53 protein-coding genes and 1 tRNA gene (1 of these 54 running past the window's edge) are annotated in these 44,670 nt (G+C 68.5%); 36 read left to right on the plus strand and 18 right to left on the minus strand.

Annotation, left to right across the window (positions count from 1 at the left end; genetic code table 11):
- Together QMO76_RS28150 and QMO76_RS28155 are read right to left on the minus strand one after the other, a co-directional pair.
- Positions 1–1,169, minus strand: the 5' portion of a protein-coding gene (locus tag QMO76_RS28150) for a mucoidy inhibitor MuiA family protein (protein ID WP_306364358.1). Its footprint begins 397 nt before the window's first position; only the first 1,169 of its 1,566 coding nucleotides appear in the window; its start codon is at positions 1,167–1,169; its stop codon lies beyond the left edge, outside the window.
- A 10-nt stretch (positions 1,170–1,179) separates the two neighbouring features.
- Positions 1,180–2,007, minus strand: a complete 828-nt coding sequence (locus QMO76_RS28155; protein WP_306364359.1) for a hypothetical protein — start codon at positions 2,005–2,007, stop codon at positions 1,180–1,182.
- A 212-nt stretch (positions 2,008–2,219) separates the two neighbouring features.
- Here QMO76_RS28155 and QMO76_RS28160 point away from each other — a divergent pair, with 212 nt between their 5' ends.
- The gene (locus QMO76_RS28160; RefSeq protein ID WP_306364360.1) at positions 2,220–2,654 is read left to right on the plus strand and encodes a DoxX family protein; all 435 of its coding nucleotides are present in this window, start codon (positions 2,220–2,222) and stop codon (positions 2,652–2,654) included.
- Positions 2,655–2,936: 282 nt separating this feature from the next.
- Here the strand turns inward: QMO76_RS28160 and QMO76_RS28165 are convergent, their stop codons facing one another.
- Positions 2,937–4,991: an HNH endonuclease gene (locus tag QMO76_RS28165; RefSeq protein WP_306364361.1), complete on the minus strand. Its 2,055-nt coding sequence runs from the start codon at positions 4,989–4,991 to the stop codon at positions 2,937–2,939.
- A gap of 293 nt (positions 4,992–5,284) precedes the next feature.
- Positions 5,285–5,644 (minus strand): hypothetical protein, encoded by a 360-nt coding sequence (locus QMO76_RS28170; RefSeq protein ID WP_306364362.1) that lies wholly within the window; start codon positions 5,642–5,644, stop codon positions 5,285–5,287.
- A gap of 582 nt (positions 5,645–6,226) precedes the next feature.
- On the opposite strand from QMO76_RS28170, the gene QMO76_RS28175 reads away from it, so the two are divergent.
- Both QMO76_RS28175 and QMO76_RS28180 read left to right on the plus strand, forming a co-directional pair.
- Entirely contained in the window at positions 6,227–7,384 is a 1,158-nt protein-coding gene (locus QMO76_RS28175) for a PIN domain-containing protein (protein WP_306364412.1), read from the plus strand.
- A gap of 1,171 nt (positions 7,385–8,555) precedes the next feature.
- Positions 8,556–9,203 (plus strand): HD domain-containing protein, encoded by a 648-nt coding sequence (locus QMO76_RS28180; RefSeq protein WP_306364363.1) that lies wholly within the window; start codon positions 8,556–8,558, stop codon positions 9,201–9,203.
- Between the two features lie 16 nt (positions 9,204–9,219).
- Here the strand turns inward: QMO76_RS28180 and QMO76_RS28185 are convergent, their stop codons facing one another.
- Both QMO76_RS28185 and QMO76_RS28190 read right to left on the minus strand, forming a co-directional pair.
- Complete coding sequence (locus QMO76_RS28185) at positions 9,220–9,690, minus strand: NUDIX hydrolase (RefSeq protein WP_306364364.1); 471 nt, start codon at positions 9,688–9,690, stop codon at positions 9,220–9,222.
- Entirely contained in the window at positions 9,690–10,445 is a 756-nt protein-coding gene (locus tag QMO76_RS28190; protein ID WP_306364365.1) for a helix-turn-helix transcriptional regulator, read from the minus strand. The genes QMO76_RS28185 and QMO76_RS28190 overlap by 1 nt, the downstream gene beginning before the upstream one ends.
- A gap of 141 nt (positions 10,446–10,586) precedes the next feature.
- Between QMO76_RS28190 and QMO76_RS28195 the strand changes: the two genes are divergently transcribed.
- The 24 genes from QMO76_RS28195 to QMO76_RS28310 all read left to right on the plus strand — a co-directional run bounded on the left by QMO76_RS28195 (position 10,587) and on the right by QMO76_RS28310 (position 25,450).
- On the plus strand, positions 10,587–10,805 hold the full coding sequence (locus tag QMO76_RS28195) for a helix-turn-helix domain-containing protein (protein ID WP_306364366.1): 219 nt from the start codon (positions 10,587–10,589) through the stop codon (positions 10,803–10,805).
- Positions 10,802–11,254, plus strand: coding sequence for a hypothetical protein (locus QMO76_RS28200; protein ID WP_306364367.1), 453 nt, complete (start codon positions 10,802–10,804; stop codon positions 11,252–11,254). Before QMO76_RS28195 ends, QMO76_RS28200 begins: the two co-directional genes overlap by 4 nt.
- Positions 11,251–11,505 carry a hypothetical protein gene (locus QMO76_RS28205; protein WP_306364368.1) on the plus strand — a complete coding sequence of 85 codons (255 nt, stop codon included), beginning with the start codon at positions 11,251–11,253 and terminating at the stop codon, positions 11,503–11,505. The genes QMO76_RS28200 and QMO76_RS28205 overlap by 4 nt, the downstream gene beginning before the upstream one ends.
- Positions 11,502–11,675 (plus strand): hypothetical protein, encoded by a 174-nt coding sequence (locus tag QMO76_RS28210; RefSeq protein ID WP_306364369.1) that lies wholly within the window; start codon positions 11,502–11,504, stop codon positions 11,673–11,675. The genes QMO76_RS28205 and QMO76_RS28210 overlap by 4 nt, the downstream gene beginning before the upstream one ends.
- Positions 11,672–11,929 (plus strand): hypothetical protein, encoded by a 258-nt coding sequence (locus QMO76_RS28215; RefSeq protein WP_306364370.1) that lies wholly within the window; start codon positions 11,672–11,674, stop codon positions 11,927–11,929. The genes QMO76_RS28210 and QMO76_RS28215 overlap by 4 nt, the downstream gene beginning before the upstream one ends.
- A complete protein-coding gene (locus tag QMO76_RS28220) occupies positions 11,926–12,228 on the plus strand; it encodes a hypothetical protein (RefSeq protein WP_306364371.1) in 303 nt (100 codons plus the stop codon). The genes QMO76_RS28215 and QMO76_RS28220 overlap by 4 nt, the downstream gene beginning before the upstream one ends.
- A complete protein-coding gene (locus QMO76_RS28225) occupies positions 12,221–12,709 on the plus strand; it encodes a hypothetical protein (RefSeq protein ID WP_306364372.1) in 489 nt (162 codons plus the stop codon). The genes QMO76_RS28220 and QMO76_RS28225 overlap by 8 nt, the downstream gene beginning before the upstream one ends.
- A complete protein-coding gene (locus QMO76_RS28230) occupies positions 12,706–12,960 on the plus strand; it encodes a hypothetical protein (RefSeq protein WP_306364373.1) in 255 nt (84 codons plus the stop codon). Before QMO76_RS28225 ends, QMO76_RS28230 begins: the two co-directional genes overlap by 4 nt.
- On the plus strand, positions 12,957–13,403 hold the full coding sequence (locus tag QMO76_RS28235; protein WP_306364374.1) for an RRQRL motif-containing zinc-binding protein: 447 nt from the start codon (positions 12,957–12,959) through the stop codon (positions 13,401–13,403). The genes QMO76_RS28230 and QMO76_RS28235 overlap by 4 nt, the downstream gene beginning before the upstream one ends.
- Positions 13,400–13,750, plus strand: coding sequence for a hypothetical protein (locus QMO76_RS28240; protein ID WP_306364375.1), 351 nt, complete (start codon positions 13,400–13,402; stop codon positions 13,748–13,750). Before QMO76_RS28235 ends, QMO76_RS28240 begins: the two co-directional genes overlap by 4 nt.
- Positions 13,747–14,490: a hypothetical protein gene (locus tag QMO76_RS28245; protein ID WP_306364376.1), complete on the plus strand. Its 744-nt coding sequence runs from the start codon at positions 13,747–13,749 to the stop codon at positions 14,488–14,490. The genes QMO76_RS28240 and QMO76_RS28245 overlap by 4 nt, the downstream gene beginning before the upstream one ends.
- Positions 14,491–14,497: 7 nt before the next feature.
- Positions 14,498–15,241 (plus strand): hypothetical protein, encoded by a 744-nt coding sequence (locus tag QMO76_RS28250; protein ID WP_306364377.1) that lies wholly within the window; start codon positions 14,498–14,500, stop codon positions 15,239–15,241.
- Positions 15,238–17,409: a hypothetical protein gene (locus tag QMO76_RS28255; RefSeq protein WP_306364378.1), complete on the plus strand. Its 2,172-nt coding sequence runs from the start codon at positions 15,238–15,240 to the stop codon at positions 17,407–17,409. The genes QMO76_RS28250 and QMO76_RS28255 overlap by 4 nt, the downstream gene beginning before the upstream one ends.
- A 26-nt stretch (positions 17,410–17,435) precedes the next feature.
- Positions 17,436–17,906, plus strand: coding sequence for a hypothetical protein (locus QMO76_RS28260; RefSeq protein ID WP_306364379.1), 471 nt, complete (start codon positions 17,436–17,438; stop codon positions 17,904–17,906).
- Between the two features lie 67 nt (positions 17,907–17,973).
- On the plus strand, positions 17,974–18,618 hold the full coding sequence (locus tag QMO76_RS28265; protein ID WP_306364380.1) for a hypothetical protein: 645 nt from the start codon (positions 17,974–17,976) through the stop codon (positions 18,616–18,618).
- Between the two features lie 6 nt (positions 18,619–18,624).
- The gene (locus QMO76_RS28270) at positions 18,625–20,217 is read left to right on the plus strand and encodes a hypothetical protein (RefSeq protein WP_306364381.1); all 1,593 of its coding nucleotides are present in this window, start codon (positions 18,625–18,627) and stop codon (positions 20,215–20,217) included.
- Positions 20,214–20,783, plus strand: coding sequence for a hypothetical protein (locus QMO76_RS28275; RefSeq protein WP_306364382.1), 570 nt, complete (start codon positions 20,214–20,216; stop codon positions 20,781–20,783). Before QMO76_RS28270 ends, QMO76_RS28275 begins: the two co-directional genes overlap by 4 nt.
- A complete protein-coding gene (locus QMO76_RS28280) occupies positions 20,780–21,307 on the plus strand; it encodes a hypothetical protein (protein WP_306364383.1) in 528 nt (175 codons plus the stop codon). The genes QMO76_RS28275 and QMO76_RS28280 overlap by 4 nt, the downstream gene beginning before the upstream one ends.
- Positions 21,304–22,056 (plus strand): hypothetical protein, encoded by a 753-nt coding sequence (locus QMO76_RS28285; RefSeq protein ID WP_306364384.1) that lies wholly within the window; start codon positions 21,304–21,306, stop codon positions 22,054–22,056. Before QMO76_RS28280 ends, QMO76_RS28285 begins: the two co-directional genes overlap by 4 nt.
- Positions 22,053–22,454, plus strand: a complete 402-nt coding sequence (locus QMO76_RS28290) for a hypothetical protein (RefSeq protein ID WP_306364385.1) — start codon at positions 22,053–22,055, stop codon at positions 22,452–22,454. The genes QMO76_RS28285 and QMO76_RS28290 overlap by 4 nt, the downstream gene beginning before the upstream one ends.
- 161 nt (positions 22,455–22,615) lie before the next feature.
- Complete coding sequence (locus tag QMO76_RS28295) at positions 22,616–23,431, plus strand: DUF2637 domain-containing protein (protein ID WP_306364386.1); 816 nt, start codon at positions 22,616–22,618, stop codon at positions 23,429–23,431.
- Between the two features lie 89 nt (positions 23,432–23,520).
- Positions 23,521–23,964, plus strand: coding sequence for a hypothetical protein (locus QMO76_RS28300; RefSeq protein ID WP_306364387.1), 444 nt, complete (start codon positions 23,521–23,523; stop codon positions 23,962–23,964).
- A 23-nt stretch (positions 23,965–23,987) separates the two neighbouring features.
- Positions 23,988–24,191: an AlpA family transcriptional regulator gene (locus QMO76_RS28305; RefSeq protein ID WP_306364388.1), complete on the plus strand. Its 204-nt coding sequence runs from the start codon at positions 23,988–23,990 to the stop codon at positions 24,189–24,191.
- Between the two features lie 2 nt (positions 24,192–24,193).
- Positions 24,194–25,450: a site-specific integrase gene (locus QMO76_RS28310; RefSeq protein WP_306364389.1), complete on the plus strand. Its 1,257-nt coding sequence runs from the start codon at positions 24,194–24,196 to the stop codon at positions 25,448–25,450.
- 74 nt (positions 25,451–25,524) lie between these two features.
- On the opposite strand, the gene QMO76_RS28315 is transcribed toward QMO76_RS28310, so the two are convergent.
- The 4 genes from QMO76_RS28315 to QMO76_RS28330 all read right to left on the minus strand — a co-directional run bounded on the left by QMO76_RS28315 (position 25,525) and on the right by QMO76_RS28330 (position 28,791).
- A tRNA-Pro gene (locus tag QMO76_RS28315) sits at positions 25,525–25,598 on the minus strand.
- Between the two features lie 64 nt (positions 25,599–25,662).
- Entirely contained in the window at positions 25,663–26,649 is a 987-nt protein-coding gene (locus QMO76_RS28320) for a hypothetical protein (protein ID WP_306364390.1), read from the minus strand.
- 41 nt (positions 26,650–26,690) lie between these two features.
- On the minus strand, positions 26,691–27,776 hold the full coding sequence (locus QMO76_RS28325) for a hypothetical protein (protein ID WP_306364391.1): 1,086 nt from the start codon (positions 27,774–27,776) through the stop codon (positions 26,691–26,693).
- Positions 27,777–27,825: 49 nt separating this feature from the next.
- Complete coding sequence (locus QMO76_RS28330; RefSeq protein ID WP_306364392.1) at positions 27,826–28,791, minus strand: metallophosphoesterase; 966 nt, start codon at positions 28,789–28,791, stop codon at positions 27,826–27,828.
- A gap of 122 nt (positions 28,792–28,913) precedes the next feature.
- Here QMO76_RS28330 and QMO76_RS28335 point away from each other — a divergent pair, with 122 nt between their 5' ends.
- The gene (locus QMO76_RS28335; protein WP_306364393.1) at positions 28,914–29,378 is read left to right on the plus strand and encodes a GatB/YqeY domain-containing protein; all 465 of its coding nucleotides are present in this window, start codon (positions 28,914–28,916) and stop codon (positions 29,376–29,378) included.
- A gap of 69 nt (positions 29,379–29,447) precedes the next feature.
- Here the strand turns inward: QMO76_RS28335 and QMO76_RS28340 are convergent, their stop codons facing one another.
- Entirely contained in the window at positions 29,448–31,811 is a 2,364-nt protein-coding gene (locus tag QMO76_RS28340; RefSeq protein ID WP_306364394.1) for a transglycosylase domain-containing protein, read from the minus strand.
- A 299-nt stretch (positions 31,812–32,110) separates the two neighbouring features.
- On the opposite strand from QMO76_RS28340, the gene QMO76_RS28345 reads away from it, so the two are divergent.
- A complete protein-coding gene (locus tag QMO76_RS28345; RefSeq protein ID WP_029932757.1) occupies positions 32,111–32,434 on the plus strand; it encodes a WhiB family transcriptional regulator in 324 nt (107 codons plus the stop codon).
- 106 nt (positions 32,435–32,540) lie between these two features.
- On the opposite strand, the gene QMO76_RS28350 is transcribed toward QMO76_RS28345, so the two are convergent.
- Together QMO76_RS28350 and QMO76_RS28355 are read right to left on the minus strand one after the other, a co-directional pair.
- Entirely contained in the window at positions 32,541–33,725 is a 1,185-nt protein-coding gene (locus QMO76_RS28350) for an ArsA family ATPase (RefSeq protein ID WP_306364395.1), read from the minus strand.
- A 2-nt stretch (positions 33,726–33,727) separates the two neighbouring features.
- On the minus strand, positions 33,728–34,747 hold the full coding sequence (locus QMO76_RS28355; RefSeq protein WP_306364413.1) for an ArsA-related P-loop ATPase: 1,020 nt from the start codon (positions 34,745–34,747) through the stop codon (positions 33,728–33,730).
- Positions 34,748–34,919: 172 nt separating this feature from the next.
- Between QMO76_RS28355 and QMO76_RS28360 the strand changes: the two genes are divergently transcribed.
- From QMO76_RS28360 to QMO76_RS28370, 3 genes are all read left to right on the plus strand, one after another.
- Positions 34,920–35,084, plus strand: a complete 165-nt coding sequence (locus tag QMO76_RS28360) for a DUF4177 domain-containing protein (protein WP_085996322.1) — start codon at positions 34,920–34,922, stop codon at positions 35,082–35,084.
- A complete protein-coding gene (locus QMO76_RS28365) occupies positions 35,084–35,563 on the plus strand; it encodes a RidA family protein (protein ID WP_306364396.1) in 480 nt (159 codons plus the stop codon). The genes QMO76_RS28360 and QMO76_RS28365 overlap by 1 nt, the downstream gene beginning before the upstream one ends.
- Before the next feature lie 217 nt (positions 35,564–35,780).
- Positions 35,781–36,590, plus strand: coding sequence for an MBL fold metallo-hydrolase (locus QMO76_RS28370; protein WP_306364397.1), 810 nt, complete (start codon positions 35,781–35,783; stop codon positions 36,588–36,590).
- A 256-nt stretch (positions 36,591–36,846) separates the two neighbouring features.
- On the opposite strand, the gene QMO76_RS28375 is transcribed toward QMO76_RS28370, so the two are convergent.
- Both QMO76_RS28375 and QMO76_RS28380 read right to left on the minus strand, forming a co-directional pair.
- Positions 36,847–37,521, minus strand: a complete 675-nt coding sequence (locus tag QMO76_RS28375; RefSeq protein WP_011206875.1) for a Crp/Fnr family transcriptional regulator — start codon at positions 37,519–37,521, stop codon at positions 36,847–36,849.
- Positions 37,522–37,837: 316 nt separating this feature from the next.
- Entirely contained in the window at positions 37,838–38,080 is a 243-nt protein-coding gene (locus tag QMO76_RS28380; RefSeq protein ID WP_029932752.1) for a hypothetical protein, read from the minus strand.
- 268 nt (positions 38,081–38,348) lie between these two features.
- Between QMO76_RS28380 and nth the strand changes: the two genes are divergently transcribed.
- From nth to QMO76_RS28400, 4 genes are read left to right on the plus strand one after another with little or no spacing between them, the layout of a single operon-like run.
- Positions 38,349–39,029, plus strand: coding sequence for an endonuclease III (gene nth, locus QMO76_RS28385; protein WP_306364414.1), 681 nt, complete (start codon positions 38,349–38,351; stop codon positions 39,027–39,029).
- 38 nt (positions 39,030–39,067) lie between these two features.
- A complete protein-coding gene (locus tag QMO76_RS28390; RefSeq protein WP_306364415.1) occupies positions 39,068–39,700 on the plus strand; it encodes a TlpA disulfide reductase family protein in 633 nt (210 codons plus the stop codon).
- On the plus strand, positions 39,697–40,437 hold the full coding sequence (locus QMO76_RS28395) for a CoA pyrophosphatase (protein ID WP_306364398.1): 741 nt from the start codon (positions 39,697–39,699) through the stop codon (positions 40,435–40,437). The genes QMO76_RS28390 and QMO76_RS28395 overlap by 4 nt, the downstream gene beginning before the upstream one ends.
- Positions 40,434–41,627: a MarP family serine protease gene (locus tag QMO76_RS28400; RefSeq protein WP_306364399.1), complete on the plus strand. Its 1,194-nt coding sequence runs from the start codon at positions 40,434–40,436 to the stop codon at positions 41,625–41,627. Before QMO76_RS28395 ends, QMO76_RS28400 begins: the two co-directional genes overlap by 4 nt.
- Positions 41,628–41,666: 39 nt before the next feature.
- On the opposite strand, the gene QMO76_RS28405 is transcribed toward QMO76_RS28400, so the two are convergent.
- From QMO76_RS28405 to nhaA, 3 genes are read right to left on the minus strand one after another with little or no spacing between them, the layout of a single operon-like run.
- Positions 41,667–42,620, minus strand: a complete 954-nt coding sequence (locus QMO76_RS28405; RefSeq protein WP_306364400.1) for an alpha/beta fold hydrolase — start codon at positions 42,618–42,620, stop codon at positions 41,667–41,669.
- 22 nt (positions 42,621–42,642) lie between these two features.
- Complete coding sequence (locus tag QMO76_RS28410; RefSeq protein ID WP_306364401.1) at positions 42,643–43,152, minus strand: phage holin family protein; 510 nt, start codon at positions 43,150–43,152, stop codon at positions 42,643–42,645.
- 48 nt (positions 43,153–43,200) lie between these two features.
- Complete coding sequence (gene nhaA, locus QMO76_RS28415) at positions 43,201–44,430, minus strand: Na+/H+ antiporter NhaA (RefSeq protein WP_306364416.1); 1,230 nt, start codon at positions 44,428–44,430, stop codon at positions 43,201–43,203.
- Positions 44,431–44,670: the final 240 nt, after the last annotated feature.

Here is a 44,670-nt window from a genome sequence, read left to right on the forward strand (position 1 = left end):
AACTCCTCCCCGCGGAAGATCGACGCCTTGCCCGCGCGCAGGGTGTGCTCGGAGTTGTTGGTCACCTCGGCGCGCAGATACGCCTCCTCCGCCTGCACGGGGGCGGTGATGTAGCCGAGTTCGGCGGGAAACTCCAAGCGTGCCAGCGTGGTTCGATGCCCGCGAGCTCCGGTGGGGATCGCGGTGGGGCGCATGGTGCGATAGGTGCTCGCCGTCGCGCCCTGCTCCATATCGGCGAACTCGTCGTTCATCGGCGCCATGGCCGCCATCTCGACCTCGTCGGCGGCGCCGGTGAACGTCATGGCGGGCCTCGCCGCGCGAGCGCGCATCGCCATCCCGGGTGCCGACGGCACGGCCACCGGGCGGCTCCGGTCGAGGAACCACGGCCGCAGCTCCGGCACCGCCACGGTGACCGCCGGGCGCGCCGTCGACAGTGACAGCGCGCATTCCGGCCAGTCCTCGCCGGTGCGCTGGGTCACCAGCCCGTACCACACCACCTCGACGTCCTTGTCGCCCACGCGAATGTCGTACGCCGGTTCCCAGCTCGCGTGCTCGACCACATAGGACAGCTCCAACTCCGCCGCTCCCGTACCGGTCGCCTCCAGCTCGACCACGACTTCCGTACTATCCCTGCTGGATTGGCTGCCCATCGACTGGATGCGGCGATCCAGAGCCTCGAGCTCCTCGCGGGCTTCGTCGAGCCGGATGGTGATCGTCCGCCGCGCCTTCAACGCCTGGGACAGCTGCGCGTCCAGGGCCCCGCCGACCGTGGCGATCCGACCGGGCTCGGCCTTACCCTTCGCCAGCGCCTGCGCGAAACTCTCGGCGCTGCTGCGCGCGAGCCCGGTGAGCATATCGACCTTCGTCGCCGCGGCCTGTGCCTCGTCGACGATGCCGTCGACCGTGGCCTGCAACGCCTTGCGCTGGGTTGCGAGCTCCCGCCGCGTGGCATCGGCCGGGTCGGGATGGTGCGCGGTCCGCACATCCACCCCGACGATCCGCGCGTGCCCGGCCCCGGTGACCCGTACCGACTCCGCGTCCAGCGCCACCGGCAACCCCGCGAACACGATGCGCGGCCCCTCGGCCACGTCGAACTCGGCGCGCCGGGTGACCCTGGCCCGCTGCGGATACACGGTGACGGCGACTATCGGCGCGGTAACGGTCGGCATGCCGCCGAGGCTAGTCCGCCGTCAGCGTGAACGCCGCCGTCCGCACCACATTCCCGTGCCGGAAGTCCAGGAACAACCGATAGGTGCCGCGCCCCGGCACGGCCGTATGGAAGCCGATCTCCGGCCCCGCGGCGGTAATCCCGTCTCCCGGTTCGCCATTCGGATGCACGTGCACGTAGGCGAGATCGCCCGCCCGCAGCACGACCAGGTGGCCGTAGGCGGCAAGATACGGCTGGAGATCCGTCACCGGCTCCCCGCCCTTGCGCACCGTGAGGGTGAGCAACCGCCCCGCCCCCGCCACCAGCTCACCGTCCAGGGTGACCTCGTACCCATCGACGGCGGCCGTGCGACCGGTCGCGGGCACCGGCTGCGGCCGGTAATCGCCCGCGATGGCGAAATCCGCGCCGAGTGTGATGGTCTTGCCCAGCGCCGTCGGCGCGATATCGGTGAATGCCCGGTAGGCCCCCGCCTCCGGGAGCGTCAACCGCACCTCCCAGGTCCCGTCCGCGGCCCGCACCGGATGCACATGCCAGAAGCCGTCCAGTTCTCGCCGCACCACGATCAGATGCAGCTCCCGATCGTGAATCGGCGCGAAGTCGGTCACCGCCTTCCCGTCCGGCCCCACGATCTGGAAGCGGAAGTCGATTTCCCCTGCGTGAACAATGTTCTCGACGAGCTCGAGCGTGTAACCGTCCTGTGTCACCTGCAACCCGCCGGGTGCGCCGTGGGCGGTGTGATCGGCGTGATCGGCGTGCGTGGCGTGATCGGCGTGCGCGCTGTGCCCGGCGTGCCCCGCGTGCGTGGCGTGGCCCGCATGGGCGGTGTGCTGAGCGGTCATGGCTGGTACCTCCGAACGGTTCTGCTTCTTCGTCGCCATGAAACATATACCCCCCCGGGGTATGTTGCAACCCTCCCTCGGTCTGCTGTGCGGTGGTCCACGAGCGGTGATCGCGAAAACTTTTCCCGGACAGCGATGAGTCTTCGGGAGGCGCCCCGTCCTATCTGGTGAACGCGCTACCAACCCGGCGCGACCGACCCGAAGGACCAGAGATGACCACCGCCAACCCCTCCGCCGACTTCTCCGACACCACCTACCGTCCCGGCAAGATCCGCAACCGCGTCCTGTGGACCCTGCAGATCGTGCTCGGCCTGTTCTTCATCATCGCCTCCGGCGGCCCGAAGCTCGTGATCCCGAACACCCTGATGGACAACGCTCCCGAGAACCTGACCATCCCCGTCGGGCTGCTCATCTTCATCGGAGTCGTGGAGGTGGCGGGCGGTATCGGCCTCATGGTCCCCCGCCTCAGCGCCTTGGCCGCCGCGGGCCTGTCCGTCCTCACCGTGCTCGCCGCCGGAACCCAGGCATTCATCGCCAACGCGCCCGAGATGTCGATCTTCCCCCTGGTCCTCGCCGCGATCTTCGCCTGGATCGCCTACGAGCGCCGCGCCACCCTCACCGACCTGCGGAAATCGCTCTCGCGGTGATAAATCCATAGCACGATCCGCGATCGGTGGGCCCGCCCCACCGATCGCGATCGCGCGTTCCCGGTTCGATCGCCTGTCGGGTTGGCGGCGACCGAACCCCCACATGGCCAGCCGACGCCACGCTCCACTTGAGTCGAGCGCCGGCTGGCCATGGTGTGTGTCGCGTGGGCTCAGCGCGACGTAATCGCTTGTCGCCAATCGGCCACCCATGCCTACGAGTCGCCGACCGCTTGTCGCCGCCGTGTCGGTTCCTTCGAGCCCGTTCGATGTGGCCGATCCCGGTCAGAAGGGTGGGCAGTCCACGTCCCCATCGGAGCCACCGATGCCGCACGAGCTGCTCCCCGTCCGGACCGGGCGGCGGATGTCGCGGCGTTTGTGGCGGTTTCGTCGTGCGGGTGGGATGTAGACGTGGATCAGTTCGGTGAGTGCGTTGATCACCGGTCCGGGATCGAGTAGTGGTGGATCGGGTTGTGGGTCAACGGGTTCGACTCGGGTCGCGGCCATCGGAAAGCGGGGGAACAGGAATTTCGCGCCTTCGGGGTTGGTGGAGATGGTGTTGCCGGTGGGGGTGCGCCACTCGATGCGCCGGTGCGGGTGGTGTGTCACCGTCCAGCCGTTGAGCTCGTGGTCGGCCAGGGTTTTGAGTCGATGGTGGCGGCGGCAGCGGGCACCGAGGTTGTGTTCGGTGGTGTGGCCGCCGGACTCGGGGGAGTGGTGGTCGAAGGGCTGTTGGTGATCGAGATCGGTCGCCGCGGCCGGGACCTGGCAGCCGGGGGCGCGGCAGGTTCCGTCGAGTGCGCGCACCCTAGCGGCGAGGCTCGCGCCGGGCCGGTACCGCAACTGCTGCGGGTCCGCCGATGTTCGTGCGGGAGTGGCGATTAGCGAGGGCGGAACCGCCGCGCGTTCGCTTGTTGGTGGTGGGTCCGCGGTGTGGTCGTTGTTCGGGTTCGGGGTGTGGTCGTTGGTCGGGTTCGGGGTGTGTTGGCTGGTCGAGGGTGTGCGGGGAGTGTGTTGGCTTGTGGTGGGGGCACTGTCGTCGACGGGTTCGGGCGCTGTGGCCGCGGGGTGGTCGGTGCGCGCCGAGTGGCTGTTGGCGTCGATCGCGGAGTGGTGGTCGTCGTTTGTGGGGGTGGCCGCGCTGTCGCCGGTGGCTGTGTGCGCCGACGCCGACGTGGGCGTGGAGGTGGACGTGGGTGCGGAGGTGGACGTGGGCGTGGAGGTGGACGTGGGTGCGGAGGTGGACGTGGGTGCGGAGGTGGACGTGGGCGTGGAGGTGGACGTGGGTGCGGAGGTGGACGTGGGTGCGGAGGCGGACGTGGTCGGTGAGCTCGTTGTAGGTGGTTCTGTTGCCTCGCTGCTGGTTTCGGTGATGATGTGGAAGCGGGCGTGGCGGGCGATCTGACGGGCGAGGTCGGCGTCGATCGCGCCGAACCCGGCCAGCAGTGCCGGGTTGTCCTGCACGCCGAGCAGGGTGGCCGCGCTGACACCGACCTGCACCAGCGCACGCCGCGCGGTCGGGGCGGGAGTGCGCGAGTCGCGGCGGGGATAGTCGGTCTGGTCGTGGCGGGAACAGTCGGGCTGGTCGCAGCCGGGATAGCCGGGCTGGTCGCGGCGGGGGCAGCCGGGAGTGTCGCAGCCGCAGGTGAGCTGCCCGCTGCCGTCGGCCAGCGCGACCAGGGCGTCGGCGCGACGCTGGTTCATCGTGCGCGGGTCCGCAGCACAGCACTGCGTGATCGCCATCTCCCGCAGGCGTTCGTACAGTGTCCACCCTCCGGCGGCGGGCAGCACCGCGTCGAGCAGGGCGGTGCCGTCATCGGCGGCGCGCACGGCCACGTAGCGTTCGCGTTCGGCGTCCTGGCGGCGGCGCGACTGCCCGGCCGGGTCGGTTTCGAGGAGTTTCTTACGGATGTCGCGCCGCAACCGGGCGGGATCACAGCGTTCGGCGCGGGCGACGACCGTCTCCTCCAACGCGGTCACGGTGTCGTCGGGTGTGTTGACCAGCGTGTCGTGAATGGCGCGTGCTCGTGCCAGGTCGATACGTCCGTGGGCGAAGGCGCGTCGGGTGGCGGGCAGTCGCTGTAATCCCATCCCGAGAGCGATCAGCCCGTCGGCGCTGCGTTGGGAGACCTGTACCGCCACACCGATTTCGGTGGCCGCCGATTCCCCGGCATAGCGCGCGGCGACTCCGGCTTCGAGCTGTTGTGCCCGTCGTAGCCGGTACAGCCGTGTCATCAACGCGACTTCTTCGGCTTGGGCGGCGGCGATGTGTGCGTGGACCGCTTGCAGTCGTGCCACCAGTTCGTAGCTGGTGTCCTCGACCTCGGCGGGATCGCTCATATGTTCGAATCTACCGGTCGGGGTCGCGACACGAAAGCCCAGCACACGCGACATGCCGAACCAATATCGAAAGCCGATGCCGCAGCTCCTCCATCGAGGAAGCCGACCACCCCATCGAGCGATGCGCGGCCGATGTACATCCCGGGTCGCCTCGCGAACAACGCCGGGTACTGGCGGTCTGTCGGCTCGGACGTCGCCATCGTGTCTCGACTACGCTGATGAAACCTGACGGTGGGTGTCGGCGAACAAGGTGATCCGATGTCAGTTCATGGGTCGCGCCCTCGTACTGGTGGTCAGCAACGTGGATTTGCGACTACGCCCATGTAGAGAACGACGAGATACCCGGCCATCATGACGAGGATCCCGGTGGTGAGCAGCAAGCGCACAGGCCAGTGCGAACGGGCAGAGATCGTCCACAGGCAGACCAGCAGGAACACTCCGACCGCGAGCATGGCTGTCGAACCGATGATCTGAATGCCCGCTACGACAGCGTAATCGTGGTCACGCTGCTCCGAGCCGCCGTGCGCGCGCAGATCGCAGAAGTCCCCGTTGGCCGGAGTGACCATGTACCCGCCCAACGCGATCGCCGGCCCGATGAAAACCGACGCCACGACGTAAATCACCGCAATCGACAAGGGCCAGCTCTTGGTCATGGTGCCGGACAGTAATCGACGACTGTGGCGGCCCGGCGGGCGTCGTGCGGAGATCCTGTGTGGAGGCATCGAGTGGGGCGGTGCCGTTCCAGGAGACGTTCGACCGTTTCAGTGCGCATGCGCAGAGTTCGACGCCGACGACGGTTCCGGCGAGCCGGTGTGACCGAATCGGTGACCATCGGCGCGGAATCGGAGCAGGGAATTGGGACAGAAAACGGCCCCTGACCATTAGAAGTGGTCAGGGGCCGTTTCTTGTGTCTCAACCAACACGTCGGGGTGACAGGATTTGAACCTGCGACCTCTTCGTCCCGAACGAGACCGCGACCCGTTTTGTCCGCTTTTGAAGGTTGTTGATTATGTTGAACCAGGTGCGCTACCTGAGGTTTCGGGCGTTGAATGGGTTTGCTGGTTTGGGATGTACCTGGAGGTACTGCGGACGGACTGCGGACGTGGACCGCGCCGTAAGGTGCCGTGCGCATCCATGGCACCCATACTTGAGACCGGCTTAGCTGTTGATGATCTTCGTAGGTGCGTCATACGTCGGTTGGAGGGATTGTGCCGAGGCTACCGCGGCCGTTGTTGGTGATCGATACCAATATCGTGGATGCAGATCCGAATCTGGTTGGCGCGGCGTGGACAGCGCTAACGGCCGCAATAGCCGCCGGTGAGGTGGAGGTGCTGGTTCCCGAGGTAGTGGTGCGCGAGGTTGCGCGACATATCCGGCGGGACAGCAAAGGCGCTCGGAATGAAGTGATCAAGGCGGTAAAGGCGATACAGGCCAATATGATCAAGGCGAGGCTGGGAGTCGCAGCGCTACACAAGCTCCCTTCGGCGACTGAGCTCCGGGCGATGCCTGCGATTGGAGTGGACGAGGCCCAGTCTCAGTTTCGGGACCGTCTGATCGGGCTGGGATGTGAAATCGGGCGTATACCAACGCCGAACCATGACCTGCTAGTGGACTGGTCACTGATACAGCACCACCCGTTCGACACGACGGACAAAGGCTATCGGGATGCGTTGATCTGGTGGACCTTCTACGAAGCAGCTAGAAAGGACACGCTGCGGTTTGCAGTGCTGGTGAGCAACGACAATGACTTCTTCCAGCGCGGTTCGTGTGAGCTGCACGAGGAACTAGGCCGGCACCTGGAGCACGGAGGTATGTCGACTTCCGTGGGTTTCGCTCGGTCAATCCCGGATGCGTTGGCTGTTGCGCAGCGGGCGATCGCAGACACATCATGGCTGCCACAGACCGAGTTGTCGACCGCGCGGGTCCGGGAGCTCTTGACGGAGCCAATTCTGGATCTATTTGGTCAGCAGGTGCTGGAAGCCCCGTTGGTGACTCGCACGCCCGATGGCGCGGAGGTCTTCCTGGCGGAAGGGTACGAGGTTCCTCAAGAAGTGGACGGCGCCACGGTGGTGGAGTTTTCGTACGACCGTGCGACGCTGATCCAGTCGGTACGGGAAGGGTACGAGGGCGTCGTGTGGGTAGGTACTGCACGTGCCGTAATGGATCTGGAGTACGAGGGTTTCGTAAGCAAATCCCTGCTTTACATCTTCGAAGATGACGAGGATTCCGGCTCTCTGCCGATCTGGCTCGTAGATTCGGACGTATCTGGTGATCGTGTAAGGGTGCGCGGCGGCTTCTCAGTAGAGGCCGTGTTCCGGTTTGCCATCGACCCCTATCACGAGACCGTGAACGGGCTGGATCTAGAGAGAATTCAGGCACGTGACCCGGATTAGGGAACTTGGCGTGTCAACGGTATAGATAGCCGTTCTTTTGCCCGCTCCCTCGGAAAGCGTGCGTTGCCGCAGCCGGGACAGGGTCAAGCAGGAAGGTGGCCGCAGGCCATCGGCGAAGCCGACGCGCAGCGCCTTCGTGCTTGAGGCTGGCACGGAGGCGGCGCACAATCGGCCGCTGAGGGAGCGGGCATCGGCATTCGAGGCGCGTGGTTCGGTACATGCCGTCGGGGTCTTTGCGTGCCCGTTGTCGGTGCAAAGCGCTGTTGAAGAGCTGTAGATTAGCCATGATCTTGTTCACGTTTTGTTGCACGTGAGAACCACTCCCGGCACCCTCCCTGACCTGCGTAAACGTTCCATTCCATTCCACCCACCCCACTCCGACATCTCATCTCCCACTGCGTGAACGGAAGATGAGATGTCGGAGTGGGGTGGGTGGAATTCCATTACATCCAAGGACAGGTCAGGGAGGGTGCCGGGAGTGGTTCGGGTTGGGTGCGTGGTTGCGTGGGGTGGTTATGTTGCGTTGGCATGGTGGTTCCGCGACGGGCTAGCGTGTCGAAGTCGGCCGCAAGCGGCCTTGGTTCGCCACGCTGTTGCCAGCGTCGCTAGCTTGGGTTACCTCCGGCCTGCTGGGCACGTCGTGCGCGGCCGCGGCGGTTGGTACCGCCGGATTCGAGTGCCGCGGGCCGCCGCGTCGGCGGCCGCCGGTTCGGAAGTGGGTGTCAGGGGCGCGTGGGTGCCGTGGTTCCGCGAGCAGGCGCTCGCGCGGTCCGGCGCGTGGGCTGTCTGTCCCTCCGGTATGGCCTGATCTGAGGGCTATCACGCCGGAACCTGGCCCGCCGGCCTGGCAAGGCATCGTGGCGTTCCGGTGGTAGGGGCGGGCCAGAACCGCGGCGTGATGTGACGCCCTCAGGCCATACCGGAGGGACAGACAGCAGGTAGGCTCGCGCGCTCGCTGACCGAAGGGCTGCACGGCCTTGCGGCCGTGGAAGGGCATCGCCTCCGGCGGGGAGGCCGCCCAGAGGGGCAGGGTCGGCGGATCGGTTTGCGAGCTCTACCGGGCTTCCTGGCTCCGCTGTACCCCGATTCGGCCGTGCACTATGCGGCAGGAGTTTCGATAGGCAGACGAAAGTTCGTCAGAATTTACTGATGAACCGGTGCCGTCGTCTCAGTGGACTACTTGCAGCTCAGCGTGGTGTCGAATCGGCACGAATACGTACTGACGTGCTCGCGCGCGGCGCGGCCTGAAGGCGTGCGTTGCTACGGTGGCGGCATGAGCGGAGACCTCGTCGGCTGGGCTGAACACGCGGCTCGCCTCTACTTGGCGTCGACGCTGCCGCAGCGGTGGCAGCACGTTCAGGGAGTAGTACGCCAGGCTCAGGCCGCCGCCGGCCTTGTCGACGATTCGGATCTGCTCATTGCGTCTGCATGGCTCCATGACATCGGGTACGCCCCGGAGCTTGATCGGACGGGATTCCATCCGATCGACGGTGCCGTCTTTCTGGAGGGGCAGGACGCTCCGGCTCGCCTGTGTGGTCTTGTTGCACATCATTCCTGCGCGCGAGTCGAGGCCGTACATCGAGGGATCGAGATCGATTGGCTGGACGAGCAGACGCCGCTGCGTGACGCTCTCTGGTGGGCGGACATGACCACAACGCCGACCGGTGAACGGACTGACGTCCGCAGCCGCATTAACGAGGTTCAGACGCGTTACGGACTACGTCATGTTGTCGCTCAGTCCGTTGCGGAGGCAGCGCCGGAACTCCTTGCAGCCGCCGAGCGCACTGAAGGACTGCTAGGGCAGCTGGCGCATCGGTAGTGACCTGCCGGGGCCGTTAGGTGAAGTAGGGAGTGTCACCGCGGTTGAGACTCTGCTCGATTCGCAAGGCGATCGACGGGTGGATATCGCGAGATGAGAGCTCCTGGGGCGCAATCCATTCGACTTCTTTCGATTCATCGCTGGTTCGCAGCTCCCCGCCGATCGGATCGGCGTGGAAGCAGATCGAGAACTCCTGGCGGACCTCACCGTCGTCATAGGCGATGACGTGGTCCGGATTGGAGAAGACTCCGACCATTCCGGTGATCCGGACATCGATCCCTGTCTCTTCCTTCACCTCGCGGACCACGGCTTCGGAGACAGTCTCGCCGGCCTCCAGTGCGCCGCCCGGTATCGAGTACATGTCATTGTCGGTCCGGCGAATCATCAGGATGCGGCCGAGTTCGTCCTTCACTACCGCGCTGACGGCGACCTTGATGCTGTTCGGAGTGGGAGCCGCCGGGTCATGAAAGTAGTCGGTTCGGGTCATCAGTGAACCTCTCGGAAGTCGGCCGGATGGGCTGTCGTCCACACATGCTCGAAGCTCGTTGTGTACGTCTCGAAGAGGTCGCCGGCGGGCAGACGGCGAAGGTGGATCGCTGGAGCGTGCGCGCCAGGGAATCCGTAGACGTGCGTGTTGACGATCATGTCGTCGTCGAACCGGAAGATCGAGTTGTACAAGGTGGTTTGGTGGAATCTGACCTCCACACCATCGATCTCGGCGAATGGTTCCACCAGTGCCAAGGCGTTCTTGATGCGAGCCGCGACGGTGCCGTCAGCTAGTCGTTCTTCGGCGCTGCGTTTCGTCGCTTCCGGTGCTTTCGGGTCGCCGAACAACATGCGGACCTTCAGTCCCTCTTGCGTCTTCTGTCGGACGACCTTGCCGAATGACGGTTCCTCGGCCAGGAACAGACCTGCTAGCACCAGAATGTCGAGCTGCTCTGACGCTCCACTGAGCAGGCGGACCCACGTATCGGCAGAGATCGAGCTGCGATGCGGGTAGACCTTGACGACCTCTGATTCGGCCGCCGCGGCGCGCCGCTCCGGCGGGACGGCGTCGGGCCACAGGTAGTTCTCGGTCTCGTGCACCATGGCCGCGATCTTGCGGCGGTGCTTCGGGTACGGTGTCCGCCCCTTGGTTATCCAGCGTTCGACGGTTCTCTCGTCGACCTCGGTTCTTTCTGCGACCTGGGCATAGTCGAGCCCGTTTCGAGTCAGCGCGTCGCGCAGCCGGTCATTCGCCATGGGGCACTCCTTGGACGTCTATGGACGACTTTACGTGACTGTGGACGTCCGGACAAGTCCAGCCATGCAGTGATGGTGTCCAGTATGTATGCGCGAATCTCCTTGTGTGTCAACACGTTTCGATGCACAGAGGAGAGGGTTATGACGAAGTCGTTCAGTAACGGTGACCTGCCGAACGACCTGATCAATCTGCGTGATGCCGCCCGTCTGGCTGGTGATGTCCACCCGACGACGATTCGACGCTGGATCGGTCGAAACATGCTGAAGGCGTACCGCCGCGGTCCCTCCAGGCTGCTGTACGTCAGCCGAGACGAGCTGGTGGCCCTGACCCAGCCGGTTGAGTCGGGTGGTGCGGCATGAGCGATCCGCGCAAGTTCGATCGTGCCGATGTGGTGCAGGTGTTGTGGCCGACGATCGGCCCGCACACTGCCGAGTCGATTGGCACCGCCGCCGCAGCGATCTCGGAGCTCTGGCGCTACTTGGCACACGCCACGCATAGCGGGCAGGCCGAGGGGCTGGCGGATCCGGCCGATGTGTACCTGGTGGTTGGCACTCTTCGTGTCGCTACGAGCAGCGCCATGCAGGTGATGGGGCAGCTCTGCGAATGGGCGATGGCTCTGTCCGAAATTCCGGCCCTGGGACACGACGAAACCGGGGTACAGGCCGCGGAAACCGCTTCGGACGCCGGATACGCGCTGAACGAAGTGATGCTGCGGCTCCAACAGGTTCGGGATGCACTGGATAAGGCCGCCCAGGGGCTGGGCCACCTCTACCTCGCGGACGACGATGCCGAGGAGGGCGGGCGATGAGCGCGAACCTGCCCACCCAGGCCGAGATGTTCCTCCGTGCGCTGGAAGCCGTTGATACGGCCCGTAACTCGCTGTCGGAGGCGCGGGACTGGCTGAACTCCGACCGGCAGCCGATCGGCACGGCGCTGCCCGGCCAGGCCGGGCCACGGCGACACGCGGCACTGCGCCGGATCGGCGATGCGAAGAACACGATCAAGTCCAGCCTGTCGCAGGCGCTGGACGATATCGACGCCGCAGGCGGTGCGCGATGAACCGGCTCACCCTGTTTCTGGTCACGACGCTGTTCGCGTTGTTCTCGCTGCTGATCGCGCCGGTATTCGTGCTCAGCGTCCTGATCACGGCCGTGGTGTTCGCGGTCGGCGTCCGCTGGTTCGCCCGCGCTGCGTTCCCTGCTCGTCGGGATCGGGGGATGTGGCGATGATCGAATCGTTCGCACGTACCGACGCCGCCGTGGTCCGCGGGATCGGGACCGGTCTGAGCCTGCTGCCGGTGGGAATCCGGCTGGCGCTGTTCGCGGCCGCGCTGCTGGTCGGCATGGCCGGATGCACGGCCGCGTGGGTGGACTACCAGGACTATCAGCCTTCACTCAACATCTGCCGGGCTGACGAGGTTCACCGCACCGACTGCATCCACCTGGACCGCACCGCCCCGAACGCCGCGGAGGTGGCGCGATGAGGACCGTACCGCTGGAATTCGTCGCCGAGGTCGCGGAGCTGGATCGACTGCGGGAGAACGCCTTCGAAGGTTTGCGGGCCGCGAACGCTCGCGGGCTCACCGGTTCCGACATGGACGCCATGGTTACCGCGCTGGACGAGGTCGAGGCGCGGTGCGAACAGCTGCGGAAGCGGTTCTTCCCCCGCCGTCACAAGCTCGTCATCACTTGTGGTGTCGCGATGCTCGTTTCCAAGACCTTTCGGTCCTGCGAGATCGTCTGGCAGCGCACGCCCCGGCAGCGGGGGTGGGGCGATGAATGACCCGATCCGTCCCGCCCAGCTGATCCTGGGCGCGGAACTGGGCCCCGAGCTCACGCGCCGGGCGCAGCTGCGCGTCGCAGAACGCGCTCGTAACGCGGCGGAGTGTCGCGAGCTGTTGGCGATGCTCGGCCTGGACCAGGCCGCCGCACAGTCTGCCCCGACGTGTCGGGGGTGCGGGCGGCCGATGGCGCTGCGGACTGCGCACCGGCCCGAGGGGTGGGCGCGGCAGCAGTCCGGCAGCCAGTGCACCCGCTGCTACCAGCACAGCATCGCGGCCGCCGCGCCGTCGCCGGTAGTGGTGATGCCGCAGCAGCCGCGGCTGCGGCGGCGGTGCCCGAATCGCCCGCGCGACATCGCGTTTCAAGTCCGTGTCGCGGAGCTGCGTGCGGTCGAGGGTCGTAGCTGGGCGCGGATCGCGACCGAGCTGGGCTGTTCGGCATCGACCGCTCGGGCCGCCTACGCCCAGGTGGTGACGCTGTGATCGAGCCACGCGAGACCGAATGGGCGGTGCTGACCCCGATCACCGACATTCCGCATCTGGCCGAGGCCGCGCGCCGGTTGGGGCAGACCGATCGCGAGATCTGGGTGGACAAGCCCATGCCGCCGCGAGTCCACACCCGCGGCCGGGGCCCGGATCAGTGGTTGGTGTCCGGGCGACCGTTGAACGCCTTCGCCGCCGCGGCCGCCGCCGAGCAGGACAGCAGTCACGAGCGGGGAGGGGCGGAGCGGTGAGCTGGTTCATCGGGGAGGTGCCGCGCGACTATCGCGACTTCACCCCGGATCCGACCGGCGAGAAGTACGGCATCCCCACCTATTTCTGGAAGACCGCGCCGGTGCACCTGCTGACCCGTCGGCAGCTGCGATCGGTCGGGCTGCGCCCCGGCGGGCAGGACATCGCCGCCCAGGTGGTGATCCTGCGCCGTCACCGAGAACCGCTGGTGGCGCACCTGTTCGACGTCAACCAGGCCGCCCTGAAGCGGGAAGCGACCCCCGCCCAGTTGGAAGCGCTGCGGAAGGCGACACGCGAGCACCAGCTGCGCGCCGCGGAGCGCCACGGTGTGGACCGCGCGCAGTTCGACCAGCCAGACCGCAGCGAGGCGGCCCGTCCGGTGAATGCCTTCGCGGCCGCCACCGAGCGCGACGCCGCGGACCGGGAATCGGGGTGGGAGCGATGAACGCGGGCCGGGAGCAGGTGTACCTGCTGCATTTCGACCGTAGATACCACCACGCGGGCCACTACATCGGCACCACGCGCGATCTCGAGGCGCGGCTGGCCGCGCACCGCGAGGGCCGTGGGGCGCGGCTGCTGCAAGTGCTCAAAGAGCACGGGATCGGCTGGCATCTGGCCCGCACCTGGGACGGCGGCCGCGCACTGGAGCGGGAGCTGAAGGGGTTCAAGAACGCCGCCCGACTGTGCCCGGACTGCTCCTACTCCCGCGACCACGACCGACCGCGGCTCAACGCCTTCGCCGCCGCTGCCCAGCGCGAGAGCGCCTACGAGCGAGAGGAATTCGACAGATGAGCATCACACCAGACAACACCCGGGACACACCGCAGGCCGGTGCTGTTCGCAGGCAGCGGTTTTGGGGACCGATCCAGTTCGGTACCGCGTTGGGGCTGTCGGTCGCGCTGTTCGACCGCGCGCTGCGCGACGACATTCTGCCGCCGCCGGACGCGGGCACGCGATCGCGGCCCAACCGATGGTCGCAGGCCGTGGTCGACGACGCGGTCGGCCGTGCCGAGGAGATCCGTGCCGCGGTGGGGTCGATTCCTGACCTGGGTGCGCAGCGCGCGGCGGAGATCCTGGCCGAACGGTTCGGGTGTGAGGTCACCGCGGAGACCGTGGAAGAACTCGCCCGTACCGGGGCGCTGCCCGAAGTCAGCCAGTACAAGGGCTATCCGCTCTACTGCGGCCGCACTCTCGAACGGTTCGACGACCCGGCCGCGATGGAGCGCGCCGAGCGGGACGGGCGGCTCTACACCCTGGACGCGGCCGCCGACCAGCTGGACGTGCGGGTCAGCGACCTGCGCCACTTGGTCACGGCGGGCTGGCTCGAACCGGTCAAGCATGTGCACTCACGCTGGCAGCGCCGCAACGAGGTGCGGCTGGTGGCGTTGTTCCGGGCCGCCGACCTCGCAGTGCTCGCCGAACACCCAGCGATCGACTGGGAAGCCGTCCGCGCCACCCCCGCCGGGCACCGGTCGCCACTGATCCAGGTGGCGCGCTTCGCCCGCGCACCGCGCGGCACGGGGCGGCGGTGAGAGGCGCATGAGTTTCCGGCTGAACCCCCGCGACATGCATGTGTCGACGATTGTCGCCGAGCACTACGGGATGCCGATCGACGAATTGGCGAAGATCCTTCAGACCAGCACTATCAACGCCTACCGGATCGCGAAACGCTGGCGTGAGGCCGGGCTGATGGCCAAGCTTCCGGTCAAGCCGGTGCCGGGCTACTACTGGATCTACTGCACTCCCAAGAGCGCCGAGGAGCTGCTCGGACATCCGGTCCGGTACTGGGCCCCCACCCCGAAGATGGCTAAGCACACGCTGACCGTCCTGCGCGTACGTCTGGCCCTGGTCGGTGCCGAGCTGGGTAATTGGATCTCCGAACGCACTCTGCGGTACGAGGTCTCGGCACCGAACATCCGTGGCCATCGCCGCCCGCACGTCCACGACGGCCGTTACACCACCGACAAAGGCGAACTCTGGGCCGTCGAAGTCGAACTCAGTCCGAAAGACCCTGCCTACGCCCGGGATTCGGTGCAGCGCGCCTACCAGGCCGCGCAGGCCGCGCATTGCGCCGGACTCATCTACTACTGCGCCGATCAGCAGATCAAAGACCTGATCACCAGCTGTGCCGGCGGGTTGCAGCTCAGCACCACCACCCGGTTCCGCGTCGCCCTGCTCGAGGACGTGCTGCCCGACGAGGACGACATCACCGCCGCCGCTACCCGGACCCGTCAGGGGCTCTGGCTGATCGACGGCGGCAAGCAGACAGGAAGCCTCCGATGACCCACTCGCACACGCAGTTCCAGTTTCCCGACCAGGGCGCGTGCTACCCGTTCCAACCCGACTGCCCCACCGACACCGCTCCGCCCGCACCGGCCGGGCCCGCGCCCGCGGCGGAGACCGGGAGTCCGGATCCGGGCCCGCTGTTCGGCGAGGGCCCCACGGATGCGTTCTTCGGTGGGATGCTGCCGATCCCGGAGTGGAGCTGGGTCGAGGTCGGCCAGGGCCTGACTGTCGGCGGGGCCGCGCTGGCGCTGACCGTCGTCCTGGCGGCGGTGTTGTCGGCGCTGGCGTGGTTGCTGGGCTGGCAGCCCGCCCGGCTGCGTAACTGGGCCACCGCCGCGCTGGCGGTGCTGCCGGGTGCGCACATCGTCACCAACGGCCTGGACGCTGCCGCGCCGATCCGCGAATTCACTTCCGGCGCAACCATGTTCCTGGACGGTCGCTACGGCTATGGCCTGGCCGTGATGGGCGTGCTGGTCGTTCCGGCCGCCTGGATGTTCGCGACCGTGATGTTCACCAGCCGCATGGTCCGGTTGGCGACCAACGGATTCCCGGATCCGGCGCGCACTGAGCGGGCCATGTGGGTGTACGCGCAGCGGCAGCAGCGCGCCGCGAAACGTCTTGCCCGCTACCGGCTGCCCTTCACCACCGGCGGGGTGAGCCCGGACATCGTGTTCGGTCGCCTGGCGCGGGAGGAGACCGCCGCGCCGCCGCGGTCGCGGTTGCAGGCTTTGTTCGCGCGCACTGAGACCCGGCTGATCATTCCGTGGATCAAGCTGCGGCTGCACATGGTGCTGGTCGCCAACACAGGTGCCGGTAAGTCCACGCTCATCCTGCGGCTGCTGCTGAGCTGGTTCGTCACCGCCTGGATGCGGCATCGCACCTCGTGGTGGCGGCTGGCGAAGGTCGGCCGGCCGCTGGCGCTGGTCATCGACTGCAACGGCGGCCCGGACTCCGAAGCCACCGCCAAGCGGGTGAAGACCTGGATGCGGGCCCTCGGCGTGCCCGAGCAGCGCATCGGCATCTTCTCCCCGAACTCGCGCGCCAAGGATTTCGAGTCGGTCCGGTTGAACTTGTGGGGCGCGGACAACGCCGACGACATGCGCGCGGTGCTGACCGCGATGATCTCCGGCGGCTCCACCCCGACCACCGACACCGAGAAGTACTTCTACGAGATCCGCGCCGGCCTCATCCACCTCATCGTGGACGCGCCGGAACGGGTCGAGACCGTCAACGGTGTGCGGACCCCGCAGGGGTGGAACCCGCCGCGTGATCACATCGAGTTCCTGCGTCGCATGGACCCGGTCGTGTTGTCGACGCTGTGGGGTGGGGTGTTCGATCCGGACCCGCAGACCGCGGGCCCGTGGGACGGCGTGCCCGGTGTCGACCTGGAGATCCAGGCCACCCGCAACGGCAAACAGCCCGTGCTGGATTCCGCGCGCATGGAATTCGGCAACCTGTTCCGCACCCTGGGCGACGCGTTCGACGGGGACGCGCAGATCACCGATTTCGACGTCTTGTACTGCATCCTGGACGGCTCCAGCCAGCCCGACCGGGCCCGCGCCCAGTTCGCCGCGCTGGGCTGCATGCTCGAGCAGTTGGCCGACCAGGACCACGGCCGCGAAGCGCTGCTGTGCGTGGACGAGTTCTCCGCGGTCTCCGACGGCAAGACCCGCGCCCCGGCGTGGGTGATGCGGATGCGCAAAGCCCGCATCGGCACGCTGTGGACCGCACAGGAATGGCGCGGCCTGGGAGCCGACGACGACCAGCGGTCCTCGTTGGTCGCCGCAGCCGCCGGCGGTGCCCTGCTGGGCCGGTCGGAGCTGTGCGAGGAGCTGTGCAAGGCGTTCGGCACCACACGCCGATTCGACCTGTCGCGCAAGCTCATCGGCGGCACCCGCCACGGCGACGAAGGCAACATCCAGCCCAACGACCAGTTCCTGGTCAGTCCGACCCAACTGCGGGTGTTCGGGCCCGGCGACGTGGTCCACGTCTCCGGCGGCCGGGCCCGCCGCGGCCACGCCGCCCCGCTCAACGACGCCCAGCTCAAAACGCTGCGGCCGCTGCCGGGCCTGTCGCGGCTGGCCGCCCCCGCCGACACCGACCCCTCCCCGCCGCTGGCACCGGTCATCGACCTGTCCCGCAAACGGCCCGGACACGGCCACTGACCCGCACCCCCGCATGGAGAGCCGCCATGAGCAGCCCCGATTTCCACGGTGAAGAAATCACCAACCCCGAACAAAAACGCCAGGTCGACGAAGGTATCGCCGCGATCGAGGAACAGCTGGCCGGTACCGCCGCCGACCGCCTGGCCCAACAGCTGGTGCCCGTCGTCCCCGACGGCGGCACCCTCGGCCAGGCCCTCACCCCGAAGCGCGTGGAGAAGGCCGCGAAAGTCCGTGACTGGCTGCGGATCTGGGCCCCCGGCATCGCCGCGACCGTCGTGTTCGTGTTCGCAGTGGCGCTGTTCCCGATCCCTGGGCCGCTGCTGGTCTACGGCCTGGCCGTCGTCGGATTCGGCTGGTGGCACGCCGCCGGCCGGCCCGCACCCGCCGACGCGGCCCGCATGGTCGCCTACACCACCTCCGACGCCGCCACCCGCGTACGCGGCCGGATCGAGCGCCTTACACAGCGCCGCACCGTCCCCCGCAGCGAGCAGGAATAAGCGGCACCGCCCAGACCCCGACCACCCGAGTGTCGGAACCCAGTAACACCGATTGGAAGGAAAAGTAATGCACCGCAACGATATTCGCGCCGCCGTCTTCGGCGCGACGACTGGCCTGATCGCAGGCTTGGCCCCGATCCTGTTCGTCGAGTTCGAGCTCGACACCCGCATCGGCGACGCGGTCGACCGCTGGCGGCTCTCCCCGGCCGACCGCGCCGAATACGACCGCATCCGCCGTGAACGCGCCGAGCACCGCGCCGCGAAAGTGCGCAAGCAGGAGCAGGCCCAGGCCGCTATCCGTGCCCGCTTCCGCCCCGACCTGCTCACCGGCCCCCAGACGGAGCTGGCGCAGTTGTCACTGCGGGACTTGGTCGAGGAAATCAACCACGCCAAGGTCCACCGGATCGCGGCGGTCAACGAGGCGGGCGGCTCCGCCACGGTCACCAGCATGTGGGACGACCAGGTGCGCGCGCTGCGCAGCGAGTTCCAGCGCCGCGAGGGCGAACCGATGTCGATTCTCGACCGCGACCGCTACTACGCCGCCAGCCAAGCCGTGAACGACCCGTGGCCACTCGATTCGTCGCCCACGCTGTCGCCCCTCACCCCCGCGCCGGTCAGCGACTTCGGTACGCCGACGTTCCGGCCGTATCCGGATTTCGCCGGGCCCGACACCGCCGACGAGGCCCAGACCATCACCACCGACCAGGAGTGAACCATCATGTCGCAGAACGAAGTCGACCAGATCACCAAGCAGACCGGAGCCACGTTCCGGGACGTGCTCAACGTCGCGGGCGCGTGGCTGCGGACCCGCCGCCGCAATGGGAGCGGGGCGCGGCTGTCGCGCAAGGAGCGCCGCGAGCTGGCCGAGCAGATCCAGGCGCAGGTGAGCGCGGAGCGCATCGAGTCCGCCTGGTACCACAAGCGCGTCGGTGACTACCACCGCGAGGCCGCGGCCGTGCAGTACCGCCGCGAGTCCGATCCGTTCTACACCAGCAGCGACGCCGCGCTGGACCGGGAACGGCTGGCGGCCATGCGCTACCGCATCGAGGCCAGCCTGCCGAACACCACCGCACTCGCGGTCGAACAGCGCGGCCAGGTCGTCCTCGCCCTGGATGCGGTCGAGCGCGACCCGAAAGCCGTGATCGGCAACGTCTTCCCGACACTCGATGCCGACCGCGCGGCCCATGCGCGGCAGGCCGCAGTCGAGTCCGAGCAGTGGGTGACCGCACGGCAGCAGGAACTCGAGCAGGCCGTGACCGCCGCCCAGGCCGCCGCCGTCCACGACCGCGCCACCGGCCCGAAAAGGCAGGCGCGACCGGAGCGGTCCGAACCCAACGCGCGGTCGACGGCCGCGGCCGAGGCCGACGCGGACCGCGCGGCACGGCAGGCCGATGCGGTGCAGGACATTCGTCACGCGCAGGTGCTGTGGCAGCGTGAGCAGGCCAGCGGCAAGCCCGACTACCGGGTGGATGTGCACCGGCGGATGGTCGCCGACCAGGCGGCCGCGGCGGGGTTGAGTGTCGAGCAGATCCGGTGGGAGTTCGAGAACGCCGAGGCCAACTCGCGGTGCCGGGTCCGCATCGACGCCAGTGCCCCCGGTGGTCGGTCGCACACAGGGCATGGATATTTCGCCAGCGAGGCCGAGGCCGCGGCGTGGGTGCACCAGAGGGTTACCGAAACCGATTGGCAGGCCGGGACCCAGCTCGCGGTCCGGGCCCGCGAGGCCGGCCAGCGCAAGCCGTTCTACTTCACCGAGGGCAGCGTGGCCACCGTCGCCCCGGCCACCCATCACTGGGACCGCGCGGCCGGCGACCGCGGCACCGACACCCGCGATTCCGCCGCGACCTCCCGCGACGCGCACAGCGGCGGCGACACCGGTACGCCGTCGCCCGAGCAGGTCCAGGCGATGATGCACGGGTTCCGGTCCGCGTCGGAGATCTGGGCCGCCAATCGCGCCGACTACCAGGGCACGACCGATCCGCGGGCGTGGCAGCTGGCTGACAGCATCCTGACCGCGTGCGGGGACGAGAAATCCGCGCTGGTGCAGGGCAAGCTGCGCGATCTCGCCGAACGGCACGGCACCAACGCCCCCGCCGCGGCCAACGAGTTCACGCACTGGTGGGTCATGGACGGCGGCGGGGTGGCCTACCACAGCGAGAAGGCCGCCCGCGAACACGCCGCCCACACCAACGGCAGCAGCCACGGCCACGGGCCCGGTGACGTGGAGCATGAGCGTCCCATGAACGCCTTCGCCACCGCCACGGCGGCCGAGCACGGCCACGGCCACGAGCGGGACGGAGCCGAGCGATGAGCGAGGCCCGAGACTGCCTGGGCTGCGGCGGAACCGGGTACGAGATCTCCGACGAAGGCACCTACGAGCCGGATATCCACTTCTACCCGTGCGAGATCTGTGACGGGTCGGGAATCGAACCGCCCGCCGCGGTCAAGGCCCAGGCCCAAGCCGCGATCGAGAAGAACGAGACCACCCTGCGCAGCGACTTCGCGAAGGTGACAGCGCTGCGCGAGGAGGTCCGGACCGCTGGGAATTGGGAGTGGTCGGCCGAATGCGAAGAACGCGCCGACCACATCGAATCCGCGTGGAAGGCCAGCGATCACGCCGCGGACTGGGAGTACCTGAACCGGGCGCATTTCGAGTGGTCCTACTTCCCCGACACCATGCAGGGCTTGTTCGGGCACCTGGACGCCGCCCGCAGCGAAACCGGCGCCTGCCCGCTCACCGACGTGCAGTGGCGCAGCCAGGAGCAAGCCCGCGCCCTCACCGGCCACGGCCGCCACTACGAGCAGCCGCGAACCCTCAACGCCTTCGCGACTGCCACCGCGAAGCAGGGCCACGACCGAGACGGAGCCGAACGATGAGCACCCCCGATCCGACCAATCCCGCACGCACCACAGGAGATACCGCCATGTCCGACACCACCGACCCGACCCAGCCCAGCTACTACACCGACCGGGCCCCGGCCGCCGAGCACCAACTGCGCGCCGATTTCGCCCACTACCACCAGGCGCGGGAGACCTACTTCGCCGATCCCACCGAGGAGAACGAACAGCGTTTCGAGGACGCCCGCACCGCGGACGGTCATTGGCGACACGGCCCAGATCCGGTCGCCTCCCACAAATGGCAGTACCTGTGGGACGCGGTGGACGACTGGAAGCGTGCCCCCGGCGCGATGAACCGATTCCACGACCAGATCCAGACTGACCTCGCCGACGGGTACGAGGGGCTGAGCCCCGATGAATGGCGCAGCCAGCAGCAGGCCCGCGAGCTCACCGGACACGGCATTTGGGAGCCCGAAACCAGCTCCACCACTACCGCATCCATGAACGCCTTCGCGACCGCCGCGGCGGAGCAGGGCCACGAGCGGGACGGAGCCGACCGGTGATGCGCATCGAGAGCGGGTGGTGGCCCGGAGCCGCCCCGCAAGAAGTCGTCGAGCAGGCCGAAGCCCGTGGCGGAGCAGTCGTCTCGCAGAACCGCGGCGACGGGATCAGTCAGTACCGCATCATGCCCGCGCCCGAAAAGATCCGGCTGCTCCGCACGGTTCTGTTCGAGTGCCGCAGCGACTCGGGACGCGAGGCGATGGGGGAGAAGTTGACCGAGGCCGAGCAGGCGTACGCCGCGTGGCGGCGGCAGATGATCAGCGTGGCAACGTATGCCGATTCCGGCAGCGAGTGGGAAGCGCGGATGCGCGTCGACTACGCCCGCGTGGTCATCGACAGCGCCGAGTTGGGCCGCGAGGACATCTCCCGTGAGGAGTTCCACGCCCTGATGGACCGCGTGGACACCGCGTATGCGACCTGGACCGGCCCCGACGCTCCCGCCGGCGCTGTGGCCGCGTGGGCGTATCTGGAAGCGGCCGTGCACGACTGGCGGCGGTTCCCGGACACGATGGGCCAGGCCGCCGAGGTGTTCGACCGCTGGCACCACCAGGGGCTCAAGACCCTGGATCCGGTGCAGTGGCGCAGCCTTCAGCAGGCCCGAGAGCTCACCTGGAACGGGGCCATGGAGCACGAGCCCGACCGTGCCGACGGTCGCGAGGGGCATCTCGCGACCGGGCCGGAGCACACGCGGGTGAATGCGTTCGCGGCCGCGGCCGCCGCAGGGGTCGAACGGGAGGGAACTGAGCGATGACCACCATCCAGCAGACCCCGACCCCGTCCGATCGCAACGGCGGTTTCGAGCCGTTGCGTCCCTACGGACAGCCCGGCGACCGGGGCATGGTCGCCGAGGACATTCTCGCGGACGACGTGGCCTCGCTGCGACTGCGGTTGACCGCGGCGAACGAACGCGCCGCCCTGTTGGAGGAGCAGCTGGCGCAGGTCACCGCGGAACGCGACGCCGCCGAGCATCGTGCCGCGGATCTGGAAGACCGTAACCGCGAGCTTGCCAGCGACCTGGACGACGCTCTGGACATTGCTGCCGAGCACGCCCTGGACGAAGACCACGAACGTCTCGCGGTGGTCCCGAACCGGTACGTGAACGCCTTCGCCCGCGCGGCGCACGGCTACGAGAACGGATACGACCGATGAGCCCGCGACAGCCCTCGCCCCCGGAGGCGACAGGCGACGACCCGGTGTCGCCCGAGCCGTCGGGGGCGACAACCGCTGTCGCCCCGGTGTCGCCTGGCGACAATCCAGTGTCGGGGCGGGCGACAGCACGGTTCGATCTGGCCGAGTTCGTGGCTCTGGCGATGACGATCGTGATCGGTGCCGGAGCGTTCGCGTGGTCGTTCGCCGCGCTCACCGACCTGTCGATCATGGCCGGTATCGACGCCCGGTTGGCGTGGATCGGGCCCGTGTTCGTCGACGGTGCGATCGTCCAGTCCATCGTGGCGCTGGTGTCATTGCAGCGCCGAGAACGCAACGCCGCCATCGAAGTACCGCGGGCGACGCGCTGGTTCTTCTGGGCCGAACTCCTGGTCGCTGAGCTGATCAGCGTGGTCGGAAATGGCCTGCACGCTGCGGAATCCGGACAGCGGATCCTGCCCGCGACCATCGCCGCGTGCGTCGCCGGAGCCGCCCCGCTGTTCGGCCTGGCCGCCACCCACGGCCTGACCGCGCTGCTCGAGGTACCCCGCACCCCGGCGGTACCACCGATGGAAGCCGTGACCGTCGTCGAGACACCCGCGCCGACCGTCCTGGCCGCGCTCACCGCGGGGGCGGCCGCGGGCAACGCGTTGCTGTCGCCCGGCGACACCGAGGCGACAACTCCTGTCGCCTCACCCGACGCAGGCGACAGCCAGGCGACAGCAGCCGGGACCGAGGCGACAGCGAGCGACAACGGGGCAGGGCCGGAGGCGACAGCCGATCGTGACACCCGCATCTACGCACTGCATCGACAAGGGCTGTCGACGCGGGAGATCGGGGCCGAGGTCGGGCTGCACCACGGCACCGTCGCCAAAATCGTCGCCCGCATCCGCGCCGAACGCGACACCGACGGCGAGGGCGACGAAGGCGACGACCCGGGCCCGGACCAGCCGGGCACCGCGCTCGCACTGGTTCGCTGACCGATCACCACCACCCGCGGGGCGGCCAGCGTCGCCCGCCCCGCAACCACCTTTCCCCGATTACCGAAACCCCGTGGAGGACACCCGCAATGACCGCGAACAACGACCTGGACCTGATCAACGCCGAACTGCTCGGCGGCGGCGCGCGCAACGCGTTCAGCAAGGCCGCCAAGCCCGGCGACACCATCACCGGCGAAATCGTCGACGTGGTACGCCGCCAGCGCACCAACGAGGCCGGCCTGCCGCTGTACTGGCACGAGAACCGGCCGGCCACCTCCCCGACGACCGGGCGGCCCGTCATCGACTCCAGCCTCATCATCGCGATCGACACCCCCGACGACGAGAACGACGAAGGACTGCGCACCCTGCGCCTGGACCGCGACGTGCAGAAGGCGCTGCGCGAGGCCCTGCGCGCCGCGGGTGCGCAGCTGGCCATCGGCGGCCGCATCGAGGGCTTCACCTTCGTCGGCCCGCTCAAGAACGGATCCGGCCGCATCTACAACGGCGGCACCTACACCCCACCCACCGCATAACCGACAGCGAAGTGAGTACCACCATGACCACAGAGGAGCGTTTCTTGCAGGCCAAGGACTGCGAGGAGCTGACTGGAATCCCCGCCGCCACCTGGCGGTACTGGGCGCACATCGGTTCGGGCCCAGTCAGTTTCAAGCTCGGCGGCCGCCGTGTCTGGCGGCTGAGCACGGTCCTGGCCTGGATCGAGCAGCAGGAGGCGGCCACCGCGCGAGGGGAGGCAGTGTAGCGATGCCCGCCCGACGTAACCGGCGCGCTGGCGTCGAAGACCGCTGGTACAAGACCGTCACCACGAAGGCCGCCGACGGCTCCGCGACGCGGGAGCGTGTCGAGTCCGCCAACCACGGCTGTTCGAAACGCTGGCGTGGCCGGTACGTCGACGACCACGGCCAGGAGCACGCGAAGTCCTTCGCCCGCAAGGTCGACGCGCAAGCCTGGCTGGACGCGGCCACCAGCTCCTTGGTGACCGGAACCCATGTCGCGCCGTCGGCCGGCCGCGAGACCATCGGCACCATCGGCCGCCGCTGGCTCCAGGCACAAGCGCACCTGAAGGACACCACCACCGCCACCCGGCGCGTGACCTGGCGCGTGCACGTCGAACCCCGGTGGGGAGGTGTGGAGGTCCGGGACGTGCGCACCACCGAGGTCCGGGCCTGGATCGCGGCCATGGTCGACGCCGGCGCGGGGGTGCCGACGCTGGAGAACGCCCTGGGTGTGCTGCGGATGGTCTGCGAGACCGCGGTGGAGGACCGCCAGATAGCCCGGAATCCCTGCACCGGGGTCAAGCTGCCGCGGCGCGGGCACCGGGCCCGCGGCTACCTCACCCATCTCCAGGTCGAGCAGCTGGCACGGGAGGTCACCGAATCCTCCACCGCCATAAGGCTATTGGCCTACACCGGACTGCGGTGGGGCGAGATGGCCGCGCTGAAGGTCTCCAGCTTCGACATGCTGCGCCGCCGCGTGCACATCGTCGAAGCCGTCGCCGAAGTGGAAGGCCGGCTGGTGTGGTCCACCGCCAAGAACCACGAACGCCGCTCGGTACCGTTCCCGAAATTCCTCACCACCGAGCTGGCCGCGCTCATGCGCGGCAAGAGCCGCGACGCCCTGGTGTTCACCTCACCCGAAGGTGCGGTGTTGCGGGTCTCGACCTACCGCAAGCGGGTGTTCGCGCCCGCGGTCACCCGGCTACAGGCTGTGAAGGAGAAAGGAGAGCACCGAGCCGACCAGGAGGTGCGCGGGTTCCCGTTCATCACACCACATGACCTGCGCCACACCGCGGCCTCGCTCGCGATCAGTGCAGGCGCGAACCCGAAGGCGGTACAGACCATGCTCGGACACAAGTCCGCCGCCATGACGCTGGACACCTACGCCGACCTGTTCCCCGACGATCTGGAATCGGTCGCGGAGGCACTGGACACCCGCCGCGCGTCCGCTATCGCCGCTGCTGCGGACGAACTGCGGACGGGAACCGACGACCAAGATTCCTAACCGGCTCCGAACAGAAAACGGCCCCTGACCATCAGAAGTGGTCAGGGGCCGTTTCTTGTGTCTCAACCAACACGTCGGGGTGACAGGATTTGAACCTGCGACCTCTTCGTCCCGAACGAAGCGCGCTACCAAGCTGCGCCACACCCCGTGAAGCGAACCGGGAGTAGCTTAGCGCACGGTCGGGGTTGGCGTTAAATCGGCTGGTCAATGGACTAAACGAGGCGGAGGGTGGCGAGGAGGCGGCGGGCGAAGGTGGGGTCTATGGCGCGGTCTACGCCGGTGTCGGCGGCGATGGTGAGGACTATGGAACTGGTGGCGCCGCCGGAGACGGCGAAGGTGTAGACGGTGAAGGTGTCGGCGCAGCGGGGGTCGGGGGCGGTGAAGGTGCCGGTGGTTTCCATGAAGACGCCCTGGAGGGAACCGTCGGTGTTGGTGAAGGGTTCACCGGGGGTGGAGGTGATGCCGGAGCCGGTGGACCAGCCGATGCGGGCGAGCTTCTCGCCGATCTCGCGGGCCGATGCGGTGGCCTCGGGGTTGGTGGTGGCGCTCAGGAACATATTGGTGCGCACGAAATCGGTGCAGTAGCCGGCGCCTTCGGTGGTGAGGCCGGAGACGGGGACGGACTCGTCGGCGCTGGAGAATTCCTTGATGGACTCGTCGAGCACCCAGTCCCGCGGGACATCCCACGCCGCGTCGATATCGGTGGGGGAGATCACCTGATAGCCGGGGATGACGGGGGACGGGGACGTCGGTCCCGTTGTCGTCCGGGTGGTTCTGGTCGTGGTGGTCGGCTGTGCCGCGGAGGTGGTGGTGGTCGAGGCCACGACCGGTTCCTCGGAATCGCGGTTCACCAGGATGACGGCCGCCACGGTGACCAGCGCCAGCACCAGGACGCCGATACCCGCGAACAGCAAGCCCTTTCGGCCTCCACCGGACGGCGGACCGTACCGGCCCGGCGGGAACGGCGCGGGCTGGTAGGGCACCGGGCCGGACTGGTGCAGTTCGGACCCCAGCGGGTACGGCGGATATCCTCCGTACCCGCCCGGCGTACCGTATCCGGCCGGAGTGGTCGGATCGCCGGGCTGCTCCGGATGGCGCGGCTGCGACTGCCACGGCGAACCGGGTTCGGGAGTGCCCTCCCACCATTCCGGATTCCGCTGTGTCCCATCGTCATCGCGGTCGTTGGATCCGCCGGTCATGATCGACCCCCTGTTCTCGCGGCCTGCCGTCGATCATCCGCCTAGATGGGGCGGAGGGTGGCCAGGAGTTGCTTGGCGAAATCTTTGGTCACGGCCTTGTCCACACCCGTGTCCGCGATGATGGTCAGTACGAAAGCGCCGCTGTCGCCGGGGAATCCGAAGGTGTAGACGGCATAGGTGGACGCGCAGCCCGGACTCGGCGCGGGGGCGTTGCCGGTGGTTTCCACGAAGACGCCCTCCAGCCTGCCGTCGGAGGTCCGGAACGATTCGACGGGTCCGGGGGTGGAATCCGTGGAGGTGGTGTACGCGAATTCGATCACGCGGGTGGTCACGTCGGAGATCGCCCGCGCCGGATCGGATTCGTCGGACTGGGTGAGGAACATATTGGTGCGCACGTAGTCGGGGCAGTAGCCGGAGCCTTCCTGCGCCACCCCGGCCACCGGCAAGGCGTCAGCGCCGTAGCCGATTTCGACGGTGGTCCGGTCGATCTCCCAATCGGCGGGCACATCGTAGGCCGCGCCGTTCTCCGGCAGCATGACCACCTGGTAGCCGGGGATCACCGCGGTCGGTGTGGTGGGACGGGTCGCCGTGGTGCGGGGAGCGGTGCTCGTGGGCGGTGCGGAGTTCTCCGTGGTCAGTGCGCTCACCATGGACGGTGTGGTGCCCGGGGAGGCGGAATCGGCCGAATCCCGGTTCACCAGTACGACCGCCGTGACCGCGCCGACGACCACCAGTGCCAGCGCACCGATGCCCGCGACGAGCAAACCCTTGCCGCGCTTGCCATTCGGCGGCCGGCCACCGCCCTGGGGCCCGTATCCGGGTGCACCACCGTACGGCGGCTGCCCACCGTATCCGGCGTGCACGGTCTGATCCATCGGACCCGCCTGGTACGCGGCGGTCGGCGGTCCGGCCGGAGAGAAGCCGGGTCCGCCCGGGGAGAAGCCGGGCCAGGGTTGAGCCGCGCCGGGCCATGGCTGGTGACCCGGCTGGGGCGGGGTGGCTCCGGCGGGCGGTCCCGCCGGGTACGGGCCGGGGCTCCCCGGCCGCCACTGCGCGTCCGGGTCGGGCGCGCCCTGCCACCACTGCGGATTCGGATTCGGCTCCGGCTGATTCCGGTCGTCGGTCATGGTCGTCCCCTGCTTGTCGTATCACCGCGTTGTATATCGCGGCCGACGCCTACCGCGCAGCAGTGGCCGAGGACGCGGTGATCCCGCGACCGGTCTCGGTGACCGGCTTCTTCGGCGGCGCGCCCACCAGCGTGAGCAGGGTGGCCTCGGGGCGGCAGCAGAAGCGGTACGGGGCCCACGGCGAGGTGCCCAGACCCGCCGAGACGTGCAGGCGGGTGTGCTCGCCCCAGCGCGATGCGCCCTTGACCCGGGAGCGGTCGATGCCGCAGTTGGTGACCAGTGCGCCGTAGAGGGGCAGGCACAGCTGGCCACCGTGCGTGTGCCCGGCCATGACCAGGTCGTAGCCGTCGTCGGCGAAGCGGTCCAGCACCCGCGGCTCGGGGGAGTGGGTGAGGCCGATGCTCAGGTCCGCCAAGGGGTTCGGCGCGCCCGCCACGGTGTCGTAGCGGTCCCGCTTCAGGTGCGGGTCGTCCACGCCCGCGGTCGAGATCTTCACCCCGGCGACCTCGATATCGCGGCGCACGTGCGTCAGGTCCAGCCAGCCGCGCTCGCTGAAGGCGGCGCGCAGATCCTGCCACGGCAGCGGATCGCCGAAGACCCGCTTGTGGTCGGACTTGAAGTACTTCAGCGGATTCTTCGGCACCGGCGCGAAGTAGTCGTTGCTGCCGAAGATGAAGATGCCGGGACGCGCCAGCAGTCCGCCCAGTGACTGCACGACGGACGGCACCGCCTTGGGGTGGGCCAGGTTGTCGCCGGTGTTCACCACCAGATCCGGTTCCAGCCGATCCAGCTCCCGCACCCACGCCTGCTTCAACTGCTGGCCGGGCGTCATGTGCAGATCGCTGATGTGTAGCACGCGTAGCGAGGGCTTACCCGGTTCGAGCACCGGTAGCGTCGCCTCCCGCAGCACGAATGCGTTCCGTTCGACGAGCGAGGCGTAACCGATTCCGGCGACCGCGGCCCCGGCGGCTCCCAGAGCGGCGTTTCGCAGGGCGGAGGTCGAGATAACGGGCATTCGCCCAGAATAGGCGACCTGCGGGGGAAACATCGACTCGTATGAGGCGTAGGCCACTGCGAGGCGTCGACACCGGGAAAAAGAGTGGCGGGTGCGGGGGCCGTGGGCGGTAGCGTGAGCACATGTCGGAACTCAAGGCGAAGCTGCGTACGGACCTCACGGCCGCGATGAAGGCCAAGGACGCGCTGCGGCTCAATACGCTGCGCATGCTGCTGACCGCCGTGCAGAACGCGGAGGTCGCCGGTACCGAGGCTCGGGAGCTCTCCGATGCCGAGGTGATCACGGTGCTGTCCAAGGAAGCCAAGAAGCGCAACGAGGCCGCCGTCGTCTACGAGCAGAACGGCCGCGGGGAACTCGCAGCCAACGAGCGCGCGGAAGAGTCGATCATCGAGGAGTACCTCCCGACGCCGCTCACCGACGCGGAGGTCGCGAATGTCGCCGACACCGCCATCGCCCAGGTGGCCGAGGAGAACGGGGAGCGGCCCGGCATGAAGCAGATGGGCCAGGTCATGAAGATCGCGACCGCCCTCGCCGCGGGCCGCGCGGACGGCTCGCGCGTCTCGGCGGCGGTCAAGGCTCGGCTCTGAGCCGACGATGAGACGACATCGCCCGGAGTGCACCGCACTCCGGGCGATATTCGTCTGTGCCCCCGCCGGTCAGCGCGGGACGGGTATCGGCAGCGGGATCGGTGGCAACTGCGGGAGGCCGGGCAGGCTCGGCAGGCCGGGCGGCGGTCCCGGCGTCTGCACCGGGGCCGGGCGCTCACTGCCGTCGCTCACGTAGAGGGTCACCACCGAGCCCGGTATCGCCGACCCGTCCGGCGAGATGCTGAGCACGGTGCCCTTGGTCGGCCCGGGGGCGGAAGCCACCGACACCTGGAAGCCCGCGCCGATCAGGGTCGAGGTGGCCTCGCCCTGGCTCATGCCCACGACGTCGGGGATCTGGGCATTGTTGGAGCCGCGCACGTACTTGTCGTCCAGCGGCGGGAAGGCCAGCGGGGGGAAGCGGTCGAGCACGTTCTTCATCGCGCCCATCCAGGTGCGGGCCGGTTCGTTACCGCCGAACAGGTCGCCGCTGTAGCAGTTGCGCAGCGGGAAGGAGCAGATCTCGCCGGGCGTCGGGGTGTCGCCGTAGATGTAGGCCGCACCCGCGAACGAGTTGGTGAACGCCAGGAACGCCGAGGAGCGGTGCGATTCGGTGGTACCGGTCTTCGCCGACAGCGGCCCGTTCCAGCCCACCGCGCGGGCCGCGCCCGCCGCCGTGCCGCTGATGTCGTCCTTGCCCATGGCGTTGGCGAGGGTGTGCGCCAGACCCGGCTCCACCACCTGCTCACACGCCTGCTGCGTCAGCGGCACCGGCTTGCCGTTGCGGTCGATCACCTCGCGGATCGGGGTGGGCGGGCACCACTTGCCGCCGGAGGCCAGCGTGGCAGCCACATTCGACAGCTCGAGCGGATTGATGGCGACCGGCCCCAGTGTGAACGAGCCCTGGTTCTGGCTCTTCACCATGTCGGCCAGGCTCTGGTTCCCGAATCCGGAGGTGCCGGGCTGGGTGTAGGACCGCATGCCCAGCCGCACCGCCATATCCACCGTCGGCTCGACGCCCACGTCCCGGATCAGCTTGACGAAGGTGGTGTTGGGCGAGGTCGCCAGCGCCTCGGTCACCGACATGGGCGATTTGTAGGAACCGGCGTTCTTCACGCAGTAGGTCTCGGGCGGGCAGCCGGGGGTGTTGGAATTGCCCATGCCCCGGGCCTGGAAGGTGGACGGCACGTCCAGCTGCGCGCTGATGCCGAGGCCCTTCTCCATCGCCGCCGCGGTGGTGAACAGCTTGAACACCGAGCCCGCGCCGTCACCGACCATCGAGTACGGCTGCGGCTGCACCGTCTGATTCGCCGACGCGTCGAGTCCGTAGGTGCGGCTCGACGCCATGGCCAGCACCGGGTGCGAATCCTGGCCGGGCGCGACGATATTCATGACCTGGGCGATATCGTCCAGATTCGGGTCGGCGTTCTCCGTCACCGACGCCTTCACCGCGTCCTGGACGGCGGGGTCGAGGGTGGTGCGGATCAGGTAGCCGCCCTTGTCGATCTGCTCGCGGCTGATCCCCGCGTTGGCCAGGTATTGCAGGGCGTAGTCGCAGAAGAAGCCGCGATCGTAGGCCGCGATGCAGCCGCGCGGCAGGCCCTTGGGCTCCGGCAGCACGCCCAGCGGCTCGGCCTTGGCCTTGCGGAATTCGTCGGCCCGGCTGGGGATGTTCTGGATCAGGGTGTCCAGCACGGTGTTGCGCCGCTCCAGCACGCCCTGTGGATTGGTGTACGGATTGAGCTTGGAGCTGGACTGCACCATGCCCGCGAGCATGGCCGACTGCACCACGTCGAGGTCCTTGGCGTCGATGCCGAAGTAGGTCTGCGCGGCGTCCTGGATGCCGTAGGAGGAGTTGCCGAAGGGCACCAGGTTCAGATACCGGGTGAGGATCTCGTCCTTGGTGAGCTGCTTGTCCAGGGTGAGCGCCATCCGGATCTCGCGGATCTTGCGGGCCGGCGTGGTCTCGATGGCGGCGCGCCGCTCGGCGTCGGTCTTGGCCACCACCAGCAGCAGGTAGTTCTTCACGTACTGCTGGTCGAGCGTGGAGGCGCCCTGCTGCACTTCACCGCTGGAGGTGTTGGTGAGGAAGGCGCGGAAGGTGCCTTGCCAGTCCACACCGTGGTGGTCGGCGAAGCGGCGGTCCTCGATGGACACGATCGCCAACTTCATGTCGTTGGAGATCTTGTCGCTGGGCACCTCGAACCGGCGCTGCTCGTATAGCCAGGCGAACGGGGTGCCGTTCGCGTCGACCATGGTGGACACCGCGGGGACAGTGCCCTCCACCAGTTCGGCGGAGACATTGTCGACGGCGTCCGCGGCGCGGTTGGAGATGTATCCGAATCCACCGGCGAGCGGGAAGAGCAGCCCGGCGAGCAGCACGGCGGCCAGTACGCAGCTGCCGGCGAGTCTCGCGAGCGTTCGTGATATCGGCACGAGTCCTAGCCTAATTGGCCTCGCGGGCACTCGGTGTGCGCGTGTCGCAGGCGTCGGTTTGTCACAAATGGGGCCGACTGACCGGTTTCATATCTCAATTGCATGGACGGACGTACCAGAAAATCTCGGCACGGTCTTGCGCAGGGCGCGCACGACTATCTAGATTGAGAACCCAGTGTGATAGAGCTAACACTCAAAGTGGAATGTGGTACAGGACGCAGCGGGGTTGGGTAGCTGCGCGCTGTACGCGATTCTGGAGCGCCGTGACCCGGTGTTCGGACTGCAAAGGGGCACACCAAATGCACATGACTACCCCGATCGCTCGATTGGATGTGGAGCAGGCCGAAGCGAGAATCGCCTGGGTTTCCCAGGCCCGATGCAAGGAAGTAGATCCCGACCAGCTGTTTGTGCGTGGCGCGGCGCAGCGCAAGGCGGCCACCATCTGCCGGCATTGCCCGGTGTTGATGGAGTGCGGCGCTGACGCCCTCGACAATCGCGTCGAGTTCGGAGTGTGGGGCGGCATGACCGAGCGGCAGCGCCGGGCGCTGTTGAAGCAGCACCCGGAGGTGACGTCCTGGGCGGATTTCTTCCGCGTCCAGCGTCAGCAGAAGGTAGCGATGTAACCCGTATACCGATTGGCAGAACGGACCGAGCCCGCATATAGCGGGCTCGGTCCGTTTCCGGGGCAGAATCGGTCGTTTCGAACAGACCGTACCAATCGGCGGAGGGTCACTTATGTCCAATTGCTACTGATTTGGAGGATGTTTCGGCCTCGGCGAGCTGTGCGCCGACCGCCCGGAGCGCCTCCAGATCGGCGACCTCGAACGGCAGCGCCGTCACGGTCGCGATCGGCACCCGCGGATGCGCACCCGTGAACCGGTGCAGCAGGTGCTGCTCGCGGCGGGCCGTCTCGGCGCGGTGCGCGTGGATGCGCAGTACGGCGGCGGTCAGTGTGGCCGTGTTCGCCTCGGCGTTCTCGGTGCCGTCCGCCGGTGCCAGCCGGTCGGCGGCCACCAGCGCCTCCTGCGCGGACAGTGAGCTCAGCACCGGGTGGGTGCGGTTGAGCACCAGCCCGGCCAGCGGCATCTTGTCCGTGGAGAGCCGGTCCACGAAGAACGACGCCTCCCGCAGCGCGTCCGGTTCGGCCGCCGCCACCACCACGAAATGGGTGCCCGGCCGCGACAGCATGGCGTAGGTGCGGTCCGCGCGATCCTGGAAGCCGCCGAACATGGACTCCAGCGACTGCAGGAACAGCGAGGCGTCCTTGAGCAGCTGCCCGCCCACGATGGTGGACACGCCGCGCAGCGCCAGGCTCATGGCCCCGGTGACCAGACGGCCCACGCCCCGGCCCGGCATCATGATCACGCGAATCATGCGGCCGTTGAGGAAGTTTCCGAGCCGCTTGGGAGCGTCCAGGAAGTCCAGCGCATTGCGCGAGGGCGGGGTGTCCACCACGATCAGGTCCCACTCGCGCTTGGCGGCGAGCTGGCCCAGCTTCTCCATGGCCATGTACTCCTGCGTCCCGCCGAAGGACGAGGCCACCGTCTGGTAGATCGGATTGGCGAAGACCTGCTCGGCCTTCTCCGGGCTGGTGTGCTCGAGCACCATCTCGTCGAAGGTGCGGCGCATGTTCAGCATCATGGCGTACAGCTCGCCCTTGGCGTCGGGGCCCAGCTGCACCCGCTGCGGGGTATTGCCCAGATCCGAGACGCCCAGCGACTGCGCCAGCCGCCGCGCCGGGTCGATGGTCAGCACCACCACGCGACGGCCCTCCTCCGCGGCGCGCAGCGCGATGGCGGCGGCGGTGGTGGTCTTGCCCACACCGCCGGATCCGCAGCACACGATGATGCGCGCGGACGGATCCTTGATGATCTTCGAGAAGTCCAGCGGGACCGCACTTGCCGGAAGAATCATGGTCAGCGAACCCCCTGCGCGCTCAGGTATTCGGCCAGCTCGTAGAGCCCGCCCAGATCCATGCCGTCGGCCAGCGACGGCAGGTACAGCCGCGTGATGTCCACCTCGGCGAGGTCGGCCGCGCTCTCGTCCTGCGCCTGCAACCGCGCCGAATGCTCCACGGCCTCGGTGATCAGCCCCTGGAAATCCTGCTCCGACAGCGTGATTCCGGCCTCGGCAAGACCGGACTTCAGGGCCTCGGCGTCCAGCTCGCCCCGGGCGGCCTCGGCCCGCACGGGACGCGGCAGGTAGCCCTCGCTCGCCCGGTTGACGATCACCGTGCCGATATTCAGGTCGCCCGCGGTCAATTCGGCGACCGCGTCGGCGGTTTCCTGCACCGGCAGCGCCTCCAGCAGTGTGACCAGGTGGATCATGGTCTGCTCGGAGTGCAGCAGCTTGGACACGCCCTCGGCCTGCGCGGCGATCGGCCCGCCCTTGGCGATCTCCGCCATGGCCTGGGTGACGTCCAGGAAGCTGGCGATGCGGCCGGTCGGCGGCGCGTCGATGACGATCTCGTCGTAAGCCGGCTTGCCCGACTTGTCGACGCGCACCGCGCATTCCTTGATCTTGCCGGTGAGGATCACGTCCCGCAGCCCCGGCGCGATGGTGGTGACGAACTCGATGGCGCCCACCCGGCGCATGGCCCGCCCGGCGAAACCCAGGTTGTAGAACATGTCCAGGTACTCCAGGAACGCATGCTCGACATCCAGGGCCAGCGCCACCACCTCACCGCCGCCGTCCGCGGTGGCGATGCGGGTCTCGGTGGGCGGCAGGGGCGGTACGTCGAAGAGCTGGGCGATGGACTGCCGACCCTCCACCTCCACCAGCAGCACCCGACGACCACCGGCCGCCAGTGCGAGCGCCAACGCCGCCGCGACCGTCGACTTCCCGGTCCCCCCTTTCCCCGAGACATAGTGCAGGCGGGCCTTCTCGGCCCGCTGCGGCCATCCTGTTTGGACCCCTGGCTCCGCCGAAACGGGCACTGCGATCGGTACTCCCACGTTGGCGAGCCTATAACTCGTTCCTTATTCCTGCCCAGAGGATGACGAGGACTGTCTGGTACACCACGTTTCGACCGGCCGATTCCCGATCCGTTCGGTGCGGACGGGAGGGCCGGGGATGCCGTGTGCCGCACCCGAGCTCTACGCTCACCCCATGAGTGATGTGACCGCGTGGGAATACGCGACCGTGCCGCTGCTGACGCATGCGACCAAGGCGATCCTCGATCAGTGGGGCGCCGACGGTTGGGAGCTCGTCACGGTGCTGCCCGGACCGACCGGTGAGCAGCACGTGGCCTACCTGAAGCGGCCCAAGAACTGATGAGCGCCGCAGCGGCCACCAACTGGGCCGAGAACCTGGAGAAGCTGGGGCTGACGCTGCCCCCGGTCGCGGCACCCGTCGCGGCGTACATTCCCGCCACCCGCAGCGGCATCCACGTCTACACCTCCGGCCAGCTGCCCTTCCGCGACGGTGAGCTCACCGCCGTCGGCAAGGTCGGGGCCGAGGTGAGCCTGGAGGAGGCCAAGGAGGCGGCCAAGTACTGCGCGCTCAACGCGCTGGCGGCCGTGCACGGACTCGTCGGGCTCGACAGTGTGGTGCGGATCGTGAAGGTCGTCGGATTCGTCGCCTCCGCACCGGGATTCAACGACCAGCCCGTCGTCATCAACGGCGCGTCGGAACTCCTCGGTGAGGTCTTCGGCGAGGCGGGCGTGCACGCGCGCTCCGCGGTCGGCGTCTCCGAGCTGCCGAAGAACACCCCGGTCGAGGTCGAACTCATCGCCGAGGTGCGCTCTGTTTGATTTGCCCTCCGCTGCGCTGCGGGCGGGTTCGCGGCGCTGAAGGTCTCGGTTCTTCCCTCCTCCGCTCCTCCGCTTCGCTCCCCCGCTCCGTCGGTCCAGAACCGAGACGCGCCGCGAACCGACGGGGGGTGACGCGAGGGGCGGGGGTGTAGGGGTGCGGGTCTGGTGTCGGGGGGCGGGTCTGGTGTGTGGCGGCTCGATCCGGTAAGGACGGGGTATGACCCTCAACCATCCCGCGTACGAGCGGGTGCGACAGGTGACGCCGAGCGCCGCGGTGCTGTTGGCCGACAATCCCGGGCGGATGACGCTGGAGGGCACCAATACCTGGCTGCTGCGGGCACCGCACGCGTCGGGGTGGGTGGTGGTGGATCCGGGGCCGGAGGACCGGGCGCACTCCGAGGCGATCGCGCGCGCGACCGACGGGGATATCGCGCTCGCCCTCATCACCCATCACCACCACGACCACACCGGCGGCATCGACCGGCTGGTCCGGCTCACCGGAACGCCGGTGCGGGCCGTGGAGCCGGGCTTCCTGCACGGCGGCGGCGCGGAACTGGCCGACGGCGAGGTCATCGAGGCGGCGGGCATCCGCCTGACCGTGCTGGCCACCCCCGGCCACACCACCGACTCGGTGAGCCTGCTGCTCGACGGTCCCGACGACACCGACGCGGCGGTGCTCACCGGCGACACCGTGCTCGGACGCGGCACCACCGTGCTGGAATCCCGCGACGACGCCCTCGCCGACTACCTGGCCTCGTTGCGACGCCTGGCCGAGACCGCGCCCGGCCGAACGCTGCTCCCGGCCCACGGCCCCGACCACCTCGACGCCGAACCGGTGATCGGGTACTACCTGAAGCATCGCGAGGAACGTCTCCAACAGGTCCGTGACGCATTGGCGAAGCTCGGCCCCAAGGCCAGGCCGCTCCAGATCGTCGCCCACGTCTACGCCGATGTGGACAAGCGTCTCTGGCCCGCGGCCCACAGCTCGGTGAAGGCCCAACTCGCCTACATCCGCAGCCACGGGTAGTCGTGCGAGTAGGCCGGGCCGCCACTCCCGGTGACGGCCCGGCCTGCTGCGGCGTCCGATTCATCCCGCCGCACCGGCGACGCGGGTGCAGCGGGTGAGACGGCGGGTTCGCAGCGACCGCCGAAGCAGCCCGGGAGACCGGTGGCGGCCACGGCCGGGGCGTACCGGTGCGGGCCGATATTCGTGCGCGTGTGGGCCGGGTCGTCACCGGTGTGGTGACGACCCGGCCTCCGCGATTCTGTGGTTCTCCCCGGCGTCAGCGGGCGCGGCGGGCCAGGCGCTCCGAGTCGGAGATCAGCACGCTCTTGCCCTCGAGGCGCAGCCAGCCGCGGTGCGCGAAGTCGGCCAGGGCCTTGTTCACGGTCTCGCGGGAGGCGCCGACCAGCTGGGCGATCTCCTCCTGGGTGAGGTCGTGGGTGACGCGCAGGGCGCCCGCCTCCTGGGTGCCGAACCGCTGTGCGAGCTGCAGCAGCGCCTTGGCGACACGACCCGGCACGTCGGTGAAGATGAGGTCGGCGAGGTTGTTGTTGGTGCGGCGCAGACGGCGCGCCAACACCCGTAGCAACTGCTCGGCGATCTCCGGCCGCTGATCGATCCACGACTTCAACGCGTCGCGATCCATCGTCACCGCGCGCACCTCGGTGACCGTGGTGGCCGTCGAGGTCCGCGGGCCCGGGTCGAAGATCGACAGCTCACCGAACATGTCCGACGGGCCCATGATGGTCAGCAGGTTCTCCCGACCGTCCGGGGACCGGCGGCCGATCTTCACCTTGCCGGACGTGATGATGTACAGGCGGTCGCCGGGCTCACCCTCGTTGAAAATGACATGGCCGCGCGGGAAATCCACGGGCTGAAGCTGTTTGGCGAGGGCCGCCACGGCGGTTGGCTCGACGCCTTGGAAGATGCCTGCTCTGGCGAGGGCCTCGTCCACGAATGTGCTCCTTATGGGAAATGGCTCTGTCCTGGACCGAAGCTGATTCGGCCGACAGTGCAGTCTACTTTGCAATATGTCCGGGTAGTGATAGACACCACGCGCCGCGCTCGATCTCCGACATGCTGCGCCCATTTTCACGACGCCTGCCGTCGGCCCTCACGACGCACAGAAGCCCACTACAGCGACACGGGGTGCGCTTCCTGTGACACACGGGTCCGGTGCTCACGACACACAGAACATAATTCTGCGACACGCGTAACTTTCGCAACCGGCGGGTCGGTCGCGTCGCATTGGGGCGGCTGCTGTGCGGTTCTCAGCTGGCCTGCGCCACATCCATGGCTTCACCGCGGGTCCGCCGCGGCCGCGGGCGCGCCGCAGCGGCCGGAAGTCCCAATTTGGTCAGATCGCTGACCTCGGCATTCGTCGCCCTATCCAGGTACTGCCGCACCTCTTCGTCCGGTTCGAGCAGCTTGCGGAGCCGGTTCTCGACTCGTTCCATCCCCAGTGCGAACAGCATCAGCACCACCGGGAAGAGCACCACAGCGAGTCCTTGCATACGGGTGAGTAAACACGGCGAAGGTCTCAGATGGAACACGGGAGGTGCTCAGCCCGGTTGTCGGCCGGTTCGAGTTCCGTAAGGTGGACGCGTGCGTGTCTCCGAATCCAGCGCTGCCGCGCGAAGCGGTAAAGCGCGGTCCGCCGATGCCGTCGTGCCCGCGGCGACGAGCGAAAGCGCCACCGTCCCGCGAGCGTTCGAGCGACCGGCGAAAGCGAATCCGCGCCGCAATGAGACCCGGACGGGTCTGGTGCGCCGCGCCCGGCGGATGTACCGCGATCTGACCGTCGCATTTCCCGACGCGCACTGCGAACTCGATTTCACCACGCCCCTCGAATTGGCCGTCGCCACAATTCTTTCCGCGCAGTGCACCGATGTGCGGGTGAACATGACCACCCCGGTGCTGTTCGCGAAGTATCCCGACGCGCGCGCCTATGCCGAAGCCGATCGCACCGAGCTGGAGGAGTACATCCGGCCGACCGGTTTCTATCGCAACAAGGCGTCCGCGCTCATCGGCCTGGGCCAGGCGCTCACGGAGCGCTACGACGGCGAGCTACCCGACACCCTCGACAAGCTCGTGCAACTGCCCGGCATCGGGCGCAAGACCGCCAACGTCATCCTCGGCAATGCCTTCGATGTGCCCGGTATCACGGTCGACACCCACTTCGGCCGCCTGGTGCAGCGCTGGAAATGGACCACCGAGGACGACCCGGTCAAGATCGAGCATGCGGTCGGCGCCCTCATCGAGCGCAAACACTGGACCATGCTCTCGCACCGGGTGATCTTCCACGGCCGCCGCGTCTGCCACGCCCGCAAACCCGCGTGCGGGGCCTGCCTGCTCGCCAAGGACTGCCCCTCCTACGGCACCGGACCCACCGATCCCGCCACCGCCGCCGCCCTGGTGAAAGGGCCGGAGACCGAGCATCTGCTCGAGTTGGTGGGGCTGTGAGACCCGAGCGTTCGGGGGACGAACAGAGATCACGTGGACTGTCGCACCGGCCGGTGCTGCGGTGGGCGCTGGTCGCCGTCGTGGTGGCCGTCGCGCTGACCGTGGCGCTGTGGCCGCGCGAGAGCAGCGACGACAGCGCCGCCGAGGACGGCGCGAACCGGCCCGTTCCGGCCGTGTCCGAACAGGATCGCGCCGCGGCCGCGCTGGCCGCGTGCCCGGCTCCGAGCGGCGCGCCCGTCGGCGACAGCCCGCTGCGTGGCATCACGCTGACCTGCCTGGCCGACGGGCGGCCCGTCGATCTGGCCGCCGCCCTGGCGGGCAAACCCGCACTGCTCAACCTGTGGGCCTACTGGTGCGGTCCGTGTGCCGAGGAACTACCTCTGCTGGAACAGTTTTCGGATCGAGCCGCCGGTGCGGTTACGGTGCTGACCGTGCACAGTGATCCCGATGCGGTGAAGGCGTTGGCGCGACTGACCGACCTCGGCGTACACCTGCCGGGCGTGGCGGACCCCGGCACCCGGGTGCGGGCCGCGGTCGGCACCGGCCCCTACTACCCGCAGTCGGTGCTGCTGCGGGCCGACGGCACCGTGGCCGATATCGTCCGGCGCACCTTCACCAGCGTCGACGACATCGCGGCGACCGTCGACGCCCAGCTCGGAGTGCAGGCATGAGATACGAGATTTCCACCGACGGCGTGCCGCAGTGGCTGCGCGGGGTGGTCGAACACGATCCGGCCGACCCCACCGGCATCAATCCGGTGCTGCGCCGCACCGTGATGCGCAAGGCCGTGCGGAAGGTCGCCGGTGCCACCGGCATGACGCGCGACGCCGCCGTGCTGGTGCTGTTCGGCGGAGCGCCCGAGCCCGACCCGAGCGCGCCCGGCGGTATGCCCGAGGACGCGAATGTGCTGCTCACCCAGCGCGCCGCCACCCTGCGCCAGCACAGCGGGCAGGTCGCCTTCCCCGGTGGCGCGGTCGACCCCGGCGACGAGGGGCCGATCTTCACCGCCCTGCGGGAGGCCGAGGAGGAGACCGGCCTGGACCCCGGCGACGTGCAGCCGCTGGCCGTCCTGCCCAAGATCTTCGTGCCGCCGTCGGGTTTCGACGTCACCCCCGTGATCGGCTACTGGCGCACCCCCGGGGAAGTGGGGGTGGTCAGCGCGGCCGAGGCCACCCGGGTGGCCCGGGTGCCGCTGTCGGAGCTGCTCGATCCGGCCAACCGGTTCGTGGTGCGGCATCCGCTCGGATACATGGGTCCGGCGTTCGCGGTGGACGGCATGCTGGTCTGGGGATTCACCGCGGGCGTGCTCGCGGGGCTACTCGCGGTATCCGGCTGGGAGAAAGAATGGGACCATCACGATGTGCGTGATCTACAGGCCTCGTTGGCCGCGGTAGGGATGACGTTATGAGCGCCTCGGCCTGGCTCGACCTCGGTGTCCTGATCATCGCGCTGCTGGCCGCCTCCTCCGGGTGGCGGCAGGGCGCGGTCGCCTCGGCGCTAGCCTTCCTGGGGGTCGTGCTGGGCGCCGTCGCGGGCATCCTCATCGCGCCGCACATCCTCATCCATCTGAGCGAGGGACGCAGCCGCGTACTGGTGGGCGTGGTGCTCATCGTCGTGCTGGTGATCATCGGCGAGGTGGCGGGCATGGTGCTGGGGCGCGCCGCCCGCAGCGGGATGCGCGACCCCTTCACCCGCAGTGTGGACAGCGTGGTCGGGGCGGGCCTGCAGACGGCGGCGGTACTGGCCACCGCATGGCTGCTGGCATTGCCGCTGACCAGCTCCTCGCAGCCGAATATCGCTGCGGCCGTGCAGAATTCGCGGGTTCTGGGCGAGGTGAACTCGGTAGCGCCGGACTGGCTGCGGAAGCTGCCCAACGAATTCTCCAGCCTGCTCAACACCTCCGGACTGCCCGATGTCATCGGTCCGTTCGGGCAGGTGTCGGTGGCGGCCGTGGAGCCGCCGGACGCGAGTGTGCTGCGGTTGCCGGTGGCGCAGCAGTTGCAGCTCAGCGTGTTGCGCATTCGCGGGCAGGCGCCCAGTTGCCAACGTGCGCTGGAGGGTTCGGGATTCGTGGTCGCGCCCGAACGCGTGATGACCAACGCGCACGTGGTGGCGGGCACCAACAAGGTCAGCGTGGACACCGTGCGCGGGCCGCTGTCGGCCACCGTGGTGCTTTTCGATCCGATGAAGGACATCGCGATCCTCGACGTGCCCGGACTGGCCTCGCCGGTCATTCCGCTGGCGTCGGAACCGGCGGCGGCCGGCGAGAGCTCCATCGTGCTCGGGTACCCCGGCGGCGGCGCCTACTCGGCCAGCGCCGCCCGGGTGCGGGAGACGCTGGACCTCAAGGGGCCGAACATCTATCGCGACGGAAATGTGCAGCGCGAGGTGTACACCGTGCGCGGGCTGGTACGCGCGGGCAACTCCGGTGGACCGCTGGTGGATACCGAGGGGCAGGTGCTCGGCGTCGTGTTCGGCGCGGCGGTCACCGACGAGGACACCGGGTACGTGCTGACGCTCAACGAGGTTCGCGGCGAGCTGGACACCGCGTCCGCCTTCACCGCGCCGGTGGCCACGGGGCAGTGCGTGCTGAGCTGACCGGGGGCCGGCTCGGGCGCGAGGTCCGGAACCCGCGGGCTAGGCCAGCAGTTCGGCCAACTCGGCGGTGACGGCCTCGGGGTTCTCCTGGTGGGCGAAGTGGCCCGCGTCGGGTATGCCCACCAGGCGGCGGTCGGGGGAGAGACGGCGGCCACGGCGGATGGTGGCGGCGAGGATGTAGCGGTCGCCGTCGCCGTGCAGGGCGAGGACCGGTACCCGCACCGGTTCGCGCATGGTCGCCATGAAGCGCTTGCCGTCCGGCCGCCACTGGCTGCGGAAGGCCCAGCGCTGGTACTCCAGGGCGCAGTGCGACGCACCGGGGATGCGGATGGCGGCGCGCATCCGGGCGGCGGCGTCGGCGAACTCGGCGGTGTGCGACCAGCGTTCGCTCACCCGCTGCCGCAGCAGCCGCTCGATCTCCGCGCCGCCGGACTTGGTGAGCAGCCGCTCCCCGTAGCGCGGCGGCTGGTAGCGCAGGAAATTGGGCAGCCAGGCGCGCCGCTGCCGTCCGTCGCGCAGCACCATGTGCTTGAGCGCCGCCGGATGCGGTGAGCTGATCAGGGCGATGGACCGCACCACCCGCGGGTGCAGCACGGCGGTCGCCCAGCACACCAGGCCGCCCTCGGCGTGTCCGACGAGCGTGGCCTCGGTGTGCCCGAGCGCGCGGATCAACCCCGCCACATCACCGGCCAGGGTCCAGCCGTCGTAACCGCGCGGCGGCTTGTCGGAATCCCCGTAGCCGCGCAGATCCACCGCCACGGCCCGGAATCCGCGCTCGGCGAGCCCGGTGAGCTGGTGCCGCCAGGACCACCAGAAGTCGCCGAAACCGTGCAGCAGCACCACCAGCGGCGTATCCGGATCGATCGGCGGCGCACCGGCACCGGGCTCCGCTTCGACCACATGGAAGCGAATGCCGTTGGCATGCACGTCCCGATGGGTCCACGGGCCCTCGTAGCGGACGCTGGACGGATCAGGAAGCGAGTTCGACGACACGCCCGGAAGCGTAATGGAAGACCTACGCCCGGAACTTGTCGAGCGAGCCCGGCGCGGCCTCGTGCGCCCCGGGCGCGCCGAAACCGCTGGGCAGCACGGTCTTCGCCTCCTTGAGCGACTCGATGGTCTTCTCCGGTGCGCGCAGCTTCTTCACCTTCCGCCAGCCGAGGAAGCCGAACGCCAGAACCGCCGCGATCATCAATCCGAACACGATGAGGAACGCGGCCCAGCGCTCCAGCCACTCGTCCAGCAACTCGGCCAGGAAGAAGAAAAAGAAGAACGAGCTGTACAGCAGCACGACCAGCGCCACGATGAAGTAGACGCTGCCCAGCAGGCCCTTCTTGACCTCCGATGTCACCTCGGCCTTGGCGAGCTCCACCTCGGCGCGCACCAGCGTCGACATCTGCTCGGTGGCATCACGAACCAGCCCGCCGATGCTTTCGGAGCGAGCATCGACCTCGGACAGTGGAATCGAGGTGAGGGTTCGGGCATGACGCCCTTCCTGACCGTTGCCGCCCTGTGTGAAGCTCAATTGCTCGACCCTTCTCCGTGTCAGTCGACCCGTCCCGGTACCGCCCGGTCAGTCACTCTCTTGTTCCTGCAATGCCCGCTCGTCTCGCGCCGCCTGGTGAGCACGGCCACGACGCAACAGTAGCGCCGAACCTGCCAGGGAAGCCGCCAACGACGTGAGCAACACGGCCGCCTTCGCGAGTTCCACCGTGGAGCCGTCGCCGACATCCGCGAGTGCGAGTTCTGCCACCAAAAGGCTAACGGTGAAGCCGATGGCTCCGAGGACCGACAGGGCGAACATATCCCGATAGGCGAGATCGGTGGGTTTCGTGGCCAGTCCGAGCCGGATTGCGGCCCAGGCGAATCCGAAGATGCCCACGGTCTTGCCCACCAGCAGGCCGAGCACGATGGCCAGTCCCAGCCGGTTGGTGAAGATCTCCGAGAACACGTCGGCGTTCAGCGTGACACCGGAGGCGAACAGCGCGAACACCGGCACGCAGAAGGCCGCGGAGATGGGCTGGAAGAAGTGCTCGAGGTTGGCCGCGGGCACGCAGTGCTCGTCCTCGTCCGGATCCGGCCGCACCCGTGTCAACAGACCCAGTGCCACACCCGCCAGGGTCGGGTGGATGCCCGCCTCGTGCAGCGCATACCAGGCCACCAGCGCCACCGGCACGTACAGGATCGGCGTACTCACCCGGTACTTCTGTCCGACCCACCAGATCGCGAAGCACAGGATCGCCGCCAGCAGCCACAGCATCTTCACCGTGGTGGTGAACAGCACGGCGATCAGGATGATGGCGATCAGGTCGTCCACCACGGCCAGGCTCAGCAGGAATACGCGCGCGGCGGCCGGAATCCGGGAACCGGTGAGCGCCAGCACGCCCAGCGCGAAGGCGATATCGGTGGCCACCGGAATGGCCCAGCCGCGGTCCATGCCCTCCACGCCCCAGCCGACCGCGACGGCGATGAGCGCGGGCAGCAGCACGCCGCCGAACGCCGCGATGATCGGCAGGGACGCGCTCTTGCGGTCGGCGAGCTCACCGACCACCAGCTCACGTTTGAGCTCCAGCCCGGCGACGAAGAAGAAGATGGCGAGCAGACCGTCCTTGGTCCAGTCGGCCAGGGTGAGATCCAGATGTAGCGGCGGAATCGCCAGCCGGGTGTCGACCATGGTCGTATAGCTGTCGCCCCACGGGGAGTTGACCCAGATCAGGGCGGCCGCGGCGGCGATGAGGAGCAGCGCGCCACCGAATGTTTCGGTCCGTAGGTAGCGGGAGAGCTCGGAGCGGACCTGGGTGATCACTCGGGCACCTTTCAGCCGGTTCGACAGAACAGCGGCGTGCGAAACCCATCCGAGAGCGACCGGCCGCATGCCGCATGCCGACCAGACTTCCCGGCACACCTTTACGGGATTCTAATGGTTTGCCGGAAATGTTCCGACTCGGAGTGAAACGACCCTGTGACTGCGCAGGTCACAGGGCCGTTCGCGCGCCAAGGGTGTGCTCAGGCCCGGCGGGCCCGGATGGCCTCGAAGACGTTC

The organism is Nocardia sp. CC227C (assembly GCF_030767025.1).
Lineage (GTDB): Bacteria > Actinomycetota > Actinomycetes > Mycobacteriales > Mycobacteriaceae > Nocardia.

Bases quoted from the DNA above. Each gene is read 5' to 3' on its own strand.
- QMO76_RS28365 (WP_306364396.1), top strand. From the start codon at position 35,084: ATGAGCGCCGCAGCGGCCACCAACTGGGCCGAGAACCTGGAGAAGCTG.
- QMO76_RS28360 (WP_085996322.1), top strand. From the start codon at position 34,920: ATGAGTGATGTGACCGCGTGGGAATACGCGACCGTGCCGCTGCTGACG.
- QMO76_RS28220 (WP_306364371.1), top strand. From the start codon at position 11,926: ATGAGGACCGTACCGCTGGAATTCGTCGCCGAGGTCGCGGAGCTGGAT.
- QMO76_RS28260 (WP_306364379.1), top strand. From the start codon at position 17,436: ATGAGCAGCCCCGATTTCCACGGTGAAGAAATCACCAACCCCGAACAA.
- QMO76_RS28255 (WP_306364378.1), top strand. From the start codon at position 15,238: ATGACCCACTCGCACACGCAGTTCCAGTTTCCCGACCAGGGCGCGTGC.
- QMO76_RS28240 (WP_306364375.1), top strand. From the start codon at position 13,400: ATGAACGCGGGCCGGGAGCAGGTGTACCTGCTGCATTTCGACCGTAGA.
- QMO76_RS28200 (WP_306364367.1), top strand. From the start codon at position 10,802: ATGAGCGATCCGCGCAAGTTCGATCGTGCCGATGTGGTGCAGGTGTTG.
- QMO76_RS28370 (WP_306364397.1), top strand. From the start codon at position 35,781: ATGACCCTCAACCATCCCGCGTACGAGCGGGTGCGACAGGTGACGCCG.
- QMO76_RS28350 (WP_306364395.1), bottom strand. From the start codon at position 33,725: ATGATTCTTCCGGCAAGTGCGGTCCCGCTGGACTTCTCGAAGATCATC.
- QMO76_RS28330 (WP_306364392.1), bottom strand. From the start codon at position 28,791: ATGCCCGTTATCTCGACCTCCGCCCTGCGAAACGCCGCTCTGGGAGCC.
- QMO76_RS28155 (WP_306364359.1), bottom strand. From the start codon at position 2,007: ATGACCGCTCAGCACACCGCCCATGCGGGCCACGCCACGCACGCGGGG.
- QMO76_RS28300 (WP_306364387.1), top strand. From the start codon at position 23,521: ATGACCGCGAACAACGACCTGGACCTGATCAACGCCGAACTGCTCGGC.
- QMO76_RS28320 (WP_306364390.1), bottom strand. From the start codon at position 26,649: ATGACCGGCGGATCCAACGACCGCGATGACGATGGGACACAGCGGAAT.
- QMO76_RS28270 (WP_306364381.1), top strand. From the start codon at position 18,625: ATGTCGCAGAACGAAGTCGACCAGATCACCAAGCAGACCGGAGCCACG.
- QMO76_RS28335 (WP_306364393.1), top strand. From the start codon at position 28,914: ATGTCGGAACTCAAGGCGAAGCTGCGTACGGACCTCACGGCCGCGATG.
- QMO76_RS28165 (WP_306364361.1), bottom strand. From the start codon at position 4,991: ATGAGCGATCCCGCCGAGGTCGAGGACACCAGCTACGAACTGGTGGCA.
- QMO76_RS28190 (WP_306364365.1), bottom strand. From the start codon at position 10,445: ATGGCGAATGACCGGCTGCGCGACGCGCTGACTCGAAACGGGCTCGAC.
- QMO76_RS28295 (WP_306364386.1), top strand. From the start codon at position 22,616: ATGACGATCGTGATCGGTGCCGGAGCGTTCGCGTGGTCGTTCGCCGCG.
- QMO76_RS28210 (WP_306364369.1), top strand. From the start codon at position 11,502: ATGAACCGGCTCACCCTGTTTCTGGTCACGACGCTGTTCGCGTTGTTC.
- QMO76_RS28205 (WP_306364368.1), top strand. From the start codon at position 11,251: ATGAGCGCGAACCTGCCCACCCAGGCCGAGATGTTCCTCCGTGCGCTG.
- QMO76_RS28380 (WP_029932752.1), bottom strand. From the start codon at position 38,080: ATGCAAGGACTCGCTGTGGTGCTCTTCCCGGTGGTGCTGATGCTGTTC.
- QMO76_RS28305 (WP_306364388.1), top strand. From the start codon at position 23,988: ATGACCACAGAGGAGCGTTTCTTGCAGGCCAAGGACTGCGAGGAGCTG.
- QMO76_RS28245 (WP_306364376.1), top strand. From the start codon at position 13,747: ATGAGCATCACACCAGACAACACCCGGGACACACCGCAGGCCGGTGCT.
- QMO76_RS28225 (WP_306364372.1), top strand. From the start codon at position 12,221: ATGAATGACCCGATCCGTCCCGCCCAGCTGATCCTGGGCGCGGAACTG.
- QMO76_RS28400 (WP_306364399.1), top strand. From the start codon at position 40,434: ATGAGCGCCTCGGCCTGGCTCGACCTCGGTGTCCTGATCATCGCGCTG.
- nth (WP_306364414.1), top strand. From the start codon at position 38,349: ATGTACCGCGATCTGACCGTCGCATTTCCCGACGCGCACTGCGAACTC.
- QMO76_RS28290 (WP_306364385.1), top strand. From the start codon at position 22,053: ATGACCACCATCCAGCAGACCCCGACCCCGTCCGATCGCAACGGCGGT.
- QMO76_RS28275 (WP_306364382.1), top strand. From the start codon at position 20,214: ATGAGCGAGGCCCGAGACTGCCTGGGCTGCGGCGGAACCGGGTACGAG.
- QMO76_RS28310 (WP_306364389.1), top strand. From the start codon at position 24,194: ATGCCCGCCCGACGTAACCGGCGCGCTGGCGTCGAAGACCGCTGGTAC.
- QMO76_RS28280 (WP_306364383.1), top strand. From the start codon at position 20,780: ATGAGCACCCCCGATCCGACCAATCCCGCACGCACCACAGGAGATACC.
- QMO76_RS28265 (WP_306364380.1), top strand. From the start codon at position 17,974: ATGCACCGCAACGATATTCGCGCCGCCGTCTTCGGCGCGACGACTGGC.
- QMO76_RS28160 (WP_306364360.1), top strand. From the start codon at position 2,220: ATGACCACCGCCAACCCCTCCGCCGACTTCTCCGACACCACCTACCGT.
- QMO76_RS28185 (WP_306364364.1), bottom strand. From the start codon at position 9,690: ATGACCCGAACCGACTACTTTCATGACCCGGCGGCTCCCACTCCGAAC.
- QMO76_RS28195 (WP_306364366.1), top strand. From the start codon at position 10,587: ATGACGAAGTCGTTCAGTAACGGTGACCTGCCGAACGACCTGATCAAT.
- QMO76_RS28325 (WP_306364391.1), bottom strand. From the start codon at position 27,776: ATGACCGACGACCGGAATCAGCCGGAGCCGAATCCGAATCCGCAGTGG.
- QMO76_RS28250 (WP_306364377.1), top strand. From the start codon at position 14,498: ATGAGTTTCCGGCTGAACCCCCGCGACATGCATGTGTCGACGATTGTC.
- QMO76_RS28395 (WP_306364398.1), top strand. From the start codon at position 39,697: ATGAGATACGAGATTTCCACCGACGGCGTGCCGCAGTGGCTGCGCGGG.
- QMO76_RS28215 (WP_306364370.1), top strand. From the start codon at position 11,672: ATGATCGAATCGTTCGCACGTACCGACGCCGCCGTGGTCCGCGGGATC.
- QMO76_RS28345 (WP_029932757.1), top strand. From the start codon at position 32,111: ATGCACATGACTACCCCGATCGCTCGATTGGATGTGGAGCAGGCCGAA.
- QMO76_RS28170 (WP_306364362.1), bottom strand. From the start codon at position 5,644: ATGACCAAGAGCTGGCCCTTGTCGATTGCGGTGATTTACGTCGTGGCG.